We start from the raw sequence: 52,536 nt of genomic DNA on the forward strand, positions 1-52,536 counted from the left end.
GGGAACGGCGCGACGACATCCACGAAGCCTTCCTCGGTCTCGCGACCTGCCTCATCACCCACCGCCACGTCCAACGCCTTTGTTAGGACTTCTAAGGCCGTCACAGGGTGAGCAGGCAGCAGGGGCGGGTGGGCGCCGGACGAAGCCGAAGGGGACCGCGAGGATGCTGAGCACTACCCCGCTGATCTCGGGGGTGACCCTGACTACACCAATAGGCGTAAAGATTTCGTCACTCCTGTGCGCCCTGGAAGCCGGCGGTTTCAGGAGTTGAGCGAGAACCTTGCTATCTAGCTTTCAGGTTGAGGCTGCTGGCGGCCAACTCAAGTGATCAGAGGGCGAGTTGTGGGCCGGACTCGTGTCCGGCAGTGTCCTTGGCATCGGGCATCAGCCCATCCCGCAACGCGACCTCCGCCCGACGATTGCCTGTCCGGGCATCGGGCTGAGGCCCCGCGCGGGGTCCCACCACAACAGGGAGAGCCCCATGATGAAGGACGGTAGCAAGTCTGAGAACGACGGCAAGGACGAGCCCGAGGGCTGTTTGTCACGGGTTCGCCGCCGGCTGCTGGAGTGGCATGTCCATCAGCACCTGGTGCGTGGCATGGCGTACGGCGTCGGAAGCGGTGCGGTCAGCCTGCTCCTGTTGTGGGCGCAGAGCAGGAGCTGAATTCAATGGTCGAGGCCGGGTCATCCAAGGCCCGGCCTTACGGCGGACGCCCGATCCCCTGAGCTTTCGTCCTAGATCCGCCTCGGTGAACATCGGTACAGCCATTGGCGCTGAGAACGATCATGGTCAGGGCGTAAGTGCACTGACCCGGTTCCCGTACTCGCGGCGGGCCTTGCGCTGAGCCGGGACCATAGGGACGCAATGGCTGCCGTCGAGCGGCTGGCAGCGGGCAAGGAGCTGGTGGTGCACCGCGGGGACGGCGGTTACGCGCAGGGTGTAGCCCTGGCCGCGCCGTACGGTCGCCCCCTGGTCGAGCGCGGCCCGCTCGGCGGGCGCCAGCTTTGCCAAGCAGAGAAAGTCGGCGAACGTCATCGGCCGGGGGCGCGGCGAACTGCAGTCGGAGGTGCTGGCGGCGGCCCGGTGAACGCTCCCTAGGCTGTGGGGGTCCGTTCGACGTGCCCATCACCCCGACCGAGAGCATCATGTCTGTGAGGGCCTTTAGTTGCGAAGCCGAGGCTCGAACCAAGTGACACGCCAACTTCGGTCCGCCGTTTCTTCACCCAGCTGCCTTGGAGGAGAAATGAGCCTGACGAGAAAAGTTCTGCACACAGCAAGTGCGGTAGTAATCGCATCCGCCATCTCTCTGACCGACATCTCCGCAGCGCAGGCGGTTAGTAAATATCAGTGCGTCTATCCGGCGGTTTGTGTCTATAACACGCCTAGCCCCGAGAAATCGGAGGGTGGGGGCTCTGCTGCAATCGTTTACCGTTTCTACGCTGGTACCGATGGATGGCAGAGGCTGTCGTTCCCCCTGAGTGATTTTACGGTGGTCAACACCCGAAACGATGACGCCGTATATATGGCGGGCCACGAATGGAGCCGGTGCCTCCCTCCAGACGACTGGACGAGCGGAGCCGGGCAGACCCTTTGGGCCATACGCATCGTCGATACCGACCACTGTTAGAACTCTTAACACGGCGTTGAGTCCGGCCTCTGGACCGGTAGGCGGGGACACGCCAGGCGACGAGGGGCAGCAAGGGCGGCCGCCGTCCGGCCGCCTCGAGCAGCAATCCAGCCAGAGAGCTGTACGCCCAGCCCGGCCGCGGGGAAAGCAACTTGGCATCCGTCTGGAGCCAGGCGACCAACGCCCGGTCCCCGTCGGTCATGGAGGCGTCATTTGCCGAGGCGAGGGCGGAGAGGTTCTGACCGTCTCTCACGTGCTGCTCCTGGTGGCCGTGGCAGAGGCGAGTGGGATGGTCTCGCGGAAGCGGAGGGGGACGGTGGGATTCTCCTGCCAGGCCACCAGGTCATCGAGGTAGCGGGCCAGTGCCCGGCTGCCGGGCACATACCGGTTCTGCCTCTCGATGACGTGCCGCGGGGTCCCCTGCCTCTGGTCGTGCCGGACCTTTCCCCGTCTCATGGAGTGCCCGGAGTAGCGGCGCAGGCCGCGGCGGAGGGCCCGCCGCGCCAGCCGCCGCCGCGCTTTGAGGGCCTCGCGGCCGGTGTCGGTCAGCACCAGGGCGCCGAGTTCGGCCCGCTCGGTCGCCGTCGAGAGCACCGCCCGTTCCTCCGGCGCCAGAGGCCGGGGCCTCCCCACGCGGCCTGCTGGGATCCCGGGTTCGGTCCGGGGCAGCCGTTCTGATCCGTAGATGGAGTAGGCGCGCGGTTTTCAGTACAGCAATTTCAAGATCTTTTAGAGCTGGGCCCCGCTGAGGTCGTTCCTGCCCGCCCCGCTCGCCAGCCCACCGGTTGCCGAGCACATGTTGAATGGCGTCATAGCTGCCGGATTCAGCGAGTGGGCGGGGGCTGCCGCTCCCGGGGTGCCCGCGTACCGGGATCCATCGAAAGCGGTACGAGCTGGCCTGCAGTCCCGCGACACCAGCGATCGAGGATGCGGTGCCCCTGGGCTCAACGCCTGCCTGCCGCCGGGGGTGACACATGCCGGGCGGCGACCGCTCAGCCGCCGGCCGGATAGCTGAACAGGCGGTTGTCGTCGAGTACGAGCCCGGCGAATTCGTTCACGAGCAGCGGTGCGACCTCCGGCTTAGTGGGCATGTCGGCGCCGGTACGCGCGTCCAGGACGACAGGGCCGCCCGCTCCGCGGCCGTATACCCGGCCGTGCCACACCGCGGTCACGGTCGGAGGAGTGCGGCCCTGGCCGTCGCCGTCCTTGAGTGCCCAAAGCTGCTTGCCGGTGGCCGCGTCCACCGCCACGACGGCGAAGCCGGGCGTGCATACCAGCGTGGACGCGCGGTCGTAGGTGCAGCCGAACGAGCGCAGCCCCGGCGGCATGGTGGCGCGGGCCTTTCCGCTGGTGACGTCCAGCAGCTGGTCGCCTCCCTCGTCGACCTGCGGGCCTGCGATGCGGACTGTGTCGGGCCCGGCCGCGTCCATGATTGCGGCGTAGGTCTTCTCGCCTCGCCATTTCTCGGTGCCGGTGGCGAGGTCGACGCCGATCGGGATGTAGGTGAGGGGCTCGGCGTGGAGCAGGCCCACGGCCATGCCCGTACCGGTGTGGACGGCCTCCAGCCCGGGCTGTGTCCAGCGCAGGGCGTGGGACACGGTGTCGATCCCGTACGACACCGCTTCGCCGTCGCTGCCCGTCACGGTGACGACGGCCGCGCCGCCCTCCGCGCCGACCGCCGCGACCTTCACCTTGCCGGAAGCCTTGGACGCCCACTCGGGCAGCTTGATGGTCGTGCGCCAGGCGGCCTTGTACGGGGGCGCCGTGCTGACCGCGACGAGCTCGACCATCGCGCCCGCGGTGTGAGTGCCGGAGGCGGGCATCGTCAGCAGGAACGGAACCAATACTTCGCTGCCAGCCAGGACCGGCGGCAGGACGAACCCGTCGGCGTCCTCGCGCAGGACCGCGCCGCGGGCTGTTTCCTCGCCCACGACGCGACCGTCGGCGAGGTCGATGACCTGCACCCCGGTGGGGGAGACGACGAAGGCCCGCTCCTGGTGGAGGAGCACCGGCAGGTCCTCGCCACCGCCGCGGACCTGCCCGGCCAGGTTGGTCCGGCCCTTCGTCGCAGCCTCCGGCAGCAGCACGCGTCCGCGAGCATCGAACCACTGCGGAGGGTCGTGAGGCGTCAGCCGCTTCGCCGACGTCGACGGGGCTGACGCCGCGGGGGGAGCGCTGCTGTTCGGCTTCGCGTCGTCGGCTGCCGGGCCGCACCCGGTGAGCAGGCCGACGACCAGGGGCAGGACGAGCGCTAACGGCCGCACAGGAGCACGCACAGATACCTCAACTTGGGGGTCGGTCAGGCAGGGATCGAGCACGTCGGAGAATACGTGCCGTCCTGCTGTGACCTCTGCCGCGCTGTCCGAGCCGCGCCCGCTGACGCTTCCTTCGCTCTTTCCTTCCGTACGCGGCAGTCACCAGGGGCACCGTGACATCGCCGGTGCTGCCGGCTCCGGTAAAGCCAAGATTTTTTGACTGTCACCAGTCCGTGCACCGAACCGCTCCTTCGGAACGTCGGGCACCTTCAAACCGCGTACGAGCTATCTTGAATGTTCGTCCTACACGGTGGTCTCACATAGCAATCAACTTAGTGATCCTATCTTGCACTACTCGACGTCAAGTCAGCGCAGCAGACCAGCAGTTTCAGGTTGGACCGCTCCGCCATCGATGTGCAAATCTTTGACGCATGACGCCGCTTCAGCACACCGCAACCGAAACGGAGTCGGAGGACGAGACGGGCCGGGACGAGCCGGTCGTCAGCCCCGACACCGAGGGCTTCATGAGTCAGGACAGGACCATCGAGATGATCCTGAACCGCTCGGCGAGGACCAACCGAACTGTCCCCATCAGGAGGGCCTTCCTCCAGCGCGGAGAAGGACGGGACGCGCAACCTGGACCGCTCAGGTCGCTCGTCGCGAGCCGCCAGGAGCGGGCCCTCGACCTCTACCTCCTCGTCGCGGCCATCACGGGTGGCCCGGGTCACGAGGTGACGGAGTGGTCGACGACCTGGGCCAGGACCATCGGCGTCTTCGACGAAAAGTCCGGAGCCTCCGCGGTCTCCCGGGCGTGGAAGGCCCTGAAGGACCTCGACCTCATCACCACCGCCCGGGGGTCTCAGCGGAGGACCACCGTCACCAAGCGGATGGAGGACGGCAGCGGACCGTACGAGCCGCCCATGAACAAGGGGGAGAAGTACCTCCAGCTCCCGTTCGAGTACTGGGAGAAGGGCATGCACAGCACGCTCTCCCTCTCAGGCAAGGCGATGCTCCTGATCGCTCTCGCGCAGAGGAAGAACAAGTTCCCTCTCGTTCACGCCAGGGTCAGCGGGTGGTACGGCCTGGCCCAGAAGACCGTCGCGGCCGGCATCGACAACCTGGTCGCGCACAAGGTCCTGGAACCGGCTGGGTTCGAGTACTTCGACACCCTCGCGGCCCGTTCGGGAAGGGGCTCCCGCCCCCTCTACCGTCTGGTGCCGCCCTTCCGCCAGCGTGGACTGCCCCCCACGGGGCTCGAAGACATCTTCGACCAGAACTGGTCGGAGAAGTAGAGAACCGCGCCGCCCCTCCCTGGCTACCAAACCTGTGGGGCGAACGCGGTCCGAGTGCCGGCAGGACCGGCAGATAGGAACAAGAGTATGACCTCTTTACCCAGTGGCGCCCCGGCACACCCCCTTTCTCCTCGTAGGAAGTGGGTCAGGGTGTTCCTGGTGGTCGTCGGCCTCTTCGTCCTGCGGGACATTGACCCTGAGTACGTCGACACCCTCGGCACCTGGCTCGGCATCGTGGCCGTGTTCGCCCCGGAGATCTTCATCCAGAGGCGGGACGAGCCCCCCCGGAAACCTGAGCATCGTCGTCTGAGGACGGCCGCCGAGACGCTCGTCGTCTCGGCGGCCCACACCGGAACGGCCCCATTTGATCCGTCACCGAGTAGCCGGCCACGGGGCCTACTACTCGGTGACGGCGCACCGCTTGGCGTGGTCGTCCTTGATGCGTTGCCGTTCGTCGAAGTACGCCGTGACCGACTGCCCCATCTTCACCAACGGCCGCAGGGCTGCCGACGCAGCGGTCTGAAGGTCGTACGCATCGGAGAGGGGACCAGCACTCAGCTGGTACTCCTGAACCGCTGGCCAGTCCTCGATCAGGTAGTGGACCCGCCATCCCTCTCCATCCGGTTCGAAGGCGACTCCGACTTGGTGCCTGTGCGCGGTGGCGAGGAGGTCTCCAATCGCCTTGAGCAGCTCTGGAGGGTAGGTGTTCTGCTCAGGCGACAATCCATCAGTCATCGTGGTGCTCCTGATCCCATGGTGGGGTCAGCAGGGGGACGCTGCTCCTCGAAGAAGTCCATCTTCTTGCCGAACATGACCTCTTCGTCCGGCGTGCGGAAGACGATCTTGTTGTAGAGGGCCTGCTGGCAAATTAGTGATTGGTGGGTCGTCGACAGGGTGAGAGCCTGCCGACCCTGCGAGGGCTCCGTGAACCACTGGCGGATGACGAGGTAGGTCCAGCCGTCGGGACCCGAGTGCTCCCCGTACACGATCCGCGTCAGCCCCTCCAGGACCTTCGTGTGCGAGAGGCCCTCGCGATCGCCGACGGGGTCAGTGAATGAGACCGTCCACGACCACCTCTGCCCTTCTTGGAGCTCGACGTCCTCAGGGAAGTCAGGTCCCCATCCCTTGAGGTACCCGGCGTTGGGCCCGAGCACGGTCCGTCCCCACTCGATGTCGCCGAGCCACGGGGACACGGAGAGAAAGCCCTCCGCGATCCTGCGCGTCTCATCGTCGGTGATCAAGTGTTCTCCGCTCATGCTCCTCCTCGGCCCATCGGGTTCCTCGGTGCGGACCCCCTGCGGCACATCGTCCTGGACGAAGCCGGAGCGCATGGCCGCTTTCAATAAGACGCCTCGGGTGCGGCTGGCACGCCGACCGTGTCTCCTACCTGAAGTGCGCCCATATCATCCGCCGCAGCATCCCGTCTCAGCTCGGAGAGGCCGCCACCAAGCTCGCCCGCTCCTTCACCGAGGCCGGACGGAAGGCCCGTGCACGCCTATTCCCGGCCGTCCACGCGCGATCAAGAAACCGAACCGTTGGCCTGTGCTGAGGACCCGCGCCAAACGCGGCACGGTCCAGCCCGGCTGCTGGGCCCACAACCCGACCTCAAAGCCGAAAGTGAAGGCGGCGGCCGCCGCGGGTGAGACGGGCGGCGACGTGCAGGAGCCGGTAGCGGAGCTTCTTGGGTTCGGCGGCGGTCAGGTCGATTGCGGCCAGGGACAGTTCCAGCCAGGCCGCGTTGATCGGGAAGTGGCGGGAAGGGAAGCGGCCGAAGCCGGTGTCCTTGCCGCAGCGGATGTGGTCCTCGACGATGGCGTGTCCGCGGTGGCGGACCTCCAGATGCTGGATGGAGCCGCCGCCGGAGTAGCGGGTGTCGGTGAGGAACACCTGGTGGCGCATACCTTCGTCCTGGTCGAAGAGGGAGAGCTGTGCGCCGGGGTGGGGGCGTTCGCGGCGCACGATCAGGCGGGTGCCGGCCGGGTAGCCGGGAAGGCTCGGTCATACCGGTGATGTCGTCAGCTTCGCTGAGGCTCCACCATCATGGCCCTTCCCATGCGCTTGCCCTGTGCGTCGAAGACACCGATCCGGACCGCGTCCGTGGCACGCTGAGGCCACTGTGTATACGCCTCTCCGATCGCCTGGGTCTGCATGTCGGGGTCATCCTTCTTCGGGTTCAGGTCGGTGTGGATGTAGGCGTACACCGCGTCTCCCTCCACCACGCGCTGCACCGCCTTCACGTGGCTCACGACGGACCAGTCCGGGTTGTTTTCGGAGGCTGCCCATGTCTTGAAGAGTTCGCCGTCCCTGGCCTCGTCCTGAAGGTAGAACCCGTGGGGCTGGGGTGTGAGACGGTCGGGTACGGCGAGGTCTGTCTTCGGCTGGGTCTCCAGTGAGCATCCGGCCAGCGCGAGGAGAGATGCGGTCAGCAGCAGACGGCGTGTGATCAAGGCGGGCTCCTCGGGTGCAGGAATGGGAGAGCCCCCACACCGTAGTCAGTGCGGGGGCTCGGGTGACAGTGGGGTGTCACATGGTCAGTTCGTCGGCCTTGTCGCCCCAGTTCCCGCCCGTGGGGTAGCTGTAGCTGTGCAGGTTTCCGAGGCATCCGCCCAGGCCGGTGATGATCTGCGGGTCCGGCAGCCCGGTGCGCCAGTCGTAGAGCGACATGCCGCCGGTCTCGTCGTTGTTGCAGGTGGACGACGCCTGGTCGCGGAAGGAGTAGTCTCCCAGGTTCTTCGAGCCGTCGCTGTAGAAGGTGAGCTGGCGGCCGTAGTACCAGGTGTCGGCCCAGATGCGGGTGGAACCGAACGGGGTGTAGGCGGTGCCGTTACCGTCGACCGCGATGGCCATCGAGCCGGCCTTGTTCGGTGCGCCCTTCTTCATCGTCAGGTCGGATCTGCCTTCGGGCGCCTCGGGGATCGCGTGCTTGGTCCCCTTCTTGGTCTTCTTGTAGGAGTTGGTGGCGGCCTTCTCCTCGTCTTCGGTGTCGAAGCACTTGACGGTGAGGTCGGGGTATTCGGCGCAGTTTTTGGCGGTGCCCCAGCCGTCCTTGGTCAGGTTGATCTTCTTGCCCTTGTACGTGGCGAAGATGTCACCGGTCTTCTTGGTGCCGGCCCGGTCGGCCTGCTCCTTGGCCTGCTCTGCGGCGGGGTCGACGGTGTCGGCACTGGCGACCTGGGCTCCGGCGAGCACGAGCAGCGCGGCGGCGAAGGGTATGGCGATCTTTCGGGTCTTCAACACGTCTCCTGGAATTCTGGTCAGATGTCTTGAACTCGTCACCCTACAACTGATCTTGGATGCCGGATGGCCGGTCTCGGTGCTCAGGTCCGCATCGGCGAAGAACACGTCTTGGGCGTCGCCCGGCAGACCGGGGTGTTCGGCGGCGTTCTCGGGGGTCGAGGAACATCGGAACGAAAACCGGCGCTAAGCCCGCCTGGCGCCGATGTGTGCTTTGACCTGGGCTTCTGTGAGGGATGAACCTTCGGCAGTCGTGTTGATCGACTGTTTGGAGGTCCGGGGTGCCGGTCGAGTTTTTGACGGATGGGCAGGCTGCCGCGTACGCGGCGTATCGCGGGGCGCCGTCCCGTACGGAGTTGGAGCGGTTCTTCTTCCTGGACGACGCGGACCGGGAGCTGATCGAGCCCAAGAGGCGGGCCCACAACCGCCTGGGGTTCGCGGCCCAGCTCACGACCGCGCGGTATCTCGGGGGGTTCCTGGACGATCCGGCGGACGTGCCGCCGGAGGTCGTGGAGTACCTCGCCGAGCAGCTCGGCATCGGCGATCCGTCGGTGCTGAAGGAGTACGGCGAGCGGGAGAACACCCGGCTGGAGCACGTGCGCGAGCTGCGGAGGGTCCTGGAGTACCGGGAGTTCGCCGAGGCGGAGGGCGAGCTGCGGGAGTGGGCGGACGCGCGGGCCTGGACGACGGGCGAGGGGCCGAAGGCGTTGTTCGACGCGGCGGCCGGGTGGCTGCGGGAGCGGCGGGTGCTGCTGCCGGGGGTGACGACGCTGACGAGGCTGGTGGCCTCGGTGCGGGAGGCAGCGAACCAGCGGCTGTGGGACAGCCTGTACGGGATGCTGAGCACCGGGCAGCGGGCGGTGCTGGACTCTTTGCTGACGGTGCCGCCCGGGGAGCGGGTCTCGGAGCTGGACCGGCTGAGGCGCGGGCCGGTGCGGGTGTCGGGTCCGCAGATGAAGCGGGCGCTGGAGCGGGCGGAGGAGATCGCCGCGTTCGGGATGGGCGCCGTTGATGTGTCGCGGATACCGCCGCGGCGGCTGGCGGAGCTGTCCCGGTACGGGGTGGACGGCAAGGCGTCGCTGCTGCGCCGGCACTCCGACGCTCGCCGCCTGGCGACGCTGCTGGCCACCACCGTGTACCTCACATCGCGGGCGGTGGACGACGCGCTGGACCTGCTGGAGGTGCTGATCGCGACGAAGCTGCTGGCCAGGGCGGAGCGCGAGAGCGCGAAGGAGAAGCTGAAGACCCTGCCGCGCGTGGAGCGGGCGTCGGCGAAGCTGGCGACCGCGTTCCAGGTCGTGTTCGACACCACAAGCGAGCAGGTCGACACCGACACCGGGGAGATCGCCCCGCCGAAGGTGGAGAGCCTGGAAGGGATGTGGGCGGCCATCGAGCAGGTGGTGCCCCGGCACGAGCTGGCCGCGGCGATCGCCGCGCTGTTCGAGCTGACCCCGCCGCTGGACTCGGATGCCGACGAGGCATGGCGGGCCATGCTAATCAACCGGTTCGGCACCGTCCGCCCGTTCTTGAAGCTGCTGGTCACCGTGGTGGACTTCGACGCCACCCCGGAGGGTGAGGCCGTACTGGGCGCGTTGCTGTCACTGCCGGAGCTGATGGGCCGCAAGAAGGTCGGCCCGGCCGAGATCGACGCTGGTCTACTCACCGGCTCCTGGCGACGCCTGGTCCTGGCGGCACCGCACCTGGAGCCGGGCACCGTGGACTGGAAGGCGTACACGTTCTGCGTGCTGGAGCACCTGCACCGGATGCTTCGCAGCAAGCAGGTCTTCGCGAAGAACTCCTCGAAGTGGGGTGACCCGCGGGCGAAGCTGCTGGCCGGGCAGGCGTGGCAGCAGGCGCGGCCGACCGTGCTGGCCTCGCTGAACCTGCCCGGGGAGGCGGGCGGGCACCTGGCAGCGCGGGCCGCGCTGCTGGACGGCACCTACCGGGAGGTCGCCGCCCGGGTCCCGGACAACGCGCAGATCGTCTTCGACGACGACGGCCGCCTGCACTTCGCCGCCTTGGAGCCGGAGCCCGAACCGGCCTCCCTGCTGGAGCTGCGGGCCGCGGTGAACGCGATGCTGCCGAGGGTGGACCTGCCCGAGGTGCTGCTGGAGGTGTTCTCCTGGACCGGCGCCGACCAGGCGTTCACCTCGGTCACCGGCGGCGAGGCCCGCCTGAAGGACCTGAACGTCACGATCGCCGCGCTGCTGGTCGCCCACGGCTGCAACGTCGGCTACACCCCGGTCATGGGCGGCGCGGACCCGCTGAAGTACGGGCGGCTGTCCCACGTCGACCAGACGTACCTGCGGCTGGCAACGTACCGGGCCGCGAACGCGACCCTCATTGAGCACCAGGCGTCCATCCCGCTCGCCCAGACGTGGGGCGGGAGCCTGGTCGCCTCGGTGGACGGGATGCGGTTCGTCGTCCCCGTGCCGTCGGTGTACGCGCGGCCGAACCCGAAGTACTTCGGGCGCAGGGGCGGCGCGACCTGGCTCAACATGATCAACGACCAGGCCGCCGGGCTCGGGGGGAAGGTCGTGGCCGGCACCCCGCGCGACTCCCTGTATGTGCTCGACGTCCTCTACGACCGCGACGGCGGCAAACGCCCGGAGATGATCGTCACCGACACCGCGAGCTACAGCGACATCGTCTTCGGCCTGCTCACCCTGGCTGGGTTCGCCTACGCACCGCAGCTCGCGGACCTGCCCGATCAGAAGATGTGGCGCGTCGATCGTACGGCCGACTACGGCGCCTTCCATGACGCGGCCCGCGGCCGGATCGACCTCGCCCGCATCGAGCGGCACTGGGAGGACATCCTGCGGATCATCGGCTCCATCCACACGGGAGCCGTCCGCGCCTACGACGTCATCCGGATGCTCTCCCGCGACGGACGCCCCCCGCCGCTGGGCGACGCGATCGCCCACTACGGGCGGATCGCGAAGACCCTGCACATCCTGCGCCTGGCCGACGAGCCCGGCTACCGCAGGCAGATCAAGGTGCAGGCCAACCTCCAGGAAGGCCGCCACGCGCTGGCCCGGAAGATCTTCCACGGCCGCTCGGGGCAGCTCTACCAGCGCTACCAGGACGGCATGGAGGACCAGATCGGCGCGCTGGGCCTGGTCCTCAACGCGCTCGTGCTGTTCAACACCCGCTACATGGACGCCGCGCTCAACCAGCTCCGCAGCGACGGATTCGAGGTGCGCGACGAGGACGTCGCCCGGCTCTCCCCGTTCGTGCGCCACCACATCAACGTGCTGGGCCGGTACTCCTTCCAGCTCCCCGACCTGCCTGGCGGAATGCGCCCCCTGCGTGATCCGGACACCGCCGAGGATTGAGTCCCGCGCCGCTCTCGCCGGGCAGTCGGTGAACGTAACCGCCCCGGTGACAGGCTGACGCCATGGGCAGTGGCGTGTCCGAGGCATGTCGGGTCAGGTGCTGAGTGCGTGTCCGGTCGTTGAGTCGACGTGCTCTGGGATCTCGTCGTGGCGATCGCCCACAGTCGGTGTCCCGGTGGGCTCGAACATGAGGATTGCGGCGCCGGACGGGGCGCACGGCTTGTGCTCTGTGCCTCGGGGAACGGTGAAGACCGCCCCCTGCGGGAGCAGGACTGTGCGCTCCCCGTCGGGCTCGCGCAGGGAGATGTGCAGCTCGCCGTCGAGTACCAGGAAGAACTCGTCGGTGTCGTCGTGGACGTGCCAGATGTGTTCGCCCTCGACCTTGGCGATGCGGACGTCATAGTTGTTGACGCGCGTGACGATGCGGGGGCTCCACAAGGCATCGAATGAGGCCAGAGCCTGGCTGAGGGGGATGGGTTCGCTGCTCATGAGCTCATCCTGAGCCGTTTCGCATGGCCGCCGTGAGTGCTAGGAATTGCACATGGCGAAAGAATCCTCGCACGCAGCTCACGCGGCGGGCGTACACCGGGTCGTCGTGATCGTGGACGAGAACTCGAACCCCTTCGAGCTCGGCTGCGCGACCGAGGTCTTCGGTCTGCGCAGACCGGAGATCGGCCGTGATCTCTACGACTTCAGGCTCTGTTCCCCCGAGCCCCGCACCCTGATGCGAGACGGATTCTTCACGCTCACGGGAGTCGCCGACCTGGAAGCGGCCGAGGCGGCGGACACCTTGATCGTCCCCAACCGCCCGGACATCGAAGTGCCCCGCCGTCCCGCCGTGCTCGATGCCGTCCGCCGAGCACGCGCACGCGGTGCACGCCTGATCGGCTTCTGCAGCGGCGCCTTCACACTGGCCGAGGCCGGAGTCCTCGACGGGCGCCGGGCCACCGCGCACTGGCAGTGGGCGGATTCCTTCCGGGCCCGCTTCCCCTCTGTCCAGCTCGAAGCAGACGTGCTGTTCGTGGATGACGGTGACATCCTCACCGCGGCAGGGAGTGCAGCTGCGCTCGATCTTGGGCTGCATGTGGTCCGCCGCGACTACGGCGCGGAGGTCGCCAACTCTGTGAGCCGGCGGCTGGTCTTCGCGGCGCACCGGGACGGTGGGCAGCGGCAGTTCGTGGAGCGTCCCATGCCCGACCTGCCGGACGAGTCCTTGGCGCCTGTCCTGGCCTGGGCTCAGGAACGGTTGGACTCACCGCTCACTGTGTCTGGCCTTGCGGCGCGTGCGGCGGTCAGTCCGGCGACTCTGCATCGCCGCTTCCAGGCGCAACTGGGCACGACGCCGCTGGCGTGGCTGACGGGGGAACGGCTTGCTCTGGCGTGCCGGTTGATCGAGCGAGGTGAGTCCCGGTTCGAGGTGGTCGCGCGACGCAGCGGGCTTGGCACCGCTGCCAATCTGCGCACGCTGATGCGCCGCGCGACCGGCATCACACCGTCGGCATACAAGCGCCGGTTCGGGCCGGAGGCGAACTGACGGCAGGTATCCCCCGTGCGACGAACCACGTGTGCTTCATCGTCTGCTGTCGCCGGGGGCGAGAAGGCTGGTCAGCTCCGAGATCGCCTCGGGGGAGGGCTTGAAGTAGCGACGGACGTTCTCCGGCTTCTTGTGCCGCGACTTCGCCATCAGCATCAGCAGGGAGGCGCCTTGCTCGCCGAGGTGGGTGAGGGCGGAATGGCGGTACTCGTGCAGGTCCCAGCCGGTTCCCGGCCCGCGCACGGCGGTGTGCTCGTCGAGGAGGGTGCGGGCCTGCCCGTACGACAGCCGCGCCAGGCCGGTGTCAGGGCACACGTCGCGAGGGCTGACGACCTTCCCCGGGCCGGGGCGGCGGTGGGTGACGAACACCGGGCCGCGGGTCCGGCCGCGCAGCAGGCGGGGCAGGAGCCGGGCGGTACCGGCGTCCCAGTAGACGGTCTCCAGCACGAAGTCCTCGCGTGCCTGGCCCCGGCGGCGGGCCTTGCTCCGGGCGCCCTTGGCCCTGACCGGGCAGCGGCGTGCGGCGAGGTCCAGGTCTTCGATGTTCATGCCGAGGATCTCCTCCGCGCGGGCGGCGGTCTCGTAGAGCATCCGCCACAGCGTCTTCTCCCGCAGGTGGACCTCGCGCCGGGCGATGAGCCGGTCCACGGCCATCTTCGAGCGGGCCGGGGTCTCGGAGTCGGGCACCGCCAGCCGCTTTGTCCAGGCCGGGACCGCCGGGCCGTCGTAGCCGTACTCCGCGCACCAGCCCAGCCACGACAGCACCGCCGCCCGGCGGGCGTTCCAGGTGTTGACCGCTGCGGTGCCCCACAGCATTTCCAGGGCCTCGCCGATCTCGTCGTCCGCGACCGACCCGAGCGGGCGGGCCTCCCCGATCCGCTCGGCGGTCTTGCCGACGCCGGTCGCGTAGCTGCGGACCGTGTTCGGGTTGCGGAGCGAGTCGAGGAAGGCGTCGGCCGCCGCGCGGACGGTCAACGCCTTCGGACCCCTCCGACCGTGCTCCCGAAGCGCTGCCGGAACTGGCCGAGCTGGCCGCCGCCGGCAAGCTCACTGTCCCGATCTGGCGTACCTACCCGCTTGCCGAAGCGGCCCGGGCGCACGCCGACATCGACACCCGCCGAAACCGCGGGAAGATCGTTCTTCTCCCCTGAGGCGGGATCCGGCCGGCGGCGGGGCCGCACAGAGACTGCTCTGTGCGGCCCATCGTTGTACCGCGTATCCCGTGAGGGGCGGCAGCCTCCCGCGGCTCGTCCCGGGGGCGGGCTGCCGGCAAACGGCCGCGCCGCCTCAGGGAGCGAGGCGCTCTGACTGGAAGGCGATCCGGTAGGTGTGGCTCTCCTGGTCGAAGCGCATGATGTCACCGCGCCGGTTCATGGCCTCGGGGTTTGCCCGGAAGGCTTCGAGGGCGTCTCGGTTCTCCCACTGGGCGTAGTTGATGATGCGTGTGCCGTCATCGCTGACGTGCACGGTGGAGGAGACGAAGCCCGGCTGGTGGCGCACCACGTCCTGGACGAACGTGCGGATGGCTTCCAGCAGGGCCGGCTGATCGGAGGCCTCGAGAGTGAACACGATCATGACCGTGAGCGTGTCGGCGTCTTTGTCGATCGTGATCATTGGGGTTTCCTTCGGTTCGCGGGAGCGCGCATGGCGCATCGGCGGGGGTGATGCACCGGAGGGACCCAGCTCGAGATACCGGAGGCGGGAGACCCGTAGCGAACACCCGTAGTTATGGAACGAGTCGTATGATAGCGATGGGCTTGTATGATTCACTCATGACTGACGAAGTCGGCGCTGCCGCCAGAACCGACCCCCGCATCGAGCGGACCCGGGCCCACGTGCTCGGCCACGCCCGCGAACTGCTCACCACCCGAGGCCCCGACGCGGTCACTTACACCGAACTGGCCGCCCGGGCGCGCGTCACGCGCCAGACCCTCTACCGGCACTGGCCCAGCCGCGAGCGCCTGTTCATGGACCTGCTCCTTGAGGGCCCGCCCACCGAGTACCCCGACGGTTCCGGCACCCCGCAGCAGATCGTCGCCGCCTTCCTGCGCAGCCTGCGCGCCGGCATGGAGGCCCAGGCGAACGCGAGCGCACTGATGATGCTCGCCGCCCAGGCCGACCACGACCCCCAAAGCGACCAGGCATTGAACCGCCTGGTCACCAACCGCCGCGACGCCCTCAACCAACTCCTGGCACCGTTCGGGGTGAGCGTGGACGCCGACGAGTACGCCCGCCTGTGCGGACCCGTACTCTTCCGGCGCTTCATCTCCCGCGAACCCGTAACCGACCAGTTCATCGAAGATCTCGCCGCCACGTTCACCTCCAGCAGCGCACCCGTCGGCCCGCAACGCAAGGAGCACCGGACCTGACCAGGCGCTTTATACCCTGCGGCCTACTGCGCCGGAGGGATGAAGAGCTCCCACGTTTCAATCCGGGCACTGTCAGGGTCCATGGCGCCCAGGTACGCCTCGGTGATTTCCCCCGCGTCAGCGAACGCGGCCTGGGAGTTCTCCGAATCCTGCACCGTCTCCCAGTCCACCGAGATCATCCACGTGCCGTCAGGCGAGCGGAGCGTACGACGACTGCCCGGCAGATAGCCGGGCTGAGTCGGCTGGAACTCCCGGTCCATCCGAATGCCGCAGCCAGGAAATCTTCAGTCCGCACCCCGTCCCTCAGCCGGAAGGTGACAACCTCGGTAAACGGCATAGGTGGATCCTTCCCTGACACACAGCACGAAACGGGTGACCCCACCACACTCGCCCACCCCACCGGCCAACGCCCGACAGGCAATACCAAACGGGCTACACGCCTATTCCTCGTCTGAGTGCAGAAGACCGCCCCGACCGCGATGTCCACGTCCTTCCCCGCACTCACCCAGGCTGTCCCGCCCGAGGTGCACGCCCCGGAGGACGACCCGGTCCGCGTCGCCTGGGCAGACGAGCAGTTCGCGCTCTACGGGGCGTAGGTCTCTCTCTGGCAGAAGAACCTGGTGCGGGTCGTCCACCGGGCGAACGGCGAGCGGCCGGACCTGGTCGAGGCCACGGACGAAGGATGCACACACACAGCAACGGTGGCCTCGGGCCAGGGTGCGCAGCAGCCGCAGTCGTACGGGATGCGAGAGCGCCTCCAGCCGGAGGGTGACCGTTTCCAGGGACACCGGCTCCGACGGGCTCGGCTCGGCCACCGGGTACTGCACCACCGGCTGCCACCCGGGCGCGTGCACCACCGCCAGGTGGGGGCTGCCGAAGACGCTGGGTATGAAGGTGACTCCGGTGCCGTGGGCGGCAGTCGCCTTGTCCAGGAGCTTGTCCACGACGATGCAGTCACCGTCCGGTGCCAGGGACACCGCGCCGGACACGGATGCGAGGGCCGTTCCCACGCCCTCGCGCCTCAGCAGGTCGTTCTTCACGCGCAGGTCGGTGGCGAGGCGTACGGCGACGTCCGCCCAGGCGGTGTCGAAGAAGGCCTCGGCGCACTGTTCGAGGGTGTCGCGCACGCGGGCCCGTACGGCGGCCGGGTCCGCCAGCAGCCGATCCGCGAAGGCCTCCTGCCGCACGCCGCGGGCCTGCGCCAGATCCAGGGCGCGCTCCCGCGCGGTCGCGTCGGTCAGCGGCGACGGCGCCCCGAACCGGACCCGGCTGCTGCCGCAGGTGGTGACGAGCGCCGCGGTCACGTAGGGCTCGTCGTCGATCCGGTCCACCTCGTCCAACTCCTCCGCGAGGGTGGGCCGGGGCCGGGCCGGGAGCAGGAAGTCGGCCTGCGAGGAACGCCAGAGGAAATCGGCCTCCCGCAGGCGCTCGGCCAGCTCCGGCCGCATCCCGGCCCAGACTTCCCCGGCCCAGTCGGCGAACTGCGGATGGTGCCCCGGCTCCGCCAGCACGTGCAGCATCGCGGTCAGTTCGGCCAGCGGGGAGGCGGCGAACCGCAGTCGTCCGGACGGCAGCCCGCCGATGTCCATCCTCAACGTCACCCGCTCAGCATTCCCGACCGCAGGGCCTGCGGCGACACCGGGTTGACGATGTCCGTCAACCCACGTGCCCGGTCCGGCCGTCGCACGCACCTTGACGCCATGGAAACCACCACCAAGATCCGGCCGCGCGCCCTCGTCCGCGCCTCCGGAGGCCCCCGCTATGCCGTCGCCCTGGCCGTGGACGCGCTCGGCACCGGCCTGCTGCGGCCCTTCCTGCTGCTCTACGGGGTGATGGTGCTGCGGCTGTCCGCGCCGGCCACCGGCATCGCCATGACGGCCGGCATCGTCGTCGGCCTGGTGTGCATGCCCGCGGTGGGCCGCTGGCTGGACCGGGGCGCACGCAGCACGGCCGTGGCCGCCTCGATGCTGGTACGGGCCCTGGGCGTGGCGCTGCTGCTGGCCACCCCCGCCGGACACGTCTGGCTGTTCGCGGCGGCCGCGCTCGTCCTCGGCGTCGGCAACCAGGCGTGGCCCGCCGCCCACGCGGCCCTCGTGGCCACTGTCGCCCACGGCCGGGAACGCGACACCGCCCTCGCGGCCGGCCGCGCGCTGCGCAACGCGGGCCTCGGTGTCGGCGCGCTCCTCGCCACCGCCTGCCTGGCGGGCGGCACCACCGCACTGCGGGCGATGGCGGTCGCGACCGGGATCGCCTACCTCACGGCGGCGGCCCTGGCGTGGTCGGTCCACCTGCGGGCGCGCCCGGCCGCCGCCCCGGCCGAGGACGGCACCGCGACAGGGCCCGCGCCCCGGATGCCCGCGCTCCTGGCCGCCAACGTGGTCTACGTCTTCTGCCTCAACGTCCCCGAAATCGCGCTCCCTCTGGTGCTGGTGACGCAGTTGCACGCCTCCCCGGTGTGGTCGGCGGCCGTCTTCGTGGCCAACACGGTGCTCGTGGTCACCCTCCAGGTCCCGGTCACCGTCCTGACGTCCCGCTTCCCCCGGCGGACGGTGCTGGCCGTCGCCGGCGTCGTGCTCGCCGCGTCCTACCTCGGCTTCCTCGGGGCCACCTCTGCGGGATCCGGCTGGGCCGCCCCGGCCGTCGCCGCGGTGTCCGTCGTCTGCACCATCGGCGAGATCATCTACGCCGGCAGCGCCACGGCGCTGGTCACCGCCCTCGCCCCGGCGCACGCCCTCGGGCGCACCCTCGCCCGCTTCGAGCTCTCCACGGGCTTCGGCCTCGCCGTCTCGCCGGCGGTCATCACCGCACTCGCACCCCACGGCCCGGGCGCCCTCTGGGGCGGGCTCGCCGGTGCGACGCTGCTCTCCGCCTCCGCCGTCGCCGCAGAGCAGGACCGGCCGGCAGGGAAGGAAGGGGCCGATGCGCCCGGCGGCGAGGAGGAAGGGGCCGGGAAGGACCCGGGGCGCGCCTCAGCCGGAGGTGACGGCGCGGTTCCGGCAGGCCGTGCAGGACGTGCTGTTCCTCCGGGGTGAGGCCGGAGAGCGGGGAGCCCGCGTGGAGGAGTTCCAGGAAGGACGAGGTGCTCGGCGCGGCGCCCGCTCGCGCAGGGCGGCGTACGGTCCGGCAGGTGGTCGAGGAGGCCCGCCGAGAAGATGCCGACCTCGTGACCGGGGCGGGCGGCTCACACGCGGGTGCGGCGGGCCGTGAGCGGTTCGGTGCGGCGCGGCAACCCTCGCGGTGACGCCCCGAAACGCCGCGCGGCGACAGTCGTCCCCATGCCTCCCGCGACCGCCACCGCCCCGCCCGCACCCGCGCCCGCACCGGCCCCGGCACCCGCCGGACCGCCGTGGCCCGGGGAACTGCCCTGGGCAGAGGCCCGGATGCGGGCCCACGCGGCGCCGCGGCCGTCCGCCGCCCGTACGGTGCCGCTCGCGGACGCCGGCGGGCTCACGCTGGCCGACGCCCTGCGCACCCCGCATCCGCTGCCGGCGTTCGACACGGCCGCCATGGACGGGTACGCCGTTGCGGGCACCGGTCCCTGGCGGGTCCGCGGAGCCGTCCGGGCGGGCACGGTCTGGCCGGGAGCGCTCGCCGCGGGGGAGTGCGTGGGGATCTCCACCGGCGCGCAGGTCCCGGCGGGAGCGTGCGCCGTGCTGCCGGTGGAGGCGGCCCTGGCCGGCGACGACGGCCTGGTGTCCGGACCGCTGCCGCCGCCGGGCCGGCACATCCGGCGCGCCGGTGAGGACGCCCCGGCCGGCCGCCCGCTCGCCCCGGCGGGCACCCCGATCGGCCCGGCGCTGCTCGGACTCGCCGCGTCCTGCGGCCACGACACCCTGCCGGTACGGCCCGCGCCCCGGGTCCGCGTCCTGGTCACCGGGGACGAACTGGACCACGCCGGCCCGCCCGGCCCGGGGCGGGTGCGCGACGCCCTCGGGCCGGCCCTGCCCGCCCTGGTCGTCGCACTGGGCGGCGAGTGCCGCGAGGTACGGCACGTCCACGACCGGCCGGCGGGGTCACTGGCCGAGGCCGTGCATGGCACGCGGGACGCCGAGGTCGTGGTGGTCACGGGCTCCACCTCCGTGGGTGCCACCGACCAGCTGCGCCGGCTGCTGGCCGAGGCCGGGGCCCGGCTGGTCGTCGACACGGTCGCCTGCCGCCCCGGCCACCCGATGCTGCTCGCCGAACTGCCTGCCGGAGGCTGGGTGGTGGGGCTGCCCGGGAACCCGTACGCGGCCCTCGTCGCCGCCCGCACCCTGCTCGGCCCGCTGCTCGCCGGACTCTGCGGCCGGGCCCTCGACCCGCTGCCACGCGTGCCGGTGACCGGGTCGCTGCGTCCCGCCCCCGGACTGACCCGCCTGGTACCCGTCACCTGGGACGGCGCCGGCGCCCGGATCGCCGCAGGCCACGGGGCGGCCTTCCTCCGGGCCGCCGCCGTCGCGGACGCGCTCGCCGCGATCCCCCCGGACTGGACGGACGGCACCCCCGCACCCCTGCTGATCACCCCTTGAGGGGTCACGCGTACGAGCACGAGCGACCCCTCGTAGGTCGGCCTGACGGGGTCGCGCACGCAGCCGCACCTGTCGGTCGTGCCCGGGCCATTGGAAGGTGAGGTCGGCCCGCGGACGGCGAGCCGGCCCCCCTTCGGGCTGGATCCGTGGCCGGCGGACTGCCGGCCCGATCCATGGACCGCCTTGAGGACCAGGACGCGCGGTCCGGGTCACCGGCTCGTCGCCGGTCGACAGCGCCATGGCGTGCGGGTCGCGCAGGTCAGCCGATGCGGCGGGCCCCCGCCGACGGTACGGCCTCCAGCACGGCCGGCGCCCCGAAGCCCTCCGCCGCGAAGGCGTCCGCCACGGCCCGGGCCACGGACGCGGCCGCCGCGGCCGGGACCAGCGCGATCACGGAACCGCCGAAGCCGCCGCCGGTCATCCGCGCGCCCAGGGCGCCGGCGGCGACGGCGGCCTCCACCGCGAGGTCGGTCTCCGGGCACGAGACCCGGTAGTCGTCCCGGAGGGAGGCGTGACCGGCCGTCAACAGCGGCCCCAGCGACTGCGGTTCACCCGCCGCAAGCCCTTCGACGGCCCGGGCGACCCGGGCGTTCTCCGTGACCACGTGCCGGACCAGCGGCGCGAGGCCGTTGGGCAGCTCCGCGAGGGCGCCGGCCAGCTCCGCCTCGGAGAGGTCCCGCAGGGCGGTCAGCCCCAGCAGCCCCGCCGCCCGCTCGCACCCCGCGCGCCGCGCCGCGTACGCCCCGTCGGCGAGGTCGTGCGCGACCCGGGTGTCGAGCACCAGAAGGCGCAGCCCGTGCCCGGTGAGGTCGAAGGGGACCTGCCGGACGTCGAGGCTGCGGCTGTCGAGGTGCAGGGCGCTGCCCTCGGTGCAGCAGACCGAGGCCATCTGGTCCATCACCCCGCAGGGCACCCCGGCGAAGGCGTTCTCGGCGAGCTGCGCCGCGCGCGCCAGTTCCGGCCGCGACAGCCGCAGCGCGTACAGCTCGTCGTACGCGACGGCGACCGCGCACTCCAGGGCCGCGGAGGAGGACAGGCCGGCGCCCGTCGGCACGGTGCTGTCCACGTGCACGTCGGCGCCGCCGACGGGCAGGCCCCGCTCCCGCAGCGCCCAGACCACCCCGGCCGGGTAGCGCGCCCAGCCGGAGACCGAGCCGGGGGCGAGGTCCGCCACCGCGAGCTCGGTGATCCGGCCGTCGCCCTGTGCGCTGTGCAGGCGCAGCAGCCCGTCCTCGCGGCGGCCGGCCGCCAGCACGGTGGTCTGCGGCAACGCCATCGGGAGGGCGAAGCCGTCGTTGTAGTCGGTGTGCTCGCCGATCAGGTTGACCCGGCCCGGCGCGGCCCAGATACCGTCGGGGGCGTGGCCGTGGAGCCGTTCGAACTCCCGGCGCACGGCGGCTGCTTGCGCCGCAGGCCCGGTCACAGGACCCCCCGCAGCCGCCGCGCCGCCGCCTCGGGCGCCACGTCGTTCATGAAGGCGTCCATGCCGGCCTCGGTCCCGGCCGTGTACTTGAGCTTGTCGGCGCTCCGCCGGACCGTGAACAGTTCCAGGTGCAGGGCGAGTTCCCCGCCCCCGAGGAGCGGCGCCTGGTGCCAGGCCGCGATGTAGGGGGTGGGCGCGCCTGACCCGAAGAGCCGGTCGAAACGGCGCAGCAGGTCCAGGTACAGGCCCGGGAACTCGGCGCGCTCCGCCTCGTTGAGCCCGGTCAGATCGGGGACCCTGCGGTGCGGGTGGAGGTGGACCTCGTACGGCCACCGCGCGGCGTACGGGACGAAGGCGGTCCAGTGCTCCCCGGCGAGGACCACGCGCTCGGTGGCCGCGCGGGCTTCGGCGAGCACGTCCTCGAAGAGGTTGCGTCCGGTGCGGGCGCGGTGCGCGGCTGCGGCGGCGAGGTGTTTGGCGGTGCGCGGGGTGGTGGTGGAGAAGGCGTAGATCTGGCCGTGCGGGTGGGCCAGCGTCACGCCGATCTCCGCGCCGCGGTTCTCGAAGCAGTACACCTGCCGCACGCCGGGGCGGGCGGACAGGGCGGCGGTGCGGTCGGTCCAGGCGTCCAGGACCAGCCGGGCCCGCTGCGGGGTGAGGTCGGCGAAGCCGGCGTCGTGCTCCGGGGTGAAGCACACCACCTCGCAGCGGCCGGCCTCCCCGGCGAGGGACGGGAAGCGGTTCTCGAAGACAGCCACCTCGTAGTCGGCGGCCGGGATCTCGCTCTGCCGCCCGTCCCGGGAGGGGCAGAGCGGGCAGGCGTCCGCCGGCGGGTGGTAGGTACGGGACTGCCGGTGGGCGGCGATGGTGACCCAGTCGCCGGTGGCCGGGTCACGGCGCAGTTCGGGGGCGTTCTCGACCCGGTCCAGCGGGCGCCGGTCCTGGGCCGTGCGGTCCCGGCCGGGCTCGGTGTCGTAGTAGATGAGCTCGCGGCCGTCCGCCAGTTCGGTCACGGTCCTGTGCACGTGCACGTCCTCGCCTGTCTCGTCAGAACCTGTCTCGTCAGGGCGTGACGGCCGGGGCCGACGCGTCCTCGATCATACGGCCGTCCGGGGCGGTCCGGCCGTTTGCCCTCCGCCCGAAGGGGCAGGCGCAGTGCGCGGCCGGCCGGGAGTACGGCCGGGCGCGATGCACCGTGGAAGGGACGTGACGACGATGAGGGTGGCGTTTCTCGTGGCGCCGGAAGGCGTGGAGCAGATCGAGCTGGAGCGGCCCTGGCAGGCCGTGGCCGACCAGGGCTGGCAGCCACGCCTCGTGTCGACCGAGAGCGGCGAGGTCCAGGCGTTCCACCACCTCGACAAGGCGGACACCTTCCCCGTCGACGACGTGGTCGGCGCCGCCGGACCGGACGACTACGACGCGCTGGTGCTGCCGGGCGGCGTCGCCAACCCCGACGCCCTCCGCATGGACGAGGACGCGGTCGACTTCGTAAGGGGCTTCTTCCGCACCGGCAGGCCGGTGGCGGCCATCTGCCACGCCGCCTGGACGCTCGTCGAGGCGGACGTGGTGCGGGACAGGACCGTGACGTCCTGGCCGAGCCTCGCCACCGACCTGCGCAACGCCGGTGCCACCTGGGTCGACGAAGAGGTACGGGTCTGCCGGGCGGCGCCCGGCACGCTGGTGACCAGCCGCAGGCCGGACGACCTCGACGCCTTCTGCACCGCCTTCGTCAAGGAGTTCGGTGCCGGACCGTCCGCACAGGGCTCGTCCGCAGAGGGTTCGTCCGGCCCCTGACGGACCGTCGGTGCGTGCCCGGGCGGTGGGCTGTGACGGGAGGTGGGCCGTGAGCGGCGGCGGTGAAGACCCGGCGGGTGCCGACGCGGGCGGCGGTACGGGTGCGCCTACGGGCGCGCGCGCCGCCACCGGCACCGGGGCGGACCGGGCGGCCGGCTCCTGGCTGCTGGACGAGGCACTGACCGCGACGATCCGGCGCACCGGGGCGACCGCCGGCGGGTTCCACCTCTGGGACGGGCCGGAGCACGGCCTTCTGGCCCTCGTGGTGCTGTGCGGCGTGCCGGCCGAGGTGGCGCGGCCGTGGCACCGGATCCCCGTGACCGCCTCCACCCCCGTGAGCGACGCCGTGCGCCAGGACCGGCTGGTGTGGATCGGCTCGCAGGAGGACCTGGCCCACGACTACCCGCAGGCGGCGGTCAGCCTGCCCTACGAGTTCTGCCTGGCCGCGGCGCCGCTGAAGGGCCGCCGCGGCGCACACGGCGCCCTGTTCCTGCTCTGGCCCGCCGGTCACGCCCGCACGTCGAGCCCGCGCGAACAGCACCACGTCACCTCCTCCGCCCGCCGGATCGCCAGGATGCTGGACGAGGCCGACGGCGCGCCCGAGGTGCCCGACCGTCCCCGCGTCATCCCGATCGCACCGCCCCGCACGTACGGCGGCGGGCCGGCGCAGGCCGCCGCCGACTGGGCCGAACGCCTGCCCGAGGGCGCCTTGGCCCTGGACCTGGAGGGCCGGATCACCTTCGTGGACGGCACCGCCGCGGAGCTGCTCGGCCGTACGTCCGGCCAGTTGCTGGGCACGTGGCCCTGGCAGACCCTGCCCTGGCTGGACGCACCCCTGGTCGAGGACCGCTACCGGTCCGCCGTCCTCAGCCGCGAACCGGTCGAGTTCACCACCCTGCGCCCGCCGGACATCCCGCTGCGCTTCCAGCTCTATCCGGATTCCAGCGGCATCAGCGTCCGCGTCACCCGCCCCGCCCGCCATCTGGAGACGGTCCGGTCCGGCCCGGCCGCGGGCGGGAGCGTCGCGCACACGGGCCGGGTCCACCAGCTCCTGCACCTCGCGGCCGCCATGACCGAGACCGTCACCGTCCGCGACGTCGTCGAACTGGTAGCCCACCAGGTCCTGCCCGCGTTCGGAGCCGACGCCCTCGTCCTGTCCGCCGCCGACGCGGGCCGCCTCAAGATCACCGGTTACCACGGCTATGATCCCGCGACCATCGAGCGGCTCGACGGCCTGCCCCTGGGCACCGGGCTGACGCCCGCGGGGCAGGTACTGGCCGACGGCGTCCCCGCCTTCTTCGGCGACCCCGCGGCGATGGCCCGCGCACACCCCGGCGCACCGCAGATCAGCGGCAAACAGGCCTGGGCGTTCCTCCCGTTGACCATCTCCGGCCGCCCGGTGGGCTGCTGCATCCTCTCCTACGAGCGGCCGCACGACTTCACCGCGGACGAGCGCGCCGTCCTCACCTCGCTGGCCGGACTGATCGCCCAGGCCCTGGACCGGGCCCGCCTGCACGACGCGGCGCACGACCTCGCCCACGGCCTCCAGCAGGCGCTCCTCCCGCATACCCTCCCCACCGTGCCGGGCCTGCGGGCCGCCGCCCGCTACCTGCCCGCGGGCCACGGCATGGACATCGGAGGCGACTTCTACGACGTCATCCCGCTGGACGCCACCACCGTGGCGGCCGTCATCGGCGACGTCCAGGGGCACAACGTCGCCGCCGCCGCCCTCATGGGCCAGGTCCGCACCGCCATCCGCGCCGCCGCGGGCGCCCCGCCCGGCGCGGTCCTGGCCCGCACCGCCCGCCTCCTGGCGGGCCTGGACACCGAACTGCTCGTGTCCTGCCTCTACGTCCACATCGACCTCGCGAGCCGGTGCGCGACCCTGGCGAGCGCCGGGCATCCGCCGCCGCTGGTACACGCCCCGGGAACCCGGCCGCGCCGCGTGGACCTCGACCCCTGCCCGCTCCTCGGCATCGGCGCCGACACCCCGTGCCCCGTCACCCGCCTGGAGCTGGCGCCGGGGACCCTCCTGACCCTCTACACCGACGGGCTGGTCGAGAAGCCCACCGCGGCCGGCATCGACGCCGAGCGCGGCACCGACGACCTCGCCGTGATCCTCGCCGAGAACGACGGGGCGGATCTGGACGACCTCATCGAGGCGCTCCTTCACGGCACCGGCGCGGCCTCCGAGCACACGGACGACATCGCGCTGCTCCTCCTGCGGCTGTGACCGCGGGAGGAGCGAGGACAGGGGCCGGGCCCGCGCCGGCTACAGGTACGGGTCGAAGGGGATGCCCGCCGGCTTGGCCTCCGCCAGGTGGGAGGCGAAGGAGCCGTCCTTGAGACCGAAGTGGGCGCTGCCGAAGTCGGCCTGGCTGAGCTTGTCCCGGAGCGTCGCCGGGTACCCCGACCAGCCCACGAGCGTGGGGTACTGCCAGGTGCCGCGGTGGTTCTCCGGAGGGTCGTCGTTGGTGTTGGCCGCGCGGAAGCAGTGCGTGCCGAGGCCGTCCTTGTGGTAGACGATCTTGGGGTGGGTGCCGTCCCAGCGGATCCGGTCGCGTGCGTGGACCTCGAAGTCGCCGTGCGCGGAGGTGGCGACGTACTTCGCCTCGTTGCCCTGGATCCAGACCACCACGTGCTCCCAGTCGTGGCGGTGACCGCCGAGGCTGATGCCGGGGATCGCCTGGTCCTTCTCGAAGTACAGCGCGTAGACCACGGCGCACCAGCCGTTGTTGCAGGTCCAGCGCGAGTATCCGTTGGTGTTGGCGAGGTCCGAGGCGTCCCGGCAGTTGCCGTCGAGGGCGCCGGTGGGCTTGAGCCCGCCGTTCAGCACCCCGCTCGGGCCTATGGCGGGTGTCGGGTAGCAGCCGTCGGTGTCGTAGTCGTATGCGGGCTGGAAGGTCCGCTCGATCGCCTCGGCCTGGCCGGGCAGCGCCGGGGGCGGAGCCGCGAAGGCCACCTGCGGAACGCCGACGACGAGCGCGAGGGCGGCGCCCACGACGACGAGGGATCTCGGGATGCGACGGTTGGTCCGCACAACAGGCCTCCTGGCCGGTCGGGTTCGGGGGTGGCGGGCCGGAGACGGCCACCGCCGACCGACACGCCCGGAGCATCATTGGCGAACCGGGTCGGCACGGCAAGGGTCCGCGCAGCGTCTGCTGCACACGGAGGCGTCATGAACTCCCCTTCAGAAACAGGAGAGTTGAGGAGATGTCAGAAATGGCGGCACGGGCGCCCGCGGGCGGGCCGGGAGGCGGACCCCGTGCGCACGAAAGGTCCGCCCCCGAAAGCCGGGGGCGGACCGGAACCGCGGCCGGGCGCCGTCACACGGTCACAGACCGACCGTGTTCATGAGGATGATGGCCGCGAGGTTCAGAAGGATGACGGCGATGACGACGCCGATCGAGATCCAGGCCTTGCGCGATTCGTCCATGGGCGCGGGTCACCTCCCGACGGGGGACGCGCCGCCGCGCGGCGGTCCGGCGGCCGGACGGCGACCCGGCCGGCCTCCTCCCATGATGACCCCGCCGCGGGCTCGGCACACGTCCTGCTCCCGGTGCGTCAGGCCGCGACCCAGGTCCCCGTCATGCCGAGGACGGCAGAGCCGTCCAGGTCGGCCAGCTTGGCCCCGGTGAAGTCGCGGGCCCACTGCGAGGTCTGGATGCGGAAGGCGGGGCGGTCGGCGGTCAGCGCCTCCATGACGGCCTCGGCGGCGCCGGCCGGGGTCTGGGCCGCATCCTGCGTGAACTGGCCGACCGTGCGGTCGATGTAGGCGCGCAGCGCGTCGGCGTACGGTCCGGCCGCGGCGATCCGGGCCTCGAAGTCGAGCCCGATGTTGTTGACGAACTCGGTCGCCACCGCGCCCGGCTCGACGACGGACACGTTCACGCCGAGCGTGCCCGCCACCGGCGCCAGGCTCTCCATGTACCCTTCGACCGCGAACTTCGCCGCGCAGTAGGCCTCGTTGAAGGGCTGGCCGATGACGCCGCCGACGCTCGTGACGGTGATCAGGCGGCCTCCGGTGGCCCTCAGGTGGGGGAGCGCGGCCTTGGAGACGTTGAGCACGCCGAAGAAGTTGACCTCCATGACCTCGCGGACATCGGCCACGGTCTCCAACTCCAGGGTGCCGAGGTGTCCGGCACCGGCGTTGTTCACCACGGCGTCCAGGCGGCCGTAGTCGGCGATCACGCCCTCCACGGCGGCGGTGACGGACTCCTCGTCGACGACGTCGAGCCGGCGGATGTCGATCTCGACGCCCGCCTCGGCAGCGGCCGCGCGCAGGGCGTCGGCCCGGCCGGTGTCGCGCAGGGTGGCCACCGTGCGCCAGCCGGCGCGGGCCGCGGCGACGGCGGCGGCCAGGCCGATCCCGGAGGAGGTCCCGGTGATCAGGACGGTACGGAGGGGGCCGTCGGTGGTGGTTGCGGTGGGGGGCGTGGACATGGGGGCCTCTGGAAGCTCGGATTTATGTGCGTGCACACACACTTTAAAGTTATGTGCGTGCGCACGCAACCTCTAGACTGTGCGACATGCCGAAGAAGCTCACAGAGGCCGAGATGCCGGCGGCCGACTACGCCTTCTACGGGCTGGTCTGGGCCGGCACGACGATGACGGACCGCGTCGACAAGGCCCTCGTCAGGGCCCACGACCTGCCCGTGTCGTGGTTCGAGGTCATGCTGTGGCTGGCGTCCAGCCACGAGCCGGTGCCCGCCTCCGTCCTGGGGAACAGCACCCTGCTCAGCCGCAGCCAGGTCTCCCGGGTCGTGGACGCCCTGCAGAGCCGGGGCCTGGTGACCCGCACCCCGTCGGCGCGCGACGCGCGCTCCGTGGAGGTCTCGCTCACCCCGGCCGGCCGCACCCTCTTCACCGAGGCCGACGCCACCCGTCGCGAGGCCCTGGCCCCGGTCTTCACCGACCTCCTCGACGCGGACGACCTGGAGGCCCTCGGCACGGTCTGGCGCAAACTCAAGGCCGCCAAGGACACCGCCCAGGGCGGAAGTGCTCCAGGGCGGACACGCCCTTAGCGGCTGCGCGGCCAGGCCGGGCGGCGGCGGGACGACGTGCGCGGTCTGCGGAGCCTGCGGCCGGACGGCGCCGACGGTGCCAGTGCGAACGTCACCGTGATGTGCGCGCCCCCCAGCGGGCCGCGGGCGATGCGCATCGAGCCGCCCGTGGCCGTCGCCGCCCGCTGCGCGATGTCGAGGCCGAGCCCGGTGGACCCGGTGCTGCTCCCGCGGGACAGGGCCCGGTCCGGTTCGGGTATGCCGGGGCCGCCGTCCTCCACGACCAGCTCCACGGCCTGGGCCGTGCGCACCACCTGGACTCCGAACGGGGTCCCCGGCGCGGTGTGCCGGAAGATGTTGCCGATCAGCGCGTCCACGACAGCGGCGATGTCGTCGTCGGAGAGGCTGACCGCCGTCGGTTCCTGGGTCAGGTCGAGGGTGCAGCGCCGGTTCTGCTGTTCCGCCAGCACCGACCAGAAGGCCGTGCGGCGGCGTACGACGTCGGCCGCCTCGCAGCGCGGGCCGGATGCCCCCCTACCGGCCGATGCCGGGCCCGCGGCCGGTTCCGTACCGAGCAGGCCCTGGCCCATGGGGCCCACGGCCAGCGGGGTGCGCGCCGCGGCGATGATCGCCTGGAGCTCCGTCTCCAGCTCGCCGACGGCGGCCTCCACCCTGGCCGACTCCGGCGTGCCGGCCATCCGCTCCGACGCCAGGTGAAGGGCGGTCAGTGGGGTCCGCAGCCGGTGCGACAGATCGGCGACGAGTTCCCGTTCGACGGCGAGCAGCTCGGTCATCCGGTGGGCCATCGCGTTGAAGGCGATGCCCGCGTCGCGCAGCTCCGGGGGGCCCATGGGGTCCACCCGCGTGTCCAGATCGCCCTGGCCCAGCGCCTGCGAGGCCTGCGCCAGCCGCTTCGAGGACCGGACGACCTTCGCCCCGAGGCGGTCGGCGACCAGGACGGAACCGCCGACCAGCCCCACCGCGAGGAAGAGCATCACCGCCCACGATTCCTTCACTCCGCGGGTGAGTTCCGCCTCGGGGACGAAGTTCTCGATGACGGCGACCTGGTCACCGGGGAGCACCACCGGCTGGAGGCAGATCCAGCCGTTCGGGATCTCCTGGGAGATGGACTCGCGACCCTGCTGGGCCCGTTCGAGCAGCGCCGCCGGGGCCTTGGACGTGCCGAGGGCCCCGGAACCGGGCAGGTGGACGACGAGGTACTCGGCCGCGTCCAGGCTCGCAGCCGACTCCCGCAGCGCGTACGGGTCCGTGGTCAGGGTGAGGACGGGTGCCAGGGCGGCGGCCCGCTGCTCGGCGGCGTTGACGCCCTGCTCCTTGACCAGCGACATCACCAGCAGGGCCAGCGGTATGAGGAAGGAGAGGGCGACCATGGAGGTCACGGCGAGGGCCACACCGGCCAGGGAGCGCCTCAACGCGGGGCCACCAGTTTGATGCCGACGCCCCGCACGGTCAGCAGATAGCGCGGTGCAGCCGCGCGTTCACCGAGCTTGCGCCGCAGCGACGACAGGTGCACGTCGACGGTCTGGTCGTCCACGTACGGCTCCCGCCAGACCTCCGTCAGCAGCCGGCGTTTGGAGACGACCTGCCCCGAGTGGCGGGCGAGGAAGGCCAGGAGGTCGAACTCCCGGCGGGTGAGGCGCAGCTCCCGCCCGGCCAGGTACGCGGTGCGCGCACCCGGGTCCACCGCCAGCTCGCCCACCACGGTGGCCCGCAGCGGTTCGGCCGCCGCCGTCACCGGTGCACCGCCGGCGGCGGCTCCGGCGGGCGGGACGTGGCTGGTGCGCCGCAGGACGGCGGAGAGGCGTGCGACGAGCTGCCCGCCGGAGAAGGGCTTGACCAGGTAGTCGTCCGCGCCCGCGTTGAGGATCTTGATGATCTCGGACTCGTCGTCGCGGGCGGTGGCCACCAGGACGGGCACGGAGGATATGCCCCGGATCATGCGCAGCGCGTCCCCTCCGTCCAGATCGGGCAGTCCCAGGTCGAGGACCACGGCGTCGACCGGCATCTGGGTGACCTCGCGCAGGGCGCCGAAGCCGTCTGCGGCGCTGCGTACGGCATACCCGTGTTCCGTCAGGACCTCGATCAGGGACTGGCGGATGCTGGGGTCGTCTTCCACGACCAGGACGCTCGGCATGCGGACACCTTAGGGGGTGTCCTGCCGGTCGGAGCCGATGGGGGAGCGGCTCACCACCAGTACTGCGGGTAGCGGATGCCGGTGCGGCGGGCGCGCGAGAGGGCGCAGCCCGCGAGGACGATCAGCAGGGCCGCCCCGGCCAGGAGCGGTACGAAGGTACGCGGATCCGGCGTCCGCAGGACGATGACGACGGCGGTGGCGCAGGCGGGGGAGTGGGGGGTCCTGGCCAGGGTCATCACCGCGAGCGCGAACCCGGCCGCGACGGCCGCCACCCAGGGCGAGCTGCCGAAGGCGGCGAGCCCCGCGTAACCGACGGCGGCGGACAGCAGGTGGCCGGCGATCACACTGCGGGGCTGGGCCAGCGGCAGGCCGGGCACGCTGTGCACGATCGCCGCGGACGCGGCCAGCGGGGGGATGAGGACGGGTTCGTGGAGGGCGGCGCCGATGGCGACCAGGCCCAGCATGACGGCGGTGGCACCGCTGACGCCGTGCAGGACGGTACCGGGCGCCGGAGCCGGGGCGCGTCCCACGAGGCGCGACGGTATCCGGATGCGCGCGGCCGCGGGTGTGCGCGGCCGCGCCGGCTGCGCCCGCTCGCGCTCGGGGGCGATCTGGTCGGTGCTCAAGGGGGATGACGTCTTCGGGGCAGGGCCGGCGGGCATGCGTCCGTCCGGCGGTGAGCGGCGGGGAGGGCGGAATCGCCCGGCAGGCCCGCGCGATCGGCGGGTGGGCGGCCGGCGGGTCCGGGGTGCGGCGGCCCGGGGTGGGGGCGGACGCGAACCCCCTGGATCATACGAAGCCGCCCGAACCGGGCAGCGACCGGGTCCGCTCCTCGCCGCACCGTGCCGGTCCGCACGCCCGTCACGGAGCCTCGAACACCGGGCCGTCACCGGTGACGCGCAGCCGCACGGGGCGGTCGGACACCGGAATGGTGCAGCCGTCCCGCGTGCTGCAGCTCGCGTAGCCGACCAGTACCGTCGCGTCCCCGTTCCCGTCGGCGCGGACGGGCAGCGTCGTGGTGACCGGGCCGTCCGGGTAGACGGGGACCGGGGCGTCGACGCCGGGCACGCTGATCGACCGCACCTCCGCGGCCGCCTTCAGGCTGCCCTCCGCCTTCAGGACACCGGTGACCCCCACCGCCGTCGGCCGGCCGACGCCCTCTATGCCGGTGGCCGGCAGCTCGGTGCTGTAGAGGTGGAAGCCCTTGGCCTCTGGCGTGAAGACCGCCGTGAGGGTGCCCTCCGAGGCCTTCCAGTCGGCCACCGACAGCGTGACGGTGACCCCGTTCTCGGAGAAGCGCGTCGCGGGTGCGGGGCCCCGCTCGGAGCCGGCGGTGTCCGCGGCGGGCTGCCCGCCGCATGCCGAGAGCGCGGCCAGGCAGAGGAAGGCGGCCGCGACGCGTGCCTTTCGGGACTGCCGTACATACAGGGAAGTGTTCATGTGTGCCTCTGTGCCTCTGTGCGTCTGTGTTGCGGGATCGGTTCGAAGCGGGTCGACAGGATCCGGAGGGCCGTTCGGCGGGCTCGTCTGGCGGGCCGTCTAGAGGGCCGTGCTGAAGCTCGCGCTCCACAGCTGCAGCGTGTAGACCATGTCGTTCCACACTCCGGTGGCCAGCAGGACGCCGACCAGGACGAGCATGCCGCCCCCGGTCCGCAGGACCCACGGGTAGTGGCGCTTGACCAGGCCGAAGGCACCCAGCGCCCGGCGGAAGGCCAGCGCGGCCAGAACGAACGGCAGCCCCAGCCCGAGGCAGTAAGCGGCCATCAGCAGCGCCCCGCGGACCGCGCTCGCCTCGGTCCAGGCGAGCGCCTGCACGGCGGCCAGCGTCGGCCCGATGCACGGGGTCCAGCCGACCGCGAACACCGCGCCGAGGGCCGGGGCCCCCGCGAGCCCCAGCGCGGGACGCCGGTGGCTGCGGAACTCCCGCTGAGTGAAGCCCGGCAGGAACCCCATGAAGGACAACCCCATGAGCACCGTGAGGACACCGAGCACCTGGGTGACCGTCTCCTGGTGCGCCAGCAGGCTCCTGCCGAAGTATCCGAACAGGGCGCCGCCGGAGACGAGGACCGCGGTGAAGCCCAGGACGAACAGCAGCGCGCCGGCCGCCATCCGGCTGCGTCGCCCGCCGCGCGCGTCCGCCAGGTCGGCCACCGACAGGCTGGTCACGTAGCTGAGGTAGCCCGGTACGAGCGGCAGCACGCACGGCGAGAGGAAGGAGACGAGTCCGGCGGCGAACGCCACGGGAGCCGCGATCGCGAGCGTTCCGTTGACGAGGGAGGGCGCGTCCGCGACGGCGAGCGCCCATCGCCCGGCGGCCGTCACGATTCCTCCTGCAGGACGCGCGCGAGCAGGGGCCGCAGCTGTTCGTCGGTGACGGCTCCTCCGATGGCGGCGGCGACGCGCCCGCGACGGTCGATAACCAGGGTCGAGGGGATCGCGTGCGGGTTGACCAGGGAGGGCGGGAACCGGAGCAGGAGTTCGCCGTCGGGGTCGTGGAGGCTGGGGAACGTCATGTCGTGGGCGCGTACGAAGGACCGGGCGGCCGCCCGGTCCCGGTCCCGGGTGTTGATGCCGAGGAACCGGACCCCGTCGGCCCGCGTCTGCCGGCTGAGCCGTTCCAGGTCGTCCGCCTCCGTACGGCAGGGACCGCACCAGGAGCCCCAGGCGTTCAGTACGACGACCTGGCCGCGGAAGTCGCCGAGTGCGACCCGCTCCCCGTCCAGGTCGGCTCCGGACAGGGCGGGCGCGTCCAGCCGGGAGCCGGGGTCCATGACCGTCGCGCCGGCCGCGGCGCGGACGGCGCGGGGCCCTCCGGCCGCGGACCCGGCGCCGGAGCCGTCGCCCGTGCAGAGCCCGGCGACGGCCAGCACGGCCGCCACCGCGAGGCCGGTACCGGCCGGGACGACGAGGGACGCCCGTACCGGTCGTCTCATGACGCCCACTTGCGCAGGAAGGAGTTGATGCCCTCCGAGGTCAGCGACGGGTTGCCCGTGACGTGGGTATCGGTGCGCACCGTGCCGGACGGCGAGACGACGACCAGGACGGGCATCGTGTAGGTGCCGCCGGAAGGGCTGTACTTGCGCAGGAGCGCGGAGTTGGCGGGGCTGTTGCCGCCGATGTCCACCTTGACCAGGTGGTACGAGGCGCCGAGGATCCCGGCGGTCTGCGACTGGGCGAAGACCTTGTCGGCGGCCCTGCAGTTGCCGCACCAGTTCGCGCCGAAGTCCAGCAGCACCATCCGCCCGTCGGCCTTGGCCGAGCGCAGCGCCGCGTCGATCAGCTTCTGCGCGTCGGCCGAGCTGTCGTAGCCGGGGCCGGGGACCTTGGCCGGCGCGGGAGCGGCGGACGTACGGGCCGGCTTGGCGGAGCCCCCGGCGGACGAGGCGGAACCGGACGGTGCCCGCGACGGGGTCGGCGAGGAGGAGGCCGAGGGGGAGGCGGACGCGGACGGCGAGGCCGACGCGGTGGGGGACGCCTCGGCGGAGGCCGTCGCCGACTCCGAGGGGAAGGTTTGGGAGGACTGGCCGGCCGTGGCCGCGGCGGCGGAGCCTGCGGGCTCGGAGGACGGTCCGCAGGCCGCGGTCAGGCCCGCCGCGACGACGGCCGCGGCGACCAGCGGCAGCCGCCGTCCCAGGGCGGCGGCCGATCGGGGCGACGTCGTACGACGGTCGGCGCGGTCGGCGCGTTCGGCGTGGACGGGTCGGAGCATGCGAGAACTCATGGCGAAGACACCCCAGGGCACGGTTCGGACTGCGGGAGGGGCGAAGCGCCCCCCGGCTCGGTGAAACCGGCGGCCCGACGGGGATCGGGGCGTCGTGCGCCCCGGGGCCGAAGGCCGCTCGGCTGAGGCGAGCATAGGACCGCTCGGGGCCCGGGGAACCGTGTCGGCGTGATCTTGAGCTTGCCCTAAGGAAGAGCTCACCTTCCGCTTCGCCGGAGCTTGGCCGGAACAAGGCAGATCGGTCGTATCGGCCGTAACGGCGAGGTCGCCGGGAGGGGTTGGCGCGCGAAGCCCTCAGAAGGACGATTCGCGGACGCTGGCCTTCGCTCCCGGGTCGATCGTCGCCGTGATGACCGACCGGTGGTCGGCGCTCGTGAACGTGACCGTGAGCGTGCTGTCCGAGGTCTGCGACGTGGAGGTCTTGAAGCCGCGGCTGGGGATCGCCGAGATCAGGCACACGCCGCGGCTCCCGTACCGCACCGTCACCTTGCCGCCCTGCGAGGGGACGGTGTACAGGCCCGCTCCGCCCTCCTCGCAGTCGACGTTCCGCGGCGCGGCGGTCCGGGGGGCGCCCGACGTGGCCTTGACGGGTGTGGGGGCCGCCGTCGTGGGGGAGGGCCGCTGCGATGCCGTCGGCGAGGGGCTGGCGGACGCCGTCGGGGAGGGCGTGTCAGCCGGCGGGCTCCCCGCCTGCCAGGCGGGAGGCGTGTCGATGACCGTCGGGGCGGACCGTGCGACCGGGGGCGTATGCCGGGTCGAGCCGACCACGAACTGGACCGTGGCGAGCACGGCGGTCACGCTGGCGGCCGTGCACGACAGCCATATGAGCAGGTAGCGCGGAGTTCGGGGCACGGCCCCATAGTGTCCGACGCTCCGGCCGGTCTGTCACGGGCTCCCCCCGAGACGGCCCGGTCCGGCGGGCGAACGCCGACGTCCTCCCGCCCGCGTACGGGTGGGAGGACGTGGCTGTGGGGGGTGGTTCAGGGGGGCAGGGGGTGTTCGCCCCCAGGGGGGCGGTTACCTCGAGGCGCCGAAGTTCTGCGTCCACCACGGGCCGCCGTCGCCCTTGTGGACGCCTATGCCGATCTCCTTGAAGGCGCAGTTGAGGATGTTGGCCCGGTGGCCGGGGCTGTTCATCCACGCCTTCATGACGGCGTCCGCGTCGGCCTGCCCACGGGCTATGTTCTCGCCCAGGTTGGACCACTTGTAGCCGGCGGCCTCCACGCGGCTGGTCATGGTGGACCCGTCCGGCCCGGTGTGCGACATGACGCCGGCGCGGGCCATGGTGTCGCTGTACCCGCGCGCGGCGGCGCTCAGCTTGGCGTTGGTGGCCAGCGCGCCGCACCCGGCGGCCGCCCGCTCCTTGTTGACCAGGGCGAGCACGGCGGACTCGGCGTCCGCGTTGACGGTGCCGCCGCCCCCGCTGGTGCTGCCGCCCCCGCCCGAACCGCCCGAACCGCCCGAGCCGCCGGAACCGCCGCCGGAGGTGGTGGCGGGCTTCTTCGTGGGCTTGGCGGCGGGGGAGGAGTCCGATTTCGCCGGGCCGCTGCTCTGCGCCGTCGCGGGGTCCGTGGGCGTCGCCGACGCCGAGGCGCCGGCGTCGGGCGACGCGGACGCGCTGGCGTTCGTCGAGACAGTGGCGTCGGTGGTGGGCGTGCCGGCGCCGGGCGCCGGGGTCGCCGTCCCCGTGCCCGTCCCGGAGGATGCGCCTGCGGCGCCGTCGGCCCGCCGTTCGGTCCGCGCGTCATCGCCGGAGTCGGCCACCGCGACCCCCACCGCCACCACCGCGGCGGCCGCGGTGACAGACAGCACGATGCGCGTGCGCACCGCCTTCTTCCGCCGGGCCTCGACGCGGGTCTGCGTTTCGGGAGTTCGGCTGCGGCTCATGCCGGTAACACCTCGCAAGAGAAGGGGAGGAGGGGAGTCCGCCTGAGCCTAGGCCCGTGACCAGCCCGAATCGCCCCCCGGAGGGCTTCTTCAAGTTCCCTTAAGGAAACCCGCAGGGTCAACACAGGGACGAGTCGGGCAATCGCCCCAACTCCCTCTGGTGCAAAGCCGGATACGACCGCCGTCCGGTGGTGTCAGCCGTGGTCTTCCCAGTCGGGATCGAGCAGAACCTGGCGTCGCTGCTCGCGAGGCCGCCGGACTCTGGTGGCCCGCACGTACACGGTGAGCCCGACCGGTCCAGGTCACCCGAGCCTCCGACGCGCAGGCCCATTTCCCTGCTCGCCGCACGCCGTTGCAGGTCGGTTCGACGGCGGAGACCGTCCTGCCGATGAGGCGACGCCGTCGAAGACGACCTGGGGGCGGGTGCGCCCGAGCGCCAGGTACCACGCGACCAGCCGCGGGCCCGTCCCGTGGATGGCGGTAACGCCTTCGTCGCTGTACTGCTGCCGGAGCACACCACCGTCAGGCCCTGTGGAACGACGGGAGTTGCCCCGTCAACTCCCACATCCACCGAACCCGTTGGCCGCTTGCGACGGCCGCTGCGACGCAAGGCAGCGACGAGGACGATGACGGCGCCGTCGGCGAACTCGCGGTCGGTGTTCACCACGTTGAACACCATCAGCACGACGGCGATCGCGGCCGCTGTCGGCGTACCAGTGCCGGCGGACACGGGAGCCCAGTTCTGAACCGCGATCTAGCCGTCGAAGGCGGGCAGGACCAGTGAGCCGTCCTCGGTCAGGGTGAAGCCGGGGTTGTTGGCGATCTCCCAGGCGTGGCCGTCGGGGTCGGTGAAGACGCCCGAGTAGAAGCCGATCGCGTTGACGGCGGCCGGGCGGGTGACGGTGCCGCCGGCCGACGCGGCCGCGGCGAGGACGGCGTCCACCTCGGCGTCGGCGCGCACGTTGTGGGCCAGGGCGATCCCGCCGAAGCCGACCGGCGGGGCGTCCGGAAGACCGCAGTCCGCGGCCAGCTTCCCGCGGTCCCAGAGGACCAGGGCCAGACCGCCGGCCTGGTGGAAGACCGTCTCCTCGACCTCGGTGCCGCGCCAGCCGAGCGCCGCGTAGAAGCGCTTCGCGCGGGCGAGGTCCGAGACCCCCAGGGTGACCAGGCTGATCCGCTGTTCCATCCCGCCACCGTAGCGCGGGACGGCCGGTCGGGCCCGGATCCGGCGGCGGCGGGACGCGACGTGCTCGGCCCGGTCAGGCCGCGGGCTTGCCCGGCTGGTCGCGCGTCGAGCAGTGGATGCCGCCGCCGCCCGAGGCGATCGTGTCGAGCGCGACCGGCACGATGTCCCGCTCGGGGAAGTGCTCCTGAAGGATGCCGCGGGCCCGGTCGTCGGCCGCGCGGTCACCGAACTCGGGCATGAAGACGGCATCGTTGGCGATGTAGAAGTTGGCGTAGGTCGATACGAAGTCGTCCCCCTCGCCCGTGATCCTGTTCAGGTCGGGCTGCGGCAGCTCGATCACCTCGAAGCGCCGGCCGCGGGCGTCCGTCGCCTGTGACAGGACGGACTTCGCCTGGTCGGCGGAGTGCGACCACGAATCGGCCGGCGTGCTGGGGTGCGCGCGGTCCAGCAGGACGACGCCGGGGGCGGCGAACCGTACGAGGCTGTCCACATGGGCGTCGGTGATGTCCTCACCGCGGACGCCGGCCAGCCAGACGACCTTCTGGACGCCCAGGGTCCGCTTGAGCTCCGCCTCGATCACGTCCCGGTCCTTGCCCCGGTTGCGGTTGTCGTTGACGAGCGAGCTCTCGGTGACCAGCAGGGTGCCCTCGCCGTCCGTCTCGAAGGAGCCGCCCTCGGCGACCAGCGGGGCCTGGACCCGGGGGATCCCGTACTTGTGGAGTAGGGCCCGGGCGACCACCCCGTCGTTCCCGTGCTCCTGCTTCTTGCCCCAGCCGTTGAAGTTGAAGTCGACCCCGACGACCTTGCCGCCCTCCTCGACGAAGACGGGGACGGTGTCACGGGCCCACAGGTCGTCCACCGAGAGCGGGATGACCTCGACGTCGTTGCCGCAGGCCCGCTGGGCCGCGGCCACCTCGTCGGGGCGGGCCATCATGACGACGGCCTCGTACTTGCCGACGGCCCGGGCGATCCGCGCGATGTCCTCGCGCACGTGGCGCAGGTCCCGCTCCCACACTCCGGCGGCCAGTGCGGGCCAGGCCATGAAGGTGCGGGTGTGGCTCTCCCACTCGGCACCGAGGCGACGCCCGTCGGCTGCGGGGGCGGACCCTTTCGTGGCCTCAGGATGTACTCCGGCCGCGGACGGGCCGCAGGCCGGGGCGCCCGCGACGATCGCGCCGATTCCGGCCAGGGCGCGAAGGACGGTCCGGCGGGCGGGGGGAAGGAAGGGCACGGGAACTCCGATCGTGGGCTGGCGGAAGGGACACATCCGGCCAGGGCCGGCGCGAGTGTCGCACAGGCGAGCAAACCGCTCCCGAGCGGTGAGCGGGTGCGGCTGGGTGATTCCGGGCTGACGGTGCGGGTGGAGTCGGACGCGCGGAAGCCGGGGGACCAGTTCCCGGCGGGCTTCGGCCAGACGGCCCTTGACGGCGACCGCCTCGGTACCGGCGGTGGCGGTATCCACTGCGTCACCCACCAGCAGCCGCTCCTGTAATCCCACCCCGCCACCCCGCCACCCGCCGGGACGCCATCGGCGCGCCGCGACCCGGCGGGACCGGTGGCCTCGCCGGCTCGGCCCGCCGGTACGCTGCTCGCTTCGATCCCCCTGACGGCGCGAGGCCATATCCGTTGGGGGAGCCGGAGCCGGAGCGGGAGCGGGGGCGGGTGGATCATGGCGGGCGGGCGGTCGCTGGGACGGCGCTTCGGGTGGCTGTGGACGTCGTACGCCGTCAGCACGCTCGGTACCTGGCTCGCCTTCGACGCGTTCCCCCTGATAGCGATCCTCGTCCTGCACGCCGGGACGACCCAGGTGTCGCTGCTGGCGGCCATGGGGCCGGCGGTCGGCGCGGTGCTGGCGCTGCCGCTCGGACCGTGGGTGGAGTCCCGCCCCAAGCGGCGGGTGATGATCACCATGGACCTGCTCCGGTTCGCGGCGCTGACGAGCGTGCCGGCGGCGTACGTGCTCGGCGGGCTCACCTTCGCCCAGCTGCTGGTCGTATCGGTCGTGGCCGGCGCGGCCGGCATCGCCTTCACCGCGGCCGGCGGGGCGTGCCTGAAGGAACTCGTCCCGCAGCAGGACCTGCTCGTCGCGAACGGCCGCTTCGAATCCACCACGTGGACCGCCACCATGCTCGGACCACCGCTCGGCGGGGCCGCGATCGCCGCGTCGGGCCGGTGGCGACCGTCATGGCCAACGCGGTGAGCCACCTGCTCTCGGCGGCGGGGATCCGCGCGATCGGGGGAACGAAGCCGCGCCCGGCGCCCACCGGAGCGCGGCAGCGGCTGCGCGCCGGCGACCTCTTCGAAGGGTGGCGGCACATCCTGACCGATGCCGTGCTCCGCCCGCTGTTCCTCAACTCGGTCCTGGTCGGCGGCCTGATCATGGCGACCTCGCCGTTGCTCGCCGTCCTGATGCTCGGCCCCCTCGGGTTCGCGCCCTGGCAGTACGGACTCGCCTTCGCCGTGCCCTGCGTGGGCGGCCTGATCGGCTCGCGGCTGGCACCGCGGCTCGGCGCCCGGTTCGGGCAGCACCGGGTCATGCTCACCGCGGGAACGCTGCGGGCGTGCTGGCTGCCGTGGCTGGCCTTCGTCGGCCCCGGCACGCCCGGGCTCGTCCTCGTCATGGCCGTCGAGCTGGGGCTCATCACCTGCATGGGTGTCTTCAACCCGGTGCTGGCCACCTGCCGGCTGGCCCGGACCCCCGCGGACCGGGCCGCCCGCACCCTGCTCGCCTGGTCGGTGTCCGGCAAGGCCGTCATCGCCGCGCTCACCGCCCTGTGGGGCGTGCTGGCCGTCGCCACCGGCCCCCGCGCCGCGATCGCGATCGCCGGCCTCCTCGGCATGGCCACCCCGCTCCTGCTGCCGCGTTCGGCCCCGGCGGACCGTACGGTCCTCAACGGCCGGCCGCGAGATGGTCGCTGAGGGCCTCGTGCGTCAGGTGCAGGCCGGCCCGTAGGACCGCGTCGTGCCGGGTGGGGTGAGCCGCGCGGTGGGTGAGGTCGAGACCCCGGGCCCGGTCGAGCTCGGCGGCGAACCCGTCCCCGCGCAGGGCGGCGTCCAGGGCCAGCGCGGTCGACCGGACCAGCGGGGCGATGGCGCGCAGGGCGGGATCGGGGGCGGTGGCCGCGGAGGGGTCGGCGCTCAGGCCGCGGGCGCGTTCCTGCAGCTCCTGCGTGAAGCACTGGAGGGTCACGGCGCTGCGGGCGGCCAGCACCAGGCGCCCGTCGAGCCCGTCGGGCGGTCTGCGGGTCCGCCGGCGCCGTGCGGCCCGGTCGAAGGCGGCCCGGCAGGCCTGCGGCCGCAGCCACAGCCGCGCCCCCTCGGGCAGCGGATCCGGGGCCGCGGGCGGCCCGCCGCGGGCGAGTCGGCCGGCCACCCCGTCGAGGAGGCGCCCGACTCCCGCCCGGTACGCGTCGAGGCCCTCCGCGGCGGACCTGTAGGGGTCCGGAGGCCACAGCAGCGGTCCGAGCAGCACGACCACGGCGATCCCGACCAGGGTCTCCGCCAGGCGCGCCAGCGGATACCCGGGAAGCGCGGTGGCGTAGATCATCAGCGCGGTGACGAGGACCTGCTGGTTGGGGGAGCCTGGCCGGCCCAGCAGGTACATGCCGGCGCACCCGCACACCAGCACGGCCAGGAAGGACAGTGACGAGGGCGGCAGCCGGTCCAGCAGGAGCGTGCTGAGCAGCACACCCACGAAAACGCCCATCAGGCGCTCCCACGCCAGGCGCGGCGCCGTGTACACGTCCTCACGGAGGATCAGGACGGCCGGCAGGGCCGCGGGCACGGGCGCCGTGCTCGTGCCCCACCACAGGCACAGGTACCAGGGCACCGCGGCGCAGATCACCAGGCGGGCGCCGGACCGCAGCCGCGCGCCGGCGGAGGGGAAGTGCGGACGGAAGACGACCGTACCGGGCATGACGGACATCGTAGGGTTCGCCGTCCTGTAGCCGGCCGAACCGCGTGTCGAACGACCGAGGGTGCGACGTGGGACGTGAGGGCGCGCGGCGGCGGAAGCTGCTGCCCGCCGCGGCGGCCGTGGTGGCCGTGGTGGCGTACTGAGGGGCGCGGGGCTGTACTGGTTCGAGCCGTGGAGGCTGCGGCAGGAGCAGACGGTGAGCGAGCCGCATCCGGCCGCTGCGGTAGCGTCCGCCTGCCGGGTGGGGTCGCCGAAGCGGGAGAGCCGGCGCGGGTCGCGCAGGCCGTGGTCGCCGCCCGAGATCGCCACGACCTTGGCCCGCAGCTCGTCCAGGGTCAGGGCGCCGGGCCGGTACCCCGCCCTGAGCCGCGTCGGCGGGCACCTCGGCGACGCCTCCTTCGACGAGCGGTTCGAACACGGCATCGGACTCATGGCCCGTCGCCGCCCGCGCTCGGCGGGTCGCGCGCCGGACTTCCGCGCGCCGGACTTCCGCCGCGCCGATGAGTCGGCGGGCTCGCGCCGGTCTATCCATTGACGGAGAAGACCGACTCACCTGGAGCACGTCATGGGACTCATCCACATCGAGCTGTTCGCGACCCTCGACCTCGTCGGCCAGGCGCCCGGCGGCCCCGACGAGGACCCGGACGGATTCCCGTTCGGCGGCTGGCAGGCGCCCCTCCTGGACGAGACCGCCGGGGCGCAGGTCGGCGCCGCCTACGAGGGCACCGACGCCCTCCTGCTCGGCCGGCGCACCTACGACATCTTCGCCGCCTACTGGCCCCATCAGGAAGGCGGCCAGGACGACGACATCGCCACGCTCTTCAACCGGGTCCCGAAGTACGTGGCCTCGCGCGGCACGCCGGACCTCTCCTGGGCCGGATCCACACAGCTCGGCCCGGACCTCGCCGGCGCGGTGCGCGAGATCCGTGACCGGCACGAGCACATCAAGGTCGTCGGCAGCCTGGACCTCGTGCAGACCCTGCTGCGCGAGAAGCTCTTCGACCGGCTCGACCTCTGGGTGCACCCGATCGTGCTCGGCGTCGGGAAGAAGGTCTTCGACGGAGGCGCGGTGCCCACGAACCTCACGCTCCTCGAACCTCCGGCAGCCGGCCCCAAGGGCACCGTGTACCTGCGCTACGGACTCGCCGACGGCGTTCCCGCGACCGGGGACATGAGTGCACCCGATCGGGGTACCGGAAGCGACGGTTGAGGCGCTTGCGCCCCGCGGGTTTTTGTCCGCGGGGCAGAAGCCTTCCCCGGACCAGTGCCGTGCGCGGTAGCCTCCGCGAAAGGGCCGCCCTCTGGAAGAACTCTTCCGAAACCGCGCGTTCGCGGCGCGCCGCACTCGGAACCGACCTGGAAGGACACACGTGAAGGACTCGAAGGACAGGCTGGAAGCACTGCGGGCGGAGATCGAGCGCCGCAACCCCGCGCAGCCCGAGTTCCACCAGGCGGTACGGGAGGTCCTCGAAACGCTGGCCCCCGTCTTCAGCGCCCGGCCCGAGTACGCCGACCCTGCCCTGGCCCTGGTCGAGCGGCTCACCGAGCCCGAGCGGCAGATCGTCTTCCGTGTCCCGTGGCAGGACGACCGGGGCCGGGTCCACGTCAACCGCGGCTACCGCGTCGAGTTCAACAGCGCGCTCGGCCCCTACAAGGGCGGCCTGCGCTTCCACCCGTCCGTGGACATCGGCGTGGTGAAGTTCCTCGGCTTCGAGCAGATCTTCAAGAACGCCCTGACCGGCCTCGGCATCGGCGGCGGCAAGGGCGGCAGCGACTTCGACCCCCGCGGCAGGTCGGACGCCGAGGTCATGCGCTTCTGCCAGTCCTTCATGACCGAACTGCACCGGCACATCGGCGAGCACACCGACGTTCCCGCCGGGGACATCGGTGTCGGCGGCCGCGAGATCGGCTACCTCTTCGGCCAGTACCGGCGCATCACCAACCGCTGGGAGGCCGGCGTCCTGACCGGCAAGGGACAGGGCTGGGGCGGTTCCGCGATCAGGCCGCAGGCGACCGGCTACGGCAGCGTGCTCTTCGCCGCCGAGATGCTGAAGGTCCGGGGCGAGTCGCTGGACGGGCTGACCGCAGTGGTCTCCGGCTCCGGCAACGTCGCGCTGTACACGATCGAGAAGCTCCAGCAGCTCGGCGCGAACCCGCTGACCTGCTCGGACTCCCAGGGCTACGTCGTCGACGACAAGGGCATCGACCTCGCACTGCTCAAGCAGGTCAAGGAGGTCGAGCGCGGGCGCGTGAGCGAGTACGCGGCGCGCCGCGGATCCTCGGCGCGGTTCGTGCCCGCCGGCCGGGTGTGGGACGTGCCGGCAGACATCGCCTTCCCCTCCGCCACGCAGAACGAACTGGAGGCGCGGGACGCCCGTACGCTCGTCGCGGGCGGGGTCAAGGCGGTGTCCGAGGGCGCGAACATGCCGACCACCCCCGATGCCGTACGGATCCTGCAGGAGGCCGGGGTCGCCTTCGGGCCGGGCAAGGCCGCCAACGCGGGCGGGGTCGCGGTCAGCGCCCTGGAGATGAGCCAGAACGCCGGCCGGGCGGCCTGGAGCGCGCAGCGGGTGGAGGACGAACTCGCCGCCATCATGCGGTCGATCCACGCCGTCGCCCACGCGACCGCCGAGCGGTACGGCGCTCCGGGCGACTACGTCACCGGCGCGAACATCGCCGGCTTCGAGCGGGTCGCGGACGCGATGCTGGCCCAGGGCGTCATCTGATCCGGTGACCACGCCGCGCTCGTGACGTCGGTGGAGCGGCCCGGGACTCGCCTCCCGGGCCGCTTCGCCGTTGCCGGGGTGCGTGCGTGGGTACGGCCCCCGTCCCGGCGGTGACGACGGGTCAGGAGATGCCGTAGCGGGCCCCGATGCCCGCGACGAGCGGGCGCGGTCTCTCCTCGAAATCCGTGGAGACGGCGGCCGTACTGCGCGGGGACCTCGGGAGTCGCTGCTCACTCCTGCGAGGAGGAGCGGCTCCCGGTCACCGCCGAGATACCCAACCCCGCGTGCGCCTGCAAAGAACGTGCCTATTACACGCGGGAGTTCGTGAGAACGCGTGTGCGAGATGGAGAAGGTGTGGAGGGGCTATTGAGAAACCTTGTTGAATAAGTCCTTACCCCCGGTTCGCCCTTGATTTGCTCCTGTCAATCGGAACAGGGTTCTACAGAACGTTTGACGCCCCACACGTCAACACGAGGAGAACCCTCTACATGGCAACTCACAAGCGATCCAACGCCCTTCGCTACACGGCCATAGCCGCGGGAGCCGCGACAGCGGTCGCGGCGGCCCTGTTCGCGAGCCCCCTCGCGGGGGCGGCCGAACCGGCCGAAGGGATCGTGCACGGCCTCGGTGTCCAAGGCGCCGTGGACGGCAGCTTCGTCGTCATCCTCGACGCGTCCGCGAACAAGGAGGACCTGGCGAAGAAGTACGGAGGCAAGCTGGAGCGCTCCTACGGCTCCAAGGTCAACGGCTTCTCCGCGTCCGGCCTGACCGCGAAGGAGGCCAAGCGGCTCGCCGCGGACCCGGCCGTCGGAACGGTCGTGCAGAACAAGCGCTTCACCATCAAGGAGACCCAGGAGAAGCCCCCGTCCTGGGGCCTGGACCGGATCGACCAGGCCGCCACGGCCGGCGACCAGAAGTACACGTACCCCGACGGCGGCGGCGAGGGGGTGACGGCGTACGTCATCGACACCGGAGTCCGCATCTCGCACAAGGACTTCGGCGGCCGTGCCGCTCACGGTTTCGACGCGATCGACAACGACGAGACCGCCGACGACGGCAACGGCCACGGGACGCACGTGGCGGGCACCATCGCCGGCACCGCTCACGGCGTCGCCAAGAAGGCCAAGATCGTCGCGGTGCGGGTGCTGGACGACAACGGCTCGGGCACCACCGAGCAGGTCGTGGCGGGCATCGACTGGGTGACGAAGAACCACTCCGGCCCGTCGGTCGCCAACATGAGCCTCGGCGGCGGCGTGGACGAGGCGCTGGACGCGGCGGTCAAGCGGGCCATCGACGCCGGTGTGACCTTCGCGGTGGCGGCCGGCAACGAGTCCTCCGACGCCGGCCAGGGCTCCCCCTCCCGGGTGCCCGAGGCCCTCACGGTCGCGTCCAGCACCGAGGGCGACCAGCAGTCGGACTTCTCGAACTTCGGCTCGGTGGTGGACCTCTACGCACCGGGATCGGAGATCACGTCGGCCTGGAATGACAGTGACACCGGGGTCAAGACGATCTCCGGGACCTCGATGGCCTCCCCGCACGTGGCGGGCGCCGCAGCCCTGTACCTGGCGGCCAACCCGTCCGCGACGCCGGCCGCCACGGCCGCCGCGCTGACCGGGTCCGCGACGAAGGGAGCCATCAAGAACCCGTCCTCCGGCACCGCGAACAAGTTGCTGAAGGTCGCGCCGTAACGTTTCGGCAGACCCGTCGGGAGCGGCTCTCCGCACTGCGGAGGGCCGCTCCTCGGCGTCGAACGATCAGCCCGTCCGCCCCCGTCCCCGGCGGCGATGAGCACGACGTCGCCTTCGTGCCTGCGGCCTCAGCCGCGCTTGCTCTTCCCGTGCTTCTTCTTCCCGCGCCGCCGGACGACGGAGTCGGACTCAGAGTCAGAGTCGGAGTCGGACTCGGAGTCGGAGTCGGAGTCGGACTCGGAGTCGGACTCGGAGTCGGAGTCAGAGTCGGAGTTGGCGTGCGGATCGGCCGGGGCGCCGGCGGGGGCTTCCCGTTCCAGCTCGCGGCGGGTGACCAGGAGGGCCCTGCGCGCCTCTTCCCCCACGTCGGGGTACTGGGGATCGATGTCCATCAGGGTGTGCGCGAGGACGGCCGCCGCACAGATCCGCGCGAACCACTTCCGGTCCGCCGGCACGACGTACCACGGCGCCCACTGCGTGCTGGTGGCCGACAGCATCGCGGAGAACGCGTGCTGGTAGTCGTCCCACCGGCGCCGCTCCCGCACGTCGGCCGCGGAGAACTTCCAGTTCTTCTCCGGCCGGTCGATCCGTTGGAGGAAGCGGGCGCGCTGCTCCTCCTGTGACAGGTTGAGGAAGATCTTCACCACCTTGAACCCGTTGTCCGTGAGGTAGTGCTCCCACCGGTTGATCTCCCGGTAGCGGCGGTCCCACACGTCCGGCCCACAGGCTTCCTCGGGCAGCTTCTGCCGGACCAGGTTGTCGGGGTGCACCCGTACGACGAGGACCTCCTCGTAGTGCGAGCGGTTGAAGATGGCGATCTCGCCGCGAGCCGGCAGCCGCCGGGCGTACCGCCACAGGTAGTCGTGGTCGAGCTCCTCGGCGGAGGGCACCTTGAAGCTGCTGACCCGCACGCCCTGGGGGTTGACGCCGCTCATCACGTGACGGATCGTCCCGTCCTTGCCCCCGGCGTCGATGGCCTGGAGGCACATCAGCACGCCGTACGTGTCCTGGGCGGCCAGCCGGTCCTGGTACTCGGCCAGCAACGACACCCCGCTGCGCAGCAGCTCGGCGCCGTCCCGCTTCTTCAGGCCGGCCTTGAAGCGGGGATCGAAGTCGCGGTCGAGGCGCACGTGCGACCCCGGCTTCACCCGCAGCGGCTCGATGAAATCCGCGATGCGTTCGGCTCTCTCGTCCGACATCACCCATCAGTCCTTCGCTGGACCCGCGGCATGGCGGCGGGCGGCGTCGAGCGCCCGCCCCCGCCCGGGACCTCCACCGCGCCGGGCGCCTCGTGCCCATTGTCTGCTCGCCGGGCCAAGATCGCCCGTCCCGCCGGCACCGGGCATGCGCCCGCGCCCTCGCCCGTCCCGTCGCCCGTTCCGGTCCTCCGGTTCGCCGTCCGTCGTCTCGTCGTCCGGCCGGAGCGTGGCGCGGGCGCCGGGGAGGACCGGGGCGGTCCCGCAGAGGGCGGTGACGGTCTCGGCCCACAGGAAGGCGAGCCGGTCCAGCACGCACCCGATAGGAGGTGAGCCGGGTGCGGTGTTCCGGAAGGCCGCGAGGGCGAGCAGGGTTGCGGCCCTCCAGTCCGGGGCGGGCCGGACCAGGCCCTCACCGCGGGACGCCAGGTACCAGGTCCCGGTGAGTACGGACGCCGCAAGCGCCCACATCACGACCGTCATGAGGACCGCGAAGCAGAACCGGCTGCCCGACCGGACCGACTCCAGTGACGACCTTCACGTCCTTCGCCGCACGCCGTTCGTGCGCCCGGAACGACAGGTCGCCGACGGTCGCCTCGGTGGTCCGGCCCGGCCGGGGCGCCCGACCCGCAGCACGAGCTTCCTGGCCGCGGCGTCGACGCGTTGGACGGTCGCCCGACGTCCACCCGGTCCGGCGCTGTTCGATCCCACCCTGCGGACGGTGTCGATCGCCTGCCGCTCGGTGAGCTGCAGCCACGACCCCACGGCCACCGCCACCACGATCAGCACCGCGACGGGGCCGTTCGGCTCGACGCCGCCGCCGTACGGTCCTCGTCGACCGGTCCTCGTCGACCGGGCCGGCGGTCCGCCGTACCCGGGCGGGTGTGCCGGCGCCGGCCGCCGGACACCGCTCCGGGGTCGCTGATCCGCTCCACGTGCGGGCGTACGGTGCAGCCGGTAGCGTCGAGACCGAGCGTTCCGCCCCAACCGCTGCGGCCTTGCCCAGCAGGTCGGCCGTCGATGATGGCAGAGGAACGAAACCCATGCCGAAGCACACCATCCACGCGGTGACCGCCGCGGCCGCACTGGTCTGCCTGACCGCGTTCGGCCCCGTACCCGGCGGCGCCACGGGCGGTGCGCCCACAACCGAGGCCCCCGCGCCCGGCGGTACCCCGCCATCGGACTCGCGGTCCCCCGGCCCCGGCCAGGCGGCCGCGGCCCGTTTCGTGCCCGGCCCCTGCCCGAAGCCGCCCGAGCCCATCGAGGCCCTGGGCGACGCACTCTGCGGCCATCTGGAGGTCCCCGAGAACCGCTCCCGCCCAGGCGGCCGGACCATCAAACTGGCCGTCGCCGTCATTCCGGCCCTCCACCCGGCGAAGCCCGCACAGGTCCCCGTGGTGTTCATGGCGGGCGGCCCCGGCGCCGACACCTTCGACGACATTCCCTTCCTCGTCGACTCCGGCCTGAACAAGGACCGCGACCTGATCATCATGGCCCAGCGCGGCAACCTCTACGACCAGCCGAACCTCGCCTGCCCGGAGGTCGACCGCTTCAACGAGCAGGCCGTCGGCCTCGGCTACGACTCGGACCAGGCCGAACAGCTCATGCTGAAAGCCGTCAAGGACTGCCGCGGCCGCCTCACGGCCCAGGGCGTCGACCTGAGCGCCTACAACACCACGGAGAACGCCGCCGACTTCGCCGACCTGCGCAAGGCGCTGAAACTGCGTCAGTGGAACGTCTACGGCTACTCGTACGGCAGCAACCTGGCCCTCACGTACCTGCGCCTGCACCCCGAGGGCATCCGCGCGTTCGCGATCGACTCGATCACGCCTCCCCAACACGTGACCCTGCCGTGGACATGGGCCAGCACGGCCGAGGGCATCGACAACATCATCGAGGCGTGCGCGGCACAGCCCGCCTGCAAGGACCGTTACCCGGACTTCCGCCGGATGCTGACCGAACAGGTGCGCCGGCTGGAGGCCCGTCCCCTGACGCTGAACGTCGAGCCGCCCGGCGGGGGCGAGCCCGTCACGGTCGTCCTCGACGGCGGTGCCCTCCTGAACCTGATCGTCGCCTTCTCCCCCCGGCCCGAGGACCTGCCGGCGGCGCTCGACGAGCTCGCGGCCGGCAACCCGGAGCGCTTCGCGAAGGCCCGCGCGGCCGGATCGGTCCAGAAGACCGGCGAGTTCGCACACGGCCTGACGCAGTCCGTGGTGTGCGGCGAGTGGGCGCCGGGGTTCTCGGAGACCGACGTGCTGAACGCCGGTCGCAAGGTCTATCCCGAGTGGCCGGACACGGTCCTCGCCCAGGTGCCGCAACTTCCCTTCCAGTACCCGGCGTGCCGGACCTGGGACGTCGCGGACCGCGCGGCCGCCCAGCGGGTGCCCACGGTCAGCTCGGTGCCCGCGCTCGTCATCTCCGGCACGTTCGACGTGAAGACGGGGGCGAGCTGGGCGAAGGACGTGGCCCGCAACCTGTCCCGTTCAACCTCCGTGCTTGTCCCCGGAATCGGCCACTGGGTGGTCCCGCAGTCGCCCTGCGCGCAGAGTGTCCTGGCCTCGTTCTTCGCTCATCCGACCGCCCCGCCCGACACCAGCTGCGTGGACGACGTGGAGCCCAAACCGTTCACGATCATTCCCGAATGACCGGGAGGGCAGATGACCCACGCCCGTGCGCCCCGCCGTCCCCGCTCCGCCGGAAGGCTCCTGGCTACGTCGTCGGCCGGCCTCGCGGCCGCCCTCCTCGTCGCGGGCTTGCTCGCGGCGCCCGCCCGGGCGCAGAGCAGCCCCGGCACCGGCCCCGACCCCACCCCCGGAGCGCCGACCGGCACCGTCGCCCGGACCGTGGGTGACGCCGCCTTCGAACCGGGCCCCTGCCCGAAGACACCGGAACCGATCGAGGCCCTCGAAGGGGCCCGCTGCGGAACGCTCACCGTGCCCGAGAACCGGGGGAAGCCCGACAGCCGCTCGATCCGGCTCGGCGTCGCGATCGTCCCGGCGGCGACCGACGCACCGAAGGCCGACCCCATCGTCTGGCTCGCGGGCGGCCCCGGGGACGACGCGGTGGGGGAGGCGAAGATGGCGATCGACGGTGGCCTGAACCGAGACCGCGACGTGATCTTCATGTCCCAGCGCGGGACGTACTCGGCCGACCCGAACCTCCTGTGCCCCAACATCGACGAGTTCAACGCACGCGCGGTCGGCCTGCCGTACGACGCCCCGGCCACCGAGCGCCTGCACGTCGAGGCCACGAAGGCCTGCCGCGACCAGCTCGCGGCCCGCGGGATCGACCTCAGCGCCTACAACGACATCGAGAGCGCCGCCGACTACGAGGACCTGCGCAAGACGCTGGGCATCGAGAGGTGGAACCTCTACGGCATCTCCTACGGCACCCACCTGGCCCTGGTCTACATGCGCCTGCACCCCGAAGGACTCCGCTCGGTGGGCATCGACGGCATCCTCCCGCCGTCCAGGGCCGGCTCGGCGGCGACCTGGAGCAGCGCCAAGCAGGGATTCGACGGCCTGTTCAAGGCCTGCGCGGACCAGCCGGCGTGCAACAAGCGCTATCCGAACCTGTCGGCGACCTTCGACAGGCTCGTCCGCCAACTCGAGGCCGAGCCGGTCACCACCACCGTCACGCTCCCCGGGAGCGACAAGCCGGTGAAGGTCGTACTCGACGGCGGAGCCCTGGTGAACTGGATGACCTCGGCCACCCACGTGGCGCCCCAGGTACCTGCCGCCCTCGACGAGCTGGCGAACGGCAAGCCGCAGCGGATCGCCCAGCAGTGGGCGGGCGGCAAGCTCAGCCCCCAGGCCATGGGCAGGATCGCGCACGGTCTCGTCTACGGCGTCTTCTGCAGTGAGTGGACGCCGTACGAGACCCAGGAGCAGGCGCTCCGGGGCGGCCAGGAGACCTTCCCGTCCTTCCCGCCCTCGGTGCAGGCACAGGCGCCGCAGCTCACCTTCCTCCGTCCGGACTGCGACGTCTGGAACGTCCCGGCGGCGCCACGCTCCATCCGTGACGCCACGCGCGGCGACGTCCCGACCCTCGCCCTGTCGGGCGGTTTCGACTCCCAGACCGGTGCGGACAACGGTGAGTACGTCGCCAGTACGCTGGGCAAGGCCAAGGCCGTCACGGTCCCGTACGAGCCGCACGTGGTGTTCGCGACGTCGAAGTGCGCGCAGGAGATCGCCGTGTCGTTCTTCGACAACCCTGCGGCACCGGACACCGCATGCCTGAAGAACCTGAAGGCACCCGAGTTCGAGATCGCCCCCTGATCCGGCCCTGTGGGCCTGTCCGGCCCTGTCCGACGGTCCCGGCAGAATCCTGCTCTCGCCCCCAGGTGTTCGCGGCCGCCCGTACGCGGCCGGCCGCGTACGGGCGGCCGGAATCGGCCGCGCCGGGGCGAAAGAATATCTGTGCTCGCGCTCTGAGAATTGAGCGGATCCCGCAGGGAGATTTTCTGGGCTCCGCCCGCTGCTGTAATTCTCGGTCGTACGCAACCGTCCATGACGTGCTACTGTCGATCTCGGTTGCAGTTTTGGTACCCAAAAACTTCAGGCGTCTCCGGCCGGCCATCGCGCCGCAGGGGGCGCTTCGTATTTCCGGTCATTTTCCGGTGGGGCATCATCGCGGCGACACGGTGTTCGCACGGTGCGGACGCCGTTGTACTGCCCCAAAGGAGATATGACATGGCTACAGGCACAGTGAAGTGGTTCAACGCGGCCAAGGGTTTCGGCTTCATCGAGCAGGACGGTGGCGGCCCCGACGTGTTCGCCCACTTCTCGAACATCGCCGCCCAGGGCTTCCGTGAGCTGAACGAGGGCCAGAAGGTCAACTTCGACATCGCGCAGGGTCAGAAGGGCCCGACGGCCGAGAACATCGTTCTCGCCTGACGCTGACGCGTGCTTCGTAGCTGGGGCCCGCATCCCTCGGGGTGCGGGCCCCAGCTGCACGTATTTCCGCAGTGGTTCGACCTGCGAGAACGTAGCATTTCGGGGATGCCGCCGCCTCTGCGCCGCCCCCGTTGTTTTTCCGGATCTGCTTCCGGAGACATCACCTGTTTCAGCGATTGTGCCGGCACGGATTCTCCGCGCTCACGTCGGCTGTCGCAATTCATTTCGGCTCGTTCTCGTGATTCCCCGCGATGTTCTTCCGTGGAGGGAATTCCTTGATGCGTGCCGTATCAAGGAAGGTTCTGCATGAACCCCACACGTACGAACAACCGTTCTTCCCGTACCCGAGGCCGCAGCGGCGGCGCCGCGTTCGACTCCGCGTCCGGCTCCGGTTCGGGCCGGGGCAGCCGCTTCGGTTCGTCCGCCCCGAGCCGTTCGTCCGCACCGAGCCGTTCGGGGGGCCCGAGCCGCTCGGGCGGCGGCTACGGCCGGCGGCCCGCCGCGGTGGGCGGTGAGTTCGCCCTGCCCAAGACGATCACTCCCGCGCTGCCCGCCGTCGAGGCGTTCGCCGATCTCGACATGTCCGCCGAGCTGCTGGCCGCGCTCGGGGCCCAGGGGCTGTCGGTGCCGTTCCCGATCCAGGGCGCGACCCTGCCGAACTCCCTCGCCGGCCGTGACGTCCTCGGCCGAGGACGTACCGGCTCCGGCAAGACCCTGGCCTTCGGCCTGGCCCTCCTGGCCCGTACCGCCGGACGGCGCGCAGAGCCGCGCCAGCCCCTGGCGCTGGTCCT

48 protein-coding genes and 3 pseudogenes are annotated in these 52,536 nt (G+C 71.9%); 20 read left to right on the forward strand and 31 right to left on the reverse strand.

The features are described from left to right. Positions 1-481: 481 nt before the first annotated feature. Entirely contained in the window at positions 482-664 is a 183-nt protein-coding gene (locus AB0F82_RS33805; RefSeq protein ID WP_362634577.1) for a hypothetical protein, read from the forward strand. Between the two features lie 126 nt (positions 665-790). On the opposite strand, the gene AB0F82_RS33810 is transcribed toward AB0F82_RS33805, so the two are convergent. From AB0F82_RS33810 to AB0F82_RS33820, 3 genes are all read right to left on the reverse strand, one after another. Further along, positions 791-1,012, reverse strand: coding sequence for a hypothetical protein (locus AB0F82_RS33810; RefSeq protein ID WP_362634580.1), 222 nt, complete (start codon positions 1,010-1,012; stop codon positions 791-793). Positions 1,013-1,877: 865 nt separating this feature from the next. Continuing rightward, positions 1,878-2,222 carry a hypothetical protein gene (locus AB0F82_RS33815; RefSeq protein WP_362634581.1) on the reverse strand — a complete coding sequence of 115 codons (345 nt, stop codon included), beginning with the start codon at positions 2,220-2,222 and terminating at the stop codon, positions 1,878-1,880. 398 nt (positions 2,223-2,620) lie between these two features. Further along, positions 2,621-3,715, reverse strand: a complete 1,095-nt coding sequence (locus AB0F82_RS33820; RefSeq protein ID WP_362634583.1) for a hypothetical protein — start codon at positions 3,713-3,715, stop codon at positions 2,621-2,623. A 599-nt stretch (positions 3,716-4,314) separates the two neighbouring features. Here AB0F82_RS33820 and AB0F82_RS33825 point away from each other — a divergent pair. After that, positions 4,315-5,175 (forward strand): hypothetical protein, encoded by an 861-nt coding sequence (locus AB0F82_RS33825; RefSeq protein WP_362634585.1) that lies wholly within the window; start codon positions 4,315-4,317, stop codon positions 5,173-5,175. A 399-nt stretch (positions 5,176-5,574) separates the two neighbouring features. On the opposite strand, the gene AB0F82_RS33830 is transcribed toward AB0F82_RS33825, so the two are convergent. From AB0F82_RS33830 to AB0F82_RS33850, 5 genes and pseudogenes are all read right to left on the reverse strand, one after another. Next, positions 5,575-5,910 (reverse strand): hypothetical protein, encoded by a 336-nt coding sequence (locus AB0F82_RS33830; protein ID WP_362634587.1) that lies wholly within the window; start codon positions 5,908-5,910, stop codon positions 5,575-5,577. Then, positions 5,907-6,431 (reverse strand): hypothetical protein, encoded by a 525-nt coding sequence (locus AB0F82_RS33835; RefSeq protein WP_362634589.1) that lies wholly within the window; start codon positions 6,429-6,431, stop codon positions 5,907-5,909. The genes AB0F82_RS33830 and AB0F82_RS33835 overlap by 4 nt, the downstream gene beginning before the upstream one ends. 367 nt (positions 6,432-6,798) lie before the next feature. Then, a pseudogene (locus AB0F82_RS33840) lies at positions 6,799-7,161 on the reverse strand (IS1380 family transposase); the annotation flags it as partial. A gap of 29 nt (positions 7,162-7,190) precedes the next feature. Continuing rightward, a complete protein-coding gene (locus tag AB0F82_RS33845; protein ID WP_362634590.1) occupies positions 7,191-7,622 on the reverse strand; it encodes a hypothetical protein in 432 nt (143 codons plus the stop codon). A gap of 76 nt (positions 7,623-7,698) precedes the next feature. Then, the gene (locus AB0F82_RS33850) at positions 7,699-8,412 is read right to left on the reverse strand and encodes a hypothetical protein (RefSeq protein ID WP_362634592.1); all 714 of its coding nucleotides are present in this window, start codon (positions 8,410-8,412) and stop codon (positions 7,699-7,701) included. Between the two features lie 278 nt (positions 8,413-8,690). On the opposite strand from AB0F82_RS33850, the gene AB0F82_RS33855 reads away from it, so the two are divergent. Further along, entirely contained in the window at positions 8,691-11,744 is a 3,054-nt protein-coding gene (locus tag AB0F82_RS33855; RefSeq protein WP_362634593.1) for a Tn3 family transposase, read from the forward strand. 93 nt (positions 11,745-11,837) lie between these two features. Here AB0F82_RS33855 and AB0F82_RS33860 read toward each other — a convergent pair whose 3' ends face one another. Next, positions 11,838-12,233, reverse strand: coding sequence for a cupin domain-containing protein (locus tag AB0F82_RS33860; protein WP_362634596.1), 396 nt, complete (start codon positions 12,231-12,233; stop codon positions 11,838-11,840). A 52-nt stretch (positions 12,234-12,285) separates the two neighbouring features. Between AB0F82_RS33860 and AB0F82_RS33865 the strand changes: the two genes are divergently transcribed. Next, positions 12,286-13,278 carry a GlxA family transcriptional regulator gene (locus tag AB0F82_RS33865; protein ID WP_362634599.1) on the forward strand — a complete coding sequence of 331 codons (993 nt, stop codon included), beginning with the start codon at positions 12,286-12,288 and terminating at the stop codon, positions 13,276-13,278. A 36-nt stretch (positions 13,279-13,314) separates the two neighbouring features. On the opposite strand, the gene AB0F82_RS33870 is transcribed toward AB0F82_RS33865, so the two are convergent. Continuing rightward, positions 13,315-14,253, reverse strand: coding sequence for a tyrosine-type recombinase/integrase (locus AB0F82_RS33870; RefSeq protein ID WP_362634600.1), 939 nt, complete (start codon positions 14,251-14,253; stop codon positions 13,315-13,317). A gap of 53 nt (positions 14,254-14,306) precedes the next feature. Here AB0F82_RS33870 and AB0F82_RS33875 point away from each other — a divergent pair, with 53 nt between their 5' ends. After that, positions 14,307-14,429, forward strand: a complete 123-nt coding sequence (locus AB0F82_RS33875) for a zinc-binding dehydrogenase (RefSeq protein ID WP_436842237.1) — start codon at positions 14,307-14,309, stop codon at positions 14,427-14,429. 136 nt (positions 14,430-14,565) lie between these two features. Here AB0F82_RS33875 and AB0F82_RS33880 read toward each other — a convergent pair whose 3' ends face one another. Then, complete coding sequence (locus tag AB0F82_RS33880; protein WP_362634602.1) at positions 14,566-14,892, reverse strand: antibiotic biosynthesis monooxygenase family protein; 327 nt, start codon at positions 14,890-14,892, stop codon at positions 14,566-14,568. 158 nt (positions 14,893-15,050) lie between these two features. On the opposite strand from AB0F82_RS33880, the gene AB0F82_RS33885 reads away from it, so the two are divergent. Beyond that, on the forward strand, positions 15,051-15,647 hold the full coding sequence (locus AB0F82_RS33885) for a TetR/AcrR family transcriptional regulator (protein WP_362634605.1): 597 nt from the start codon (positions 15,051-15,053) through the stop codon (positions 15,645-15,647). Positions 15,648-15,670: 23 nt separating this feature from the next. Here the strand turns inward: AB0F82_RS33885 and AB0F82_RS33890 are convergent, their stop codons facing one another. Continuing rightward, positions 15,671-15,907, reverse strand: a complete 237-nt coding sequence (locus tag AB0F82_RS33890; protein WP_362634608.1) for a hypothetical protein — start codon at positions 15,905-15,907, stop codon at positions 15,671-15,673. A gap of 444 nt (positions 15,908-16,351) precedes the next feature. Then, positions 16,352-17,248: pseudogene (locus tag AB0F82_RS33895) on the reverse strand (DUF5937 family protein); the annotation flags it as partial. A 99-nt stretch (positions 17,249-17,347) separates the two neighbouring features. Here AB0F82_RS33895 and AB0F82_RS33900 point away from each other — a divergent pair. Both AB0F82_RS33900 and AB0F82_RS33905 read left to right on the forward strand, forming a co-directional pair. Continuing rightward, positions 17,348-18,679: an MFS transporter gene (locus AB0F82_RS33900; protein ID WP_362634610.1), complete on the forward strand. Its 1,332-nt coding sequence runs from the start codon at positions 17,348-17,350 to the stop codon at positions 18,677-18,679. A gap of 243 nt (positions 18,680-18,922) precedes the next feature. Next, positions 18,923-20,155 (forward strand): molybdopterin molybdotransferase MoeA, encoded by a 1,233-nt coding sequence (locus AB0F82_RS33905; protein ID WP_362634613.1) that lies wholly within the window; start codon positions 18,923-18,925, stop codon positions 20,153-20,155. Positions 20,156-20,414: 259 nt separating this feature from the next. Here the strand turns inward: AB0F82_RS33905 and galK are convergent, their stop codons facing one another. Both galK and galT read right to left on the reverse strand, forming a co-directional pair. Further along, positions 20,415-21,548, reverse strand: a complete 1,134-nt coding sequence (gene galK, locus AB0F82_RS33910) for a galactokinase (protein ID WP_362634616.1) — start codon at positions 21,546-21,548, stop codon at positions 20,415-20,417. 26 nt (positions 21,549-21,574) lie between these two features. Further along, positions 21,575-22,603: a galactose-1-phosphate uridylyltransferase gene (gene galT, locus AB0F82_RS33915; RefSeq protein WP_362634619.1), complete on the reverse strand. Its 1,029-nt coding sequence runs from the start codon at positions 22,601-22,603 to the stop codon at positions 21,575-21,577. 190 nt (positions 22,604-22,793) lie between these two features. Between galT and AB0F82_RS33920 the strand changes: the two genes are divergently transcribed. Next, on the forward strand, positions 22,794-23,372 hold the full coding sequence (locus tag AB0F82_RS33920; protein WP_362634671.1) for a type 1 glutamine amidotransferase domain-containing protein: 579 nt from the start codon (positions 22,794-22,796) through the stop codon (positions 23,370-23,372). A gap of 166 nt (positions 23,373-23,538) precedes the next feature. Next, positions 23,539-25,605, forward strand: coding sequence for a SpoIIE family protein phosphatase (locus AB0F82_RS33925; RefSeq protein WP_362634674.1), 2,067 nt, complete (start codon positions 23,539-23,541; stop codon positions 25,603-25,605). Between the two features lie 39 nt (positions 25,606-25,644). On the opposite strand, the gene AB0F82_RS33930 is transcribed toward AB0F82_RS33925, so the two are convergent. Further along, on the reverse strand, positions 25,645-26,412 hold the full coding sequence (locus AB0F82_RS33930) for an NPP1 family protein (RefSeq protein ID WP_362634621.1): 768 nt from the start codon (positions 26,410-26,412) through the stop codon (positions 25,645-25,647). A gap of 524 nt (positions 26,413-26,936) precedes the next feature. After that, positions 26,937-27,815 (reverse strand): SDR family NAD(P)-dependent oxidoreductase, encoded by an 879-nt coding sequence (locus AB0F82_RS33935; RefSeq protein ID WP_362634624.1) that lies wholly within the window; start codon positions 27,813-27,815, stop codon positions 26,937-26,939. An 86-nt stretch (positions 27,816-27,901) separates the two neighbouring features. On the opposite strand from AB0F82_RS33935, the gene AB0F82_RS33940 reads away from it, so the two are divergent. Then, entirely contained in the window at positions 27,902-28,396 is a 495-nt protein-coding gene (locus tag AB0F82_RS33940) for a MarR family winged helix-turn-helix transcriptional regulator (protein ID WP_362634627.1), read from the forward strand. Here AB0F82_RS33940 and AB0F82_RS33945 read toward each other — a convergent pair. The 11 genes from AB0F82_RS33945 to AB0F82_RS33995 all read right to left on the reverse strand — a co-directional run bounded on the left by AB0F82_RS33945 (position 28,393) and on the right by AB0F82_RS33995 (position 38,555). Further along, a complete protein-coding gene (locus AB0F82_RS33945) occupies positions 28,393-29,808 on the reverse strand; it encodes a HAMP domain-containing sensor histidine kinase (RefSeq protein WP_362634628.1) in 1,416 nt (471 codons plus the stop codon). The genes AB0F82_RS33940 and AB0F82_RS33945 overlap by 4 nt on opposite strands. Then, complete coding sequence (locus tag AB0F82_RS33950; RefSeq protein WP_362634630.1) at positions 29,805-30,530, reverse strand: response regulator transcription factor; 726 nt, start codon at positions 30,528-30,530, stop codon at positions 29,805-29,807. Before AB0F82_RS33950 ends, AB0F82_RS33945 begins: the two co-directional genes overlap by 4 nt. A gap of 50 nt (positions 30,531-30,580) precedes the next feature. Then, entirely contained in the window at positions 30,581-31,156 is a 576-nt protein-coding gene (locus AB0F82_RS33955) for an HPP family protein (RefSeq protein ID WP_362634632.1), read from the reverse strand. A 235-nt stretch (positions 31,157-31,391) separates the two neighbouring features. Further along, positions 31,392-31,970 (reverse strand): hypothetical protein, encoded by a 579-nt coding sequence (locus tag AB0F82_RS33960; protein ID WP_362634635.1) that lies wholly within the window; start codon positions 31,968-31,970, stop codon positions 31,392-31,394. Positions 31,971-32,069: 99 nt separating this feature from the next. Continuing rightward, positions 32,070-32,852, reverse strand: coding sequence for a cytochrome c biogenesis CcdA family protein (locus AB0F82_RS33965; RefSeq protein ID WP_362634638.1), 783 nt, complete (start codon positions 32,850-32,852; stop codon positions 32,070-32,072). Next, positions 32,849-33,463, reverse strand: coding sequence for a TlpA family protein disulfide reductase (locus tag AB0F82_RS33970; RefSeq protein WP_362634640.1), 615 nt, complete (start codon positions 33,461-33,463; stop codon positions 32,849-32,851). The genes AB0F82_RS33965 and AB0F82_RS33970 overlap by 4 nt, the downstream gene beginning before the upstream one ends. Next, complete coding sequence (locus AB0F82_RS33975; protein WP_362634643.1) at positions 33,460-34,239, reverse strand: thioredoxin family protein; 780 nt, start codon at positions 34,237-34,239, stop codon at positions 33,460-33,462. Before AB0F82_RS33975 ends, AB0F82_RS33970 begins: the two co-directional genes overlap by 4 nt. 306 nt (positions 34,240-34,545) lie before the next feature. Next, a complete protein-coding gene (locus AB0F82_RS33980) occupies positions 34,546-35,103 on the reverse strand; it encodes a hypothetical protein (protein WP_362634645.1) in 558 nt (185 codons plus the stop codon). 165 nt (positions 35,104-35,268) lie between these two features. Further along, positions 35,269-36,138, reverse strand: a complete 870-nt coding sequence (locus AB0F82_RS33985; protein ID WP_362634647.1) for a CAP domain-containing protein — start codon at positions 36,136-36,138, stop codon at positions 35,269-35,271. Positions 36,139-36,892: 754 nt separating this feature from the next. Then, positions 36,893-37,324: a VOC family protein gene (locus AB0F82_RS33990; RefSeq protein WP_356813434.1), complete on the reverse strand. Its 432-nt coding sequence runs from the start codon at positions 37,322-37,324 to the stop codon at positions 36,893-36,895. Between the two features lie 73 nt (positions 37,325-37,397). Then, positions 37,398-38,555: an agmatine deiminase family protein gene (locus AB0F82_RS33995; RefSeq protein ID WP_362634650.1), complete on the reverse strand. Its 1,158-nt coding sequence runs from the start codon at positions 38,553-38,555 to the stop codon at positions 37,398-37,400. Between the two features lie 96 nt (positions 38,556-38,651). On the opposite strand from AB0F82_RS33995, the gene AB0F82_RS34000 reads away from it, so the two are divergent. Both AB0F82_RS34000 and AB0F82_RS34005 read left to right on the forward strand, forming a co-directional pair. Then, positions 38,652-38,816 carry a hypothetical protein gene (locus AB0F82_RS34000; RefSeq protein ID WP_362634679.1) on the forward strand — a complete coding sequence of 55 codons (165 nt, stop codon included), beginning with the start codon at positions 38,652-38,654 and terminating at the stop codon, positions 38,814-38,816. 177 nt (positions 38,817-38,993) lie between these two features. Further along, positions 38,994-40,243 (forward strand): annotated as a pseudogene (locus tag AB0F82_RS34005) (MFS transporter). On the opposite strand, the gene AB0F82_RS34010 reads toward AB0F82_RS34005, so the two are convergent. Beyond that, complete coding sequence (locus AB0F82_RS34010) at positions 40,215-41,240, reverse strand: FUSC family protein (RefSeq protein WP_362634652.1); 1,026 nt, start codon at positions 41,238-41,240, stop codon at positions 40,215-40,217. The pseudogene AB0F82_RS34005 and the gene AB0F82_RS34010 overlap by 29 nt on opposite strands. A gap of 565 nt (positions 41,241-41,805) precedes the next feature. On the opposite strand from AB0F82_RS34010, the gene AB0F82_RS34020 reads away from it, so the two are divergent. The 3 genes from AB0F82_RS34020 to AB0F82_RS34030 all read left to right on the forward strand — a co-directional run bounded on the left by AB0F82_RS34020 (position 41,806) and on the right by AB0F82_RS34030 (position 45,654). Further along, positions 41,806-42,450, forward strand: coding sequence for a dihydrofolate reductase family protein (locus AB0F82_RS34020; protein ID WP_362634655.1), 645 nt, complete (start codon positions 41,806-41,808; stop codon positions 42,448-42,450). A 160-nt stretch (positions 42,451-42,610) separates the two neighbouring features. After that, on the forward strand, positions 42,611-43,966 hold the full coding sequence (gene gdhA, locus AB0F82_RS34025; protein WP_362634657.1) for an NADP-specific glutamate dehydrogenase: 1,356 nt from the start codon (positions 42,611-42,613) through the stop codon (positions 43,964-43,966). A gap of 488 nt (positions 43,967-44,454) precedes the next feature. Continuing rightward, entirely contained in the window at positions 44,455-45,654 is a 1,200-nt protein-coding gene (locus AB0F82_RS34030) for a S8 family peptidase (protein WP_362634660.1), read from the forward strand. A 128-nt stretch (positions 45,655-45,782) separates the two neighbouring features. Here AB0F82_RS34030 and AB0F82_RS34035 read toward each other — a convergent pair whose 3' ends face one another. Both AB0F82_RS34035 and AB0F82_RS34040 read right to left on the reverse strand, forming a co-directional pair. Next, positions 45,783-46,853, reverse strand: a complete 1,071-nt coding sequence (locus AB0F82_RS34035; protein ID WP_362634663.1) for a polyphosphate kinase 2 family protein — start codon at positions 46,851-46,853, stop codon at positions 45,783-45,785. A gap of 6 nt (positions 46,854-46,859) precedes the next feature. Beyond that, positions 46,860-47,378, reverse strand: a complete 519-nt coding sequence (locus tag AB0F82_RS34040; protein WP_362634677.1) for a DUF4436 family protein — start codon at positions 47,376-47,378, stop codon at positions 46,860-46,862. A gap of 515 nt (positions 47,379-47,893) precedes the next feature. Here AB0F82_RS34040 and AB0F82_RS34045 point away from each other — a divergent pair. The 4 genes from AB0F82_RS34045 to AB0F82_RS34060 form a co-directional block, all read left to right on the forward strand. Next, complete coding sequence (locus AB0F82_RS34045) at positions 47,894-49,495, forward strand: alpha/beta fold hydrolase (protein ID WP_362634665.1); 1,602 nt, start codon at positions 47,894-47,896, stop codon at positions 49,493-49,495. Positions 49,496-49,507: 12 nt separating this feature from the next. Beyond that, complete coding sequence (locus AB0F82_RS34050; RefSeq protein ID WP_362634666.1) at positions 49,508-51,127, forward strand: alpha/beta fold hydrolase; 1,620 nt, start codon at positions 49,508-49,510, stop codon at positions 51,125-51,127. A 414-nt stretch (positions 51,128-51,541) separates the two neighbouring features. Beyond that, the gene (locus tag AB0F82_RS34055; RefSeq protein ID WP_356813423.1) at positions 51,542-51,745 is read left to right on the forward strand and encodes a cold-shock protein; all 204 of its coding nucleotides are present in this window, start codon (positions 51,542-51,544) and stop codon (positions 51,743-51,745) included. 306 nt (positions 51,746-52,051) lie between these two features. Beyond that, positions 52,052-52,536: DEAD/DEAH box helicase (locus AB0F82_RS34060; RefSeq protein ID WP_362634669.1), on the forward strand; the 485-nt coding region annotated here is incomplete at its 3' end.

Origin of the sequence: Streptomyces virginiae (genome assembly GCF_040638905.1) — a bacterium.
In the GTDB taxonomy this organism is placed as follows: Bacteria; Actinomycetota; Actinomycetes; order Streptomycetales; family Streptomycetaceae; genus Streptomyces; species Streptomyces virginiae_B.

Bases quoted from the DNA above. Each gene is read 5' to 3' on its own strand.
- AB0F82_RS33920 (WP_362634671.1), top strand. From the start codon at position 22,794: ATGAGGGTGGCGTTTCTCGTGGCGCCGGAAGGCGTGGAGCAGATCGAG.
- AB0F82_RS33890 (WP_362634608.1), bottom strand. From the start codon at position 15,907: ATGGACCGGGAGTTCCAGCCGACTCAGCCCGGCTATCTGCCGGGCAGT.
- AB0F82_RS33835 (WP_362634589.1), bottom strand. From the start codon at position 6,431: ATGAGCGGAGAACACTTGATCACCGACGATGAGACGCGCAGGATCGCG.
- AB0F82_RS33825 (WP_362634585.1), top strand. From the start codon at position 4,315: ATGACGCCGCTTCAGCACACCGCAACCGAAACGGAGTCGGAGGACGAG.
- AB0F82_RS33905 (WP_362634613.1), top strand. From the start codon at position 18,923: ATGCCTCCCGCGACCGCCACCGCCCCGCCCGCACCCGCGCCCGCACCG.
- AB0F82_RS33805 (WP_362634577.1), top strand. From the start codon at position 482: ATGATGAAGGACGGTAGCAAGTCTGAGAACGACGGCAAGGACGAGCCC.
- AB0F82_RS34035 (WP_362634663.1), bottom strand. From the start codon at position 46,853: ATGTCGGACGAGAGAGCCGAACGCATCGCGGATTTCATCGAGCCGCTG.
- AB0F82_RS33935 (WP_362634624.1), bottom strand. From the start codon at position 27,815: ATGTCCACGCCCCCCACCGCAACCACCACCGACGGCCCCCTCCGTACC.
- AB0F82_RS33880 (WP_362634602.1), bottom strand. From the start codon at position 14,892: ATGATCACGATCGACAAAGACGCCGACACGCTCACGGTCATGATCGTG.
- AB0F82_RS34045 (WP_362634665.1), top strand. From the start codon at position 47,894: ATGCCGAAGCACACCATCCACGCGGTGACCGCCGCGGCCGCACTGGTC.
- AB0F82_RS33830 (WP_362634587.1), bottom strand. From the start codon at position 5,910: ATGACTGATGGATTGTCGCCTGAGCAGAACACCTACCCTCCAGAGCTG.
- AB0F82_RS34030 (WP_362634660.1), top strand. From the start codon at position 44,455: ATGGCAACTCACAAGCGATCCAACGCCCTTCGCTACACGGCCATAGCC.
- AB0F82_RS33985 (WP_362634647.1), bottom strand. From the start codon at position 36,138: ATGAGCCGCAGCCGAACTCCCGAAACGCAGACCCGCGTCGAGGCCCGG.
- AB0F82_RS34010 (WP_362634652.1), bottom strand. From the start codon at position 41,240: ATGCCCGGTACGGTCGTCTTCCGTCCGCACTTCCCCTCCGCCGGCGCG.
- AB0F82_RS33940 (WP_362634627.1), top strand. From the start codon at position 27,902: ATGCCGAAGAAGCTCACAGAGGCCGAGATGCCGGCGGCCGACTACGCC.
- AB0F82_RS33975 (WP_362634643.1), bottom strand. From the start codon at position 34,239: ATGCTCCGACCCGTCCACGCCGAACGCGCCGACCGCGCCGACCGTCGT.
- AB0F82_RS33950 (WP_362634630.1), bottom strand. From the start codon at position 30,530: ATGCCGAGCGTCCTGGTCGTGGAAGACGACCCCAGCATCCGCCAGTCC.
- AB0F82_RS33900 (WP_362634610.1), top strand. From the start codon at position 17,348: ATGGAAACCACCACCAAGATCCGGCCGCGCGCCCTCGTCCGCGCCTCC.
- AB0F82_RS33970 (WP_362634640.1), bottom strand. From the start codon at position 33,463: ATGAGACGACCGGTACGGGCGTCCCTCGTCGTCCCGGCCGGTACCGGC.
- AB0F82_RS33865 (WP_362634599.1), top strand. From the start codon at position 12,286: ATGGCGAAAGAATCCTCGCACGCAGCTCACGCGGCGGGCGTACACCGG.
- AB0F82_RS34055 (WP_356813423.1), top strand. From the start codon at position 51,542: ATGGCTACAGGCACAGTGAAGTGGTTCAACGCGGCCAAGGGTTTCGGC.
- AB0F82_RS33885 (WP_362634605.1), top strand. From the start codon at position 15,051: ATGACTGACGAAGTCGGCGCTGCCGCCAGAACCGACCCCCGCATCGAG.
- AB0F82_RS33860 (WP_362634596.1), bottom strand. From the start codon at position 12,233: ATGAGCAGCGAACCCATCCCCCTCAGCCAGGCTCTGGCCTCATTCGAT.
- AB0F82_RS33960 (WP_362634635.1), bottom strand. From the start codon at position 31,970: ATGAACACTTCCCTGTATGTACGGCAGTCCCGAAAGGCACGCGTCGCG.
- AB0F82_RS34020 (WP_362634655.1), top strand. From the start codon at position 41,806: ATGGGACTCATCCACATCGAGCTGTTCGCGACCCTCGACCTCGTCGGC.
- AB0F82_RS33990 (WP_356813434.1), bottom strand. From the start codon at position 37,324: ATGGAACAGCGGATCAGCCTGGTCACCCTGGGGGTCTCGGACCTCGCC.
- AB0F82_RS34050 (WP_362634666.1), top strand. From the start codon at position 49,508: ATGACCCACGCCCGTGCGCCCCGCCGTCCCCGCTCCGCCGGAAGGCTC.